The 55,669-nt window shown below is 58.7% G+C and carries 58 protein-coding genes and 1 tRNA gene; 32 read left to right on the top strand and 27 right to left on the bottom strand.

Annotated features, from left to right (window positions below):
- Positions 1-353 precede the first annotated feature (353 nt).
- The 3 genes from Q672_RS22165 (at position 354) to Q672_RS22155 (ending at position 1,861) form a co-directional block, all read left to right on the top strand.
- Complete coding sequence (locus tag Q672_RS22165) at positions 354-809, top strand: MOSC domain-containing protein (RefSeq protein WP_022984626.1); 456 nt, start codon at positions 354-356, stop codon at positions 807-809.
- 147 nt (positions 810-956) lie between these two features.
- Entirely contained in the window at positions 957-1,523 is a 567-nt protein-coding gene (locus Q672_RS22160) for a DUF1415 domain-containing protein (protein ID WP_022984625.1), read from the top strand.
- Positions 1,520-1,861, top strand: coding sequence for a DUF3301 domain-containing protein (locus Q672_RS22155; RefSeq protein ID WP_022984624.1), 342 nt, complete (start codon positions 1,520-1,522; stop codon positions 1,859-1,861). Before Q672_RS22160 ends, Q672_RS22155 begins: the two co-directional genes overlap by 4 nt.
- A gap of 16 nt (positions 1,862-1,877) precedes the next feature.
- Here Q672_RS22155 and Q672_RS22150 read toward each other — a convergent pair whose 3' ends face one another.
- The 10 genes from Q672_RS22150 to cyoA form a co-directional block, all read right to left on the bottom strand.
- Positions 1,878-2,507, bottom strand: a complete 630-nt coding sequence (locus Q672_RS22150) for a sterol desaturase family protein (RefSeq protein ID WP_022984623.1) — start codon at positions 2,505-2,507, stop codon at positions 1,878-1,880.
- Positions 2,508-2,600: 93 nt separating this feature from the next.
- Positions 2,601-3,611 (bottom strand): AraC family transcriptional regulator, encoded by a 1,011-nt coding sequence (locus tag Q672_RS22145; protein WP_022984622.1) that lies wholly within the window; start codon positions 3,609-3,611, stop codon positions 2,601-2,603.
- Between the two features lie 55 nt (positions 3,612-3,666).
- Positions 3,667-4,089 carry a VOC family protein gene (locus Q672_RS22140; protein ID WP_022984621.1) on the bottom strand — a complete coding sequence of 141 codons (423 nt, stop codon included), beginning with the start codon at positions 4,087-4,089 and terminating at the stop codon, positions 3,667-3,669.
- A 179-nt stretch (positions 4,090-4,268) separates the two neighbouring features.
- Entirely contained in the window at positions 4,269-4,814 is a 546-nt protein-coding gene (locus Q672_RS22135) for a response regulator transcription factor (RefSeq protein ID WP_022984620.1), read from the bottom strand.
- A 3-nt stretch (positions 4,815-4,817) separates the two neighbouring features.
- Positions 4,818-6,152 carry an ATP-binding protein gene (locus Q672_RS22130; protein ID WP_233552463.1) on the bottom strand — a complete coding sequence of 445 codons (1,335 nt, stop codon included), beginning with the start codon at positions 6,150-6,152 and terminating at the stop codon, positions 4,818-4,820.
- Positions 6,153-6,170: 18 nt separating this feature from the next.
- Complete coding sequence (locus Q672_RS22125) at positions 6,171-6,884, bottom strand: SURF1 family protein (RefSeq protein WP_022984618.1); 714 nt, start codon at positions 6,882-6,884, stop codon at positions 6,171-6,173.
- A 139-nt stretch (positions 6,885-7,023) separates the two neighbouring features.
- A complete protein-coding gene (gene cyoD / locus Q672_RS22120; protein WP_022984617.1) occupies positions 7,024-7,380 on the bottom strand; it encodes a cytochrome o ubiquinol oxidase subunit IV in 357 nt (118 codons plus the stop codon).
- On the bottom strand, positions 7,377-8,018 hold the full coding sequence (gene cyoC / locus Q672_RS22115) for a cytochrome o ubiquinol oxidase subunit III (protein ID WP_022984616.1): 642 nt from the start codon (positions 8,016-8,018) through the stop codon (positions 7,377-7,379). Before cyoC ends, cyoD begins: the two co-directional genes overlap by 4 nt.
- Positions 8,011-10,011: a cytochrome o ubiquinol oxidase subunit I gene (cyoB, locus tag Q672_RS22110; protein ID WP_022984615.1), complete on the bottom strand. Its 2,001-nt coding sequence runs from the start codon at positions 10,009-10,011 to the stop codon at positions 8,011-8,013. The genes cyoC and cyoB overlap by 8 nt, the downstream gene beginning before the upstream one ends.
- Positions 10,012-10,049: 38 nt before the next feature.
- Complete coding sequence (cyoA, locus tag Q672_RS22105; RefSeq protein WP_035481882.1) at positions 10,050-11,063, bottom strand: ubiquinol oxidase subunit II; 1,014 nt, start codon at positions 11,061-11,063, stop codon at positions 10,050-10,052.
- A gap of 152 nt (positions 11,064-11,215) precedes the next feature.
- Between cyoA and Q672_RS22100 the strand changes: the two genes are divergently transcribed.
- Positions 11,216-12,523, top strand: coding sequence for an MFS transporter (locus Q672_RS22100; protein WP_022984613.1), 1,308 nt, complete (start codon positions 11,216-11,218; stop codon positions 12,521-12,523).
- A 337-nt stretch (positions 12,524-12,860) separates the two neighbouring features.
- Here the strand turns inward: Q672_RS22100 and Q672_RS22095 are convergent, their stop codons facing one another.
- The gene (locus tag Q672_RS22095) at positions 12,861-13,970 is read right to left on the bottom strand and encodes an NADH:flavin oxidoreductase (protein WP_022984612.1); all 1,110 of its coding nucleotides are present in this window, start codon (positions 13,968-13,970) and stop codon (positions 12,861-12,863) included.
- Between the two features lie 143 nt (positions 13,971-14,113).
- Between Q672_RS22095 and Q672_RS22090 the strand changes: the two genes are divergently transcribed.
- Together Q672_RS22090 and Q672_RS22085 are read left to right on the top strand one after the other, a co-directional pair.
- A complete protein-coding gene (locus Q672_RS22090; RefSeq protein ID WP_022984611.1) occupies positions 14,114-14,575 on the top strand; it encodes a winged helix-turn-helix transcriptional regulator in 462 nt (153 codons plus the stop codon).
- A gap of 335 nt (positions 14,576-14,910) precedes the next feature.
- A complete protein-coding gene (locus Q672_RS22085; RefSeq protein WP_022984610.1) occupies positions 14,911-15,537 on the top strand; it encodes an HD domain-containing protein in 627 nt (208 codons plus the stop codon).
- A gap of 104 nt (positions 15,538-15,641) precedes the next feature.
- Here the strand turns inward: Q672_RS22085 and Q672_RS22080 are convergent, their stop codons facing one another.
- The 7 genes from Q672_RS22080 to Q672_RS22050 all read right to left on the bottom strand — a co-directional run bounded on the left by Q672_RS22080 (position 15,642) and on the right by Q672_RS22050 (position 19,844).
- Positions 15,642-15,881: a hypothetical protein gene (locus tag Q672_RS22080; RefSeq protein ID WP_152521815.1), complete on the bottom strand. Its 240-nt coding sequence runs from the start codon at positions 15,879-15,881 to the stop codon at positions 15,642-15,644.
- A 138-nt stretch (positions 15,882-16,019) separates the two neighbouring features.
- Complete coding sequence (locus tag Q672_RS22075; protein WP_022984608.1) at positions 16,020-16,337, bottom strand: HigA family addiction module antitoxin; 318 nt, start codon at positions 16,335-16,337, stop codon at positions 16,020-16,022.
- 30 nt (positions 16,338-16,367) lie between these two features.
- Entirely contained in the window at positions 16,368-16,622 is a 255-nt protein-coding gene (locus tag Q672_RS22070) for a type II toxin-antitoxin system RelE/ParE family toxin (protein ID WP_233552478.1), read from the bottom strand.
- 141 nt (positions 16,623-16,763) lie between these two features.
- A complete protein-coding gene (locus Q672_RS22065) occupies positions 16,764-17,282 on the bottom strand; it encodes an NlpC/P60 family protein (RefSeq protein WP_022984606.1) in 519 nt (172 codons plus the stop codon).
- 115 nt (positions 17,283-17,397) lie between these two features.
- On the bottom strand, positions 17,398-18,072 hold the full coding sequence (rpe, locus tag Q672_RS22060) for a ribulose-phosphate 3-epimerase (protein WP_022984605.1): 675 nt from the start codon (positions 18,070-18,072) through the stop codon (positions 17,398-17,400).
- A 105-nt stretch (positions 18,073-18,177) separates the two neighbouring features.
- Positions 18,178-18,843, bottom strand: coding sequence for an N-acetylmuramate alpha-1-phosphate uridylyltransferase MurU (murU, locus tag Q672_RS22055; RefSeq protein ID WP_022984604.1), 666 nt, complete (start codon positions 18,841-18,843; stop codon positions 18,178-18,180).
- Entirely contained in the window at positions 18,840-19,844 is a 1,005-nt protein-coding gene (locus tag Q672_RS22050; RefSeq protein WP_022984603.1) for an aminoglycoside phosphotransferase family protein, read from the bottom strand. The genes murU and Q672_RS22050 overlap by 4 nt, the downstream gene beginning before the upstream one ends.
- A gap of 88 nt (positions 19,845-19,932) precedes the next feature.
- On the opposite strand from Q672_RS22050, the gene Q672_RS22045 reads away from it, so the two are divergent.
- The 9 genes from Q672_RS22045 (at position 19,933) to Q672_RS22005 (ending at position 31,742) form a co-directional block, all read left to right on the top strand.
- Entirely contained in the window at positions 19,933-22,212 is a 2,280-nt protein-coding gene (locus Q672_RS22045; RefSeq protein ID WP_022984602.1) for an LPS-assembly protein LptD, read from the top strand.
- Complete coding sequence (locus Q672_RS22040) at positions 22,205-23,530, top strand: peptidylprolyl isomerase (protein ID WP_022984601.1); 1,326 nt, start codon at positions 22,205-22,207, stop codon at positions 23,528-23,530. The genes Q672_RS22045 and Q672_RS22040 overlap by 8 nt, the downstream gene beginning before the upstream one ends.
- Positions 23,527-24,555: a 4-hydroxythreonine-4-phosphate dehydrogenase PdxA gene (gene pdxA / locus Q672_RS22035; protein ID WP_022984600.1), complete on the top strand. Its 1,029-nt coding sequence runs from the start codon at positions 23,527-23,529 to the stop codon at positions 24,553-24,555. The genes Q672_RS22040 and pdxA overlap by 4 nt, the downstream gene beginning before the upstream one ends.
- A 1-nt stretch (position 24,556) precedes the next feature.
- The gene (rsmA, locus tag Q672_RS22030; RefSeq protein WP_022984599.1) at positions 24,557-25,342 is read left to right on the top strand and encodes a 16S rRNA (adenine(1518)-N(6)/adenine(1519)-N(6))-dimethyltransferase RsmA; all 786 of its coding nucleotides are present in this window, start codon (positions 24,557-24,559) and stop codon (positions 25,340-25,342) included.
- Between the two features lie 43 nt (positions 25,343-25,385).
- The gene (gene apaG / locus Q672_RS22025) at positions 25,386-25,787 is read left to right on the top strand and encodes a Co2+/Mg2+ efflux protein ApaG (RefSeq protein ID WP_022984598.1); all 402 of its coding nucleotides are present in this window, start codon (positions 25,386-25,388) and stop codon (positions 25,785-25,787) included.
- Between the two features lie 54 nt (positions 25,788-25,841).
- Positions 25,842-26,648, top strand: coding sequence for a symmetrical bis(5'-nucleosyl)-tetraphosphatase (locus Q672_RS22020; RefSeq protein WP_022984597.1), 807 nt, complete (start codon positions 25,842-25,844; stop codon positions 26,646-26,648).
- 275 nt (positions 26,649-26,923) lie between these two features.
- A complete protein-coding gene (locus Q672_RS22015) occupies positions 26,924-28,846 on the top strand; it encodes a PrkA family serine protein kinase (RefSeq protein WP_022984596.1) in 1,923 nt (640 codons plus the stop codon).
- Between the two features lie 98 nt (positions 28,847-28,944).
- A complete protein-coding gene (locus tag Q672_RS22010; protein ID WP_022984595.1) occupies positions 28,945-30,228 on the top strand; it encodes a YeaH/YhbH family protein in 1,284 nt (427 codons plus the stop codon).
- Complete coding sequence (locus Q672_RS22005; protein WP_022984594.1) at positions 30,225-31,742, top strand: SpoVR family protein; 1,518 nt, start codon at positions 30,225-30,227, stop codon at positions 31,740-31,742. The genes Q672_RS22010 and Q672_RS22005 overlap by 4 nt, the downstream gene beginning before the upstream one ends.
- Positions 31,743-31,774: 32 nt before the next feature.
- Here the strand turns inward: Q672_RS22005 and Q672_RS22000 are convergent, their stop codons facing one another.
- Entirely contained in the window at positions 31,775-32,701 is a 927-nt protein-coding gene (locus Q672_RS22000) for a DMT family transporter (protein ID WP_022984593.1), read from the bottom strand.
- Positions 32,702-33,015: 314 nt separating this feature from the next.
- Between Q672_RS22000 and Q672_RS21995 the strand changes: the two genes are divergently transcribed.
- The 4 genes from Q672_RS21995 to Q672_RS21980 all read left to right on the top strand — a co-directional run bounded on the left by Q672_RS21995 (position 33,016) and on the right by Q672_RS21980 (position 36,395).
- A complete protein-coding gene (locus Q672_RS21995; protein ID WP_022984592.1) occupies positions 33,016-34,251 on the top strand; it encodes a multifunctional CCA addition/repair protein in 1,236 nt (411 codons plus the stop codon).
- Entirely contained in the window at positions 34,230-34,967 is a 738-nt protein-coding gene (locus Q672_RS21990; protein WP_199175813.1) for a pteridine reductase, read from the top strand. The genes Q672_RS21995 and Q672_RS21990 overlap by 22 nt, the downstream gene beginning before the upstream one ends.
- A 70-nt stretch (positions 34,968-35,037) precedes the next feature.
- Positions 35,038-35,475 carry a DUF4124 domain-containing protein gene (locus Q672_RS21985; protein ID WP_035481879.1) on the top strand — a complete coding sequence of 146 codons (438 nt, stop codon included), beginning with the start codon at positions 35,038-35,040 and terminating at the stop codon, positions 35,473-35,475.
- Positions 35,466-36,395 (top strand): DUF4124 domain-containing protein, encoded by a 930-nt coding sequence (locus Q672_RS21980; RefSeq protein ID WP_031226111.1) that lies wholly within the window; start codon positions 35,466-35,468, stop codon positions 36,393-36,395. The genes Q672_RS21985 and Q672_RS21980 overlap by 10 nt, the downstream gene beginning before the upstream one ends.
- A gap of 251 nt (positions 36,396-36,646) precedes the next feature.
- Here the strand turns inward: Q672_RS21980 and folK are convergent, their stop codons facing one another.
- The gene (gene folK / locus Q672_RS21975) at positions 36,647-37,153 is read right to left on the bottom strand and encodes a 2-amino-4-hydroxy-6-hydroxymethyldihydropteridine diphosphokinase (RefSeq protein WP_022984587.1); all 507 of its coding nucleotides are present in this window, start codon (positions 37,151-37,153) and stop codon (positions 36,647-36,649) included.
- Positions 37,146-37,508, bottom strand: a complete 363-nt coding sequence (gene folB / locus Q672_RS21970) for a dihydroneopterin aldolase (protein WP_022984586.1) — start codon at positions 37,506-37,508, stop codon at positions 37,146-37,148. The genes folK and folB overlap by 8 nt, the downstream gene beginning before the upstream one ends.
- Positions 37,509-37,682: 174 nt before the next feature.
- Here folB and plsY point away from each other — a divergent pair, with 174 nt between their 5' ends.
- On the top strand, positions 37,683-38,273 hold the full coding sequence (gene plsY / locus Q672_RS21965) for a glycerol-3-phosphate 1-O-acyltransferase PlsY (RefSeq protein ID WP_233192138.1): 591 nt from the start codon (positions 37,683-37,685) through the stop codon (positions 38,271-38,273).
- A 58-nt stretch (positions 38,274-38,331) separates the two neighbouring features.
- On the opposite strand, the gene tsaD is transcribed toward plsY, so the two are convergent.
- Positions 38,332-39,357, bottom strand: coding sequence for a tRNA (adenosine(37)-N6)-threonylcarbamoyltransferase complex transferase subunit TsaD (gene tsaD / locus Q672_RS21960; protein ID WP_022984584.1), 1,026 nt, complete (start codon positions 39,355-39,357; stop codon positions 38,332-38,334).
- A 155-nt stretch (positions 39,358-39,512) separates the two neighbouring features.
- On the opposite strand from tsaD, the gene rpsU reads away from it, so the two are divergent.
- Entirely contained in the window at positions 39,513-39,728 is a 216-nt protein-coding gene (gene rpsU / locus Q672_RS21955; RefSeq protein WP_007148705.1) for a 30S ribosomal protein S21, read from the top strand.
- A gap of 23 nt (positions 39,729-39,751) precedes the next feature.
- Positions 39,752-40,201 carry a GatB/YqeY domain-containing protein gene (locus Q672_RS21950; protein ID WP_022984583.1) on the top strand — a complete coding sequence of 150 codons (450 nt, stop codon included), beginning with the start codon at positions 39,752-39,754 and terminating at the stop codon, positions 40,199-40,201.
- Between the two features lie 409 nt (positions 40,202-40,610).
- Here the strand turns inward: Q672_RS21950 and Q672_RS21945 are convergent, their stop codons facing one another.
- A complete protein-coding gene (locus Q672_RS21945) occupies positions 40,611-41,411 on the bottom strand; it encodes a hypothetical protein (RefSeq protein WP_022984582.1) in 801 nt (266 codons plus the stop codon).
- 165 nt (positions 41,412-41,576) lie between these two features.
- Here Q672_RS21945 and dnaG point away from each other — a divergent pair, with 165 nt between their 5' ends.
- The 3 genes from dnaG (at position 41,577) to Q672_RS21930 (ending at position 45,831) form a co-directional block, all read left to right on the top strand.
- On the top strand, positions 41,577-43,493 hold the full coding sequence (dnaG, locus tag Q672_RS21940) for a DNA primase (RefSeq protein ID WP_022984581.1): 1,917 nt from the start codon (positions 41,577-41,579) through the stop codon (positions 43,491-43,493).
- Between the two features lie 297 nt (positions 43,494-43,790).
- Positions 43,791-45,686, top strand: a complete 1,896-nt coding sequence (gene rpoD / locus Q672_RS21935) for an RNA polymerase sigma factor RpoD (RefSeq protein WP_022984580.1) — start codon at positions 43,791-43,793, stop codon at positions 45,684-45,686.
- A 68-nt stretch (positions 45,687-45,754) separates the two neighbouring features.
- Positions 45,755-45,831: transfer RNA gene (locus Q672_RS21930), tRNA-Ile, on the top strand.
- A gap of 222 nt (positions 45,832-46,053) precedes the next feature.
- On the opposite strand, the gene Q672_RS21925 is transcribed toward Q672_RS21930, so the two are convergent.
- Both Q672_RS21925 and Q672_RS0117075 read right to left on the bottom strand, forming a co-directional pair.
- Positions 46,054-46,872 (bottom strand): SDR family oxidoreductase, encoded by an 819-nt coding sequence (locus tag Q672_RS21925; RefSeq protein ID WP_022984579.1) that lies wholly within the window; start codon positions 46,870-46,872, stop codon positions 46,054-46,056.
- Between the two features lie 3 nt (positions 46,873-46,875).
- Positions 46,876-47,532 carry a hypothetical protein gene (locus tag Q672_RS0117075; protein ID WP_022984578.1) on the bottom strand — a complete coding sequence of 219 codons (657 nt, stop codon included), beginning with the start codon at positions 47,530-47,532 and terminating at the stop codon, positions 46,876-46,878.
- Between the two features lie 152 nt (positions 47,533-47,684).
- Here Q672_RS0117075 and Q672_RS21920 point away from each other — a divergent pair, with 152 nt between their 5' ends.
- Positions 47,685-48,362, top strand: a complete 678-nt coding sequence (locus tag Q672_RS21920; protein ID WP_022984577.1) for a TetR/AcrR family transcriptional regulator — start codon at positions 47,685-47,687, stop codon at positions 48,360-48,362.
- Between the two features lie 94 nt (positions 48,363-48,456).
- On the opposite strand, the gene Q672_RS21915 is transcribed toward Q672_RS21920, so the two are convergent.
- Positions 48,457-49,071 carry a TetR/AcrR family transcriptional regulator gene (locus Q672_RS21915; protein ID WP_022984576.1) on the bottom strand — a complete coding sequence of 205 codons (615 nt, stop codon included), beginning with the start codon at positions 49,069-49,071 and terminating at the stop codon, positions 48,457-48,459.
- Between the two features lie 83 nt (positions 49,072-49,154).
- On the opposite strand from Q672_RS21915, the gene Q672_RS21910 reads away from it, so the two are divergent.
- Both Q672_RS21910 and Q672_RS21905 read left to right on the top strand, forming a co-directional pair.
- Complete coding sequence (locus Q672_RS21910; RefSeq protein ID WP_022984575.1) at positions 49,155-50,441, top strand: oxygenase MpaB family protein; 1,287 nt, start codon at positions 49,155-49,157, stop codon at positions 50,439-50,441.
- A 231-nt stretch (positions 50,442-50,672) separates the two neighbouring features.
- Entirely contained in the window at positions 50,673-50,855 is a 183-nt protein-coding gene (locus tag Q672_RS21905) for a hypothetical protein (RefSeq protein WP_022984574.1), read from the top strand.
- A gap of 249 nt (positions 50,856-51,104) precedes the next feature.
- Here the strand turns inward: Q672_RS21905 and Q672_RS21900 are convergent, their stop codons facing one another.
- Positions 51,105-52,115: an AraC family transcriptional regulator gene (locus tag Q672_RS21900; protein ID WP_022984573.1), complete on the bottom strand. Its 1,011-nt coding sequence runs from the start codon at positions 52,113-52,115 to the stop codon at positions 51,105-51,107.
- Between the two features lie 107 nt (positions 52,116-52,222).
- Between Q672_RS21900 and Q672_RS21895 the strand changes: the two genes are divergently transcribed.
- From Q672_RS21895 to Q672_RS21890, 4 genes are read left to right on the top strand one after another with little or no spacing between them, the layout of a single operon-like run.
- On the top strand, positions 52,223-52,675 hold the full coding sequence (locus Q672_RS21895) for a hypothetical protein (RefSeq protein ID WP_022984572.1): 453 nt from the start codon (positions 52,223-52,225) through the stop codon (positions 52,673-52,675).
- 7 nt (positions 52,676-52,682) lie between these two features.
- Positions 52,683-53,069 carry a hypothetical protein gene (locus tag Q672_RS0117070; RefSeq protein WP_022984571.1) on the top strand — a complete coding sequence of 129 codons (387 nt, stop codon included), beginning with the start codon at positions 52,683-52,685 and terminating at the stop codon, positions 53,067-53,069.
- A 16-nt stretch (positions 53,070-53,085) separates the two neighbouring features.
- Positions 53,086-54,072: an enoyl-CoA hydratase/isomerase family protein gene (locus Q672_RS33785; RefSeq protein WP_022984570.1), complete on the top strand. Its 987-nt coding sequence runs from the start codon at positions 53,086-53,088 to the stop codon at positions 54,070-54,072.
- Positions 54,073-54,094: 22 nt separating this feature from the next.
- Complete coding sequence (locus Q672_RS21890) at positions 54,095-55,561, top strand: coniferyl aldehyde dehydrogenase (RefSeq protein ID WP_022984569.1); 1,467 nt, start codon at positions 54,095-54,097, stop codon at positions 55,559-55,561.
- The last annotated feature ends 108 nt before the right edge of the window (positions 55,562-55,669 follow it).

Here is a 55,669-nt window from a genome sequence, read left to right as displayed (position 1 = left end):
AGCAAAAAGGGCGTGTCAGCGCATTACGGCAGACACAGGGGGGAGCGTCACCATCGCCAGCTGGCGGGTGCGGACAGGAAAGCAAAGCTGTTGATCAGGGCACGCTCCAAGGGGGACGTCCTTTCTCAAACGGGGTCGATGGCCGAAATTGTAGTCAATGTTAACGTCAGACGCCAGACATTCGCCCACCGGCAGAGAGCCGGCCTTGCAGCTGTGGAAGCTTGCCTGCAAGCGATATTTCGCCAGCAGGCAGGCTCCCACACAAGCTGCGCTCATGTAGACTAGACCGCATAACCTCAACCGGATGCTTTTTGCGTTTGGCGCCAGGCATACGGCGTCCAGCGTTCCCAACCATGAACATTGTCGCCCTTTACACTGCCGATGAATCCCGCGGGCCCATGACAGGCCACGAGGCGGTACAACTGCGTGCCGGCTGTGGCATCGTCGGCGACCGCCACTGCAAGCGGAACACCAAGCCTGAGGAACAGCTCACCCTGATCGGACACGAAGCCGTGGACGCCTTTAATCATGAGTTCGGTCAGGAGGTACACCCTCACCAGCTGCGCCGCAACATTGTCACCACGGGCGTGGACCTGAACGCCCTGGAGGGACGCGAGTTCATGGTCGGCACGGTACGGGTGCGCGGCATCGAACTGTGCGAGCCCTGCTCCGTGGTGGGCAAGCTGCTGGCCGGCGAGCTCACCCCAACCCAGATCATCAAGGCGTTGATGGGGCGAGGCGGACTGCGTTGTGAAATTCTCTCCACCGGGGTAGTGAGAGTGGGCGACACCATTGAAATACCGGATTGAGGTTTCCTGTAGGCGCGGTCTTTCACCGCGATAGCCAATGCGTCAATGACCATCGCTCCCACAACGAGCGGGCATACAACCTGACCGTAGGGCGGAAAGTCCCTTCGGGAATGTCCACCCTACGACATCTTTAGAGTGCTTCACTGCATGAACGACGTAGAAAAAACCCGCTACATCAACCAGACCCGCCAGTGGCTGGAACAGGTCGTGATCGGCCTCAACCTGTGCCCCTTCGCCCGCAAGCCTTTCCAGAAAGGGCAAGTGCGCTTCGCGGTCAGCGACAGCCGTAATGTGGAAACACTGATGCAGGATCTCTTTGACGAGCTGCGAATGCTCGCCACAACGCCAGCATCTACCGTCGATACCACCCTGCTGATCATTCCCGACCAGCTGGACGACTTCTACGACTACAACGACATGCTGGACCTGGCCGATGCGCTGCTGGAACAGGAAGACTGGGTAGGCACCTTCCAGATTGCGACCTTTCATCCGGCCTACCAGTTTGCCGATACCGAGGCCGACGATCCGGGCAACTACACCAACCGGGCCCCCTACCCGATACTGCACCTGCTACGCGAAGAGAGCCTGGAGGCCGGGCTGGCCAGCTACCCGGACCCAGAGGCCATTCCCGAACGCAACATGGACACGCTGGATAACCTGAGTGAAGCCCAGTGGCATAGCCTGTTCGGCGGCCTGCCGGGAGCGCGCCGATGAATCTGGATCTGGCGGACATCCTGCTGGTGACCACCGTGGTGATCATTGCGGCGCTGTTCTGGCGCGCCCACGGTATTCGTGAACGCGCTCTGATCTACACCCGAAAATACTGCGAGCGGGAACAGGTGGAATTCCTGGATGACACGGTAGGGCTGGAAAAGCTCACTCTACAACGCGATGGCAATGACAAACTGCGTATCACCCGCATTTACCGGTTTGAGTTCACCGTCACCGGCGGCGAGCGCTATTCTGGCCACACCATCGTCATGGGCGGCGTCGTGCAGCGAGTCGAATTACCGCCCCACCGCTACACACCGCCGCCAGAACAGCTGCACTGATGTTGCGCCCCTTCGTCTAGGCGGCGATCTCCTCCACCTCGCCACGCTGACGACGCCCGTGTTCACTATGGCGATTGGCGTCCAGTCGCTGGAACGCCTTCGGCAGCAAACGACGCGCCACCCGATTCACCGGCCGTTCCAGCCAGCCGGGCAATGCCATACCCAACGGATTGGTTTCCGCCACACTGTCGTCACCAATCACCCGGGTGCCCATGAGGTAATCAAACCAGGGCCGGGTAACGCACCAGTTGGCATCCTGGTGGGTGTTCATGTGATGGTCGTAGTGCCACGGCAGTTGGGTACGGGCCCACTCAGGCTGCAGGTGCGCCTTGCTGTGTTTGTGCCAGTACTGCCAGGCGGAATAATAGATCCCCGCGGTAAAAAACGGCGCCACTGCCACCGTCGGGGTAAACACCGCACACAACCCGATCAAGGCCACCTTTTCGTTGAAAATTTCCTGATCCTGGAACATGGGCATCGTGTAATGCTCGTCCTCGAACCCGTTCAGCCGCACACGTTTGTGATGGCGAATATGACTGAAGAAAGGGCTGTTGCGATGCTTGCGGGGATACTCATGCAGCCACACCTTGTGGGCATACCACTCAAAGGCATTGGCCGTGAGCAACGCGACAGGAAAACCAAGCATGGGAAACCCTCATAACAATGACAGAGGCTCCATCATGCCGTACACAGGCCGTGTCTCTTTTGATCGCCAGCGGAGAACGCCCTGTCAGCAGGATCAAAAATCGCGGTGTTCCGCGTGCATGCGTTTTCGAAACGCGGTGGGGGTTTCGCCGGTCCAGCGCTTGAACGCCCGAGTAAAGGCCGCCGGTTCGGAAAAACCGGTCAGGTAGATAATCTGGTCAATCGGCTCCTGGGTGCGAGCCAACAGGCGCCGGGCCAAACGCTCGCGGTAACCGGCCAGCACCTCCTTGAAGCTGGTTCCTAACGCCGATAACTCACTGCGCAGGCTGCGCGGTGTCCGCCCCAGCCGTTCCGCCAGCGCATCCAGTGACGCCCCCCCCTGCTCCAGCAAGCCACCCAGCGCCTGCTCCACCGTATGCAGAAAATCCTGGCGCGCAAGATCCTCCAGCTTTCGGGCGGCCAGGGTTTCATGCACGCGTAACAGCTCCGGCTCCGCCGCCAGGGACGACCGCGCCAACAGGGCAGCATCGAAATGTATTGCCCCCTCTTCCGCCCCCAACACCACCGGGCAACCGTAGACACGCTGATACGCCTCGGCACTGGCACCCCGGTTATGGGAGAACGTTACCCGATCGGGACGAAACTCCCCATCGCTGACCTGCTGTAAAAAACGCAGCACCAGGGTGGTGGCGCACTCGAGATAATGGCGCTCGGAGTGTTCCAGCCCGGCAAGAATGGCCACCCCGGACTCTATCCGCAGTTGCAATTGCAGGGCATCTGTCAGCAGCCGGTTATAGCGCAATGCCCGCTGCAGCCCATCACCAAAGGTGGAGCTGGACAGAAACAGGTACTCCAGCACCTGGCCACGAAACGGTGGCATCAGCTCACCAATATGCAGCCCGATATCCGGGTCGCCACTCACCCGTTGCGCCGCGGCCCAGAAACGCTGTTGAGGAGAATTGATCCGTCGCTCGGACTGGTCCGGCGGCTCATCCGGCATGCCGACACTGGCAAAAATGGCCGCGCAGTCCAGCCCGGCGCGGGTCATGGCCTGGTAGGTCATCCATAAAAAAATGCCGTTATCGGAAGCAGGTGTCTGGCTCATGGTCAGCAGTATACGAACTCATGCCGGCACAGACACCTGTCTTGTCCAGCACCTGTCAGGGCATGGGTTTGTCGCAGTTGACCATCCATGGCACCCCGAAGCGGTCGATGCACATGCCAAAACGTTCCGCCCAAAAGGTCTCTTCCATAGGCATGCGGGTCTCGCCCCCATCGCTTAATGCGGTAAAGATCTCTTCTGCCCGTGCGGCGGTTTGCGTCTGCACATTGATAATGGTGCCCTGGGGTTTGTCATACTGATCCGGCGGGCAATCCGACCCCATCAAAACAAGACCTTCGGCCTCAAGACTGATGTGACAAATATGATCGTGGTTCTCCGGCGGCACCTGATCGGCCATGGGCGACTCCCCCATCGTGATCAGAAAACTGATCTCAGCCTCCAGTACCTGCGCATACAGCGCAAACGCCTCACGACAATTACCGGGAAAATTCAGATAGGGGTTAACGCGAACATCCGTCATGGTCTCCCTCCTTGAGACAATGGGCTTTCCATAGCCAATCGAATGGCGTGATCGCTTTTCGACCCCCCCTCTTTTTGTAGGAGCGTCGCTGGCGGGGTGCCTACGGGGGACTCATGTGACGCAAAAGATTTTGACTTTGAATTTCGCTATTCACTGTTAACTGTTAACTATTCATTGCCCTATTTGACCCGCTGCTTTTCCAGCTTGCGAGCCAGCGTGCGACGGTGCATCCCCAGGCGGCGAGCCGTTTCTGAAATATTAAACCCGGTTTCTGCCAGGGTTTCGTGAATACGTTCCCATTCCAGGGTTTTCAGATCAGTGGCACGTGCGGTCAGGGACACTTCGGTATTGCCTTCGGCCCGATTGAAAGCATCTTCGATATCGTCGGTATTGGATGGCTTGGCAAGGTAGTGGCAGGCCCCCAGCTTCACCGCTTCCACCGCCGTGGCAATGCTGGCATAGCCGGTGAGTACCACGATCAACATCTGCTCATCGTGCTGATGCAGGGCCTGCACGCAGGCCAGCCCGGAAGAGTCGCCCTTCAGTTTCAGGTCCACCACGGCATAGCCGGGGTCGTGATCCGCCAGCAGACCCTGTGCGCTTTCCAGGCTGTCCGCATGGAGCACCCGGTAACCGCGCCGCTCAAACGACCGGCTCAGGGTTCGGGCAAACGCCTCGTCGTCTTCGACAATCAACAGCAAACGTTCTTCCACTGCGTCAGACACGTCTCACTCCTCTTCCAGTGTCACGACCGATAGCGGCAGTGACAAGGTCACCAGCGCCCCACCCTGGACCAGATTGCGGGCCCGCAGGTTGCCCCCGAGGGTGCGCAAGACATTCATCACCAGGAACAACCCCAGTCCACTGCCCGGCCGCCCTTTGCTGGACTGATAGGGGCGCCCCAGGTTATCCAGCATCTCCGCGGGAAAACCCGGCCCACGATCGGTCACCGATACCAGCAGGGTTTCCTCTTCGCGATGAACATCCAGCCGGACCCAGTTCGGCGACGCTTCCAGAGCATTGTCCAGAACGTTGTGAATACTCTGTTTCAGTGCCGAATCGGAAACGATACTCAAATCCGTACCGAAATCGTTGAGGTAAATAAAATCCTTCACCGGGCGGGTATCGCGCCATTCCTCCACCAGCTCATCCAGAAACTCCCGAACGGTGGTTTCTTCCGACGACTCTCCGCGGGCCTCACCCGCGGACAACAGGATGCCGCTGACGATCGACTTGCAGCGCAGTACCTGGGTCTGCATTTCAGCAATTTCCTGGGCCATATCACCATCGGATTTGAAAGGCTCCATATGCTTCCAGTCCCCCAGAATCACCGACAGGGTCGCCAATGGGGTGCCCAGTTCATGGGCCGCACCGGAGGCCAGCAAGCCCATACGCACAATATGCTCTTCTTCTGCGGCTCGCTGGCGCAACTCGGCCAGGTGTTCATCACGCTGGCGGCGATTACGGGTAATACGGTTGATGAAAATCACCAACAGCACACCGTTGAGCACAAAGCAGATCAGCATCCCTTCGATGTAGAGGCTGAACAGCCCTTTGGAATGATCCAGCGGCATGGGCAGCGGATGCCCGTACCAGGCCAGCCATCCAAAACACAGCGTCGTGGTGACCAGGATTACCCAGGTGGACCACACCTCCAGCAACACCGCCCCCAGAATCACCTGCAGCAAATAGAGGAATACAAAGGGGTTGGTGGCACCGCCGCTAAGCGCAAGCAACATGGTAAGGGTCGCCACATCGATCAACAGTGACAGAAACAGCTCGGTATTACCGATGCTCTTTGGCAACTTGAGGCGCAGCAGACTGACCGCATTGAGCAGCAACAGGCCAAACAGTACCACCAGCATTTGCGCCACCGGCAAACGAATGCCAAAGCCGTAATTGACCACCAGGATGGTGGCAAGCTGGCCAAACATGGCGATCCAGCGCAGCTGGATCAGCAATTGCAGGTTCTTGCGTCCGGTGATGTCATCGCTGTTGCGGCGAATGGCCGAAAACAGCGGACCCGGCGCAGACGCCGACGAGGTTGAATGAGCAGATGACATGGTTTCCATGACCCCAGTTTACCGCTTTCGGCGTGAATCCCGCAGCACCAACCAGGCCGCCAGCAGCATCCCCAGCGCCAGCGCAAACCAGGTCAGAGCATAAACCCGATGATTATTGCGAAATTGAATCACCGTAAGCCCGCCTACGGGCAAGTCCACACCTGAAGGTCCGGCATCCACAAAATATGGTGCCACCGGGGACAGCCCCTGCTGCTGCGCCATGGCCTCCACATCGCGGGAATACCAGCGGTTTTCGGCCGGCACATTGTCGCGTAGCACGCCGCCACCGGGGTGACTCAGGCGCAACAACCCCTTTACGGTGACCGGCCCCGTCGGGGTATAGGAGCCCTGGCTGGCCGCCTTGCGCTCTGACTGGGGCACAAAACCCTGATTTACATACACCCAGCTGCCGTCAGTACGCTGCAGTGGCGCCATCACCCAATAGCCTTGCCCTTCTTGCGTAGCGGCAGCCACCAGTGCCACGGCCTGCACGCGATACTGCCCACTCATCTGCACATGCAGGTATTCATGCTGATCTTCGGATACCTCTGCCCAGGTCTTCCGGGCAGGGGCCTCAACGGCCTCGGCATGCACGCGGGCATCCACCCTGGTGATCAGGCCTTCCTTCCAGGCCAGCCGTTTTACCTGCCAGATTCCCAACGACATAAAGCCGACAAAGGCCAACGCTGTCAGCAACAGAAACAGGAAAGCAAGAAGACGTCGACGAGCCATGGTCATGCCTCTTCAAACGTGGGGAAAGGGGAAGCAGGAAGGGTTAAGAACCTGTGGGAGCTTGCCTGCAAGCGATTACCTAACTTGCGAGGCATGCATCGCTTGCAGTCAAGCTCCCACAGCGGGAATGACCGTAACCCTAGTCCATCATCCCCGGCATCATGTTCACGTTCAGGTTATGCATCACCCACAGGGAACCGGCAAGGGTAATGAAGACCAGGATGAGCGTGAAGATCAGGGCCAGCATGTTCCAACCGCCTTCCGAATGGAAGTTCATGTGCAGGAAGAACACCATGTGCACAACAATCTGCACCAGGGCAAACCCCAGAATCACCATGACAGTGGTGGCAGAATTCTCGAACACATCGCCCATTACTAACCAGAATGGAATCACGGTGAGAATCACCGCCAGCACGAAGCCCGTCAGGTATTCCTTCAGGGAAACGTGGGGAATGTCCGCATCGTGATGATCATGATCGTGTGTATGCTCGCTCATGGCAGCACTCCCATCAGATAAACGTAAGTGAAGACACCGATCCAGACCACGTCCAGGAAATGCCAGAACATGGACAGGCAGAATACCCGACGCTTGTTTTCCGGGATCAGGCCGCGCTTCTTCAGCTGGAGCAGCAGGGTCACCAGCCACACGATGCCGAAGAATACGTGCAGGCCGTGAGTCCCCACCAGCGCGAAGAATGCCGTCCAGAAGCCACTGGTCTGCGGACCGGCACCTACGTGAATCAGGTGATGAAACTCATACAGTTCCAGCCCCAGGAAGCCGGCGCCCAGCAAGCCGGTCACGGCCAGCCAGAACATCGTCCCCTTCAACCGATTGGCCTGCATCTGCAGCATGGCAAAGCCGTAGGTAATGGACGAGATCAACAACAACGAGGTGCTGATGGCGATCAGGTTCAGATCGAACAGTTCCATCCCGGTAGGCCCACCCGCATAACTGCGGCCGAGCACACCGTAGGTGGCGAACAGACAAGCGAAGATCAGACAGTCGCTCATCAGGTAGATCCAGAAACCCAGCAGGGTGCCGTTCTGGGGGTGATGATCCCCCTTCACAAGAAACTCCAGCTGGCCGTTCTGGCTGCTGTCGGTTGCAGCAGCAGTCATCGTGGTATCAGACATTGGCTAGTTTCCGTGTACGTTCTGCTTCAATCCGCTCTACTTCTTCCGCCGGAATGTAGTAGTCACGGTCGTAATCGAAGGTGTGGTAGATCGCAGTGCCTATCAGGGCCACAAAAGACACCCCTGCCAGCAACCACATGTGCCAGATCAGGGCAAACCCGACCACCACACTGATACCGGAGAGCACGATACCCGCCCAGGTACCCTTGGGCATGTGAATCGGGATAAAGCCGGATTCAGGGCGCTGGAAGCCGTGTTGCTTCATCTGCCACCAGGCATCCAGATCGTGCACCTGCGGGGTGAACGCAAAGTTGTACGGCGGCGGCGGCGAGGAGGTAGACCACTCCAGCGTACGGCCATCCCAGGGATCACCGGTTTCATCCTGCAGGCTCTCGCGGCGCAGGAAGCTCACCACCAACTGGATGATAAAGGCGGCAATACCAATGGCGATCAGGAACGCCCCCAGGGCAGCGATCTGGAACCAGATCTGCAGAGACTGGTCCTCGAAGTGGCTGACACGACGGGTCACGCCCATCAGACCAAGCACGTACAACGGCATGAAGGCGAAGTAGAAACCGATCAGCCAGAACCAGAAGGACATCTTGCCCCAGAACTCGTCCAGCTTGTAGCCGGTGGCTTTCGGGAACCAGTAGGTAATACCGGCGAACAGACCGAACAGTACGCCACCAATGATCACGTTGTGGAAGTGCGCGATCAGGAACAGGCTGTTATGCAGCACGAAGTCCACCGGCGGCACCGCCAGCAACACCCCGGTCATACCCCCAATCACGAAGGTGACCATGAAGCCCACAGTCCACAGCATGGGCACATCAAACTTGATGCGGCCACGGAACATGGTGAACAGCCAGTTGAAGATCTTCGCCCCCGTGGGGATCGAGATAATCATCGTGGTGATCCCGAAGAACGAGTTCACGCTGGCCCCCGAGCCCATGGTGAAGAAGTGGTGCAGCCACACCAGGTAGGACAGCACGGTGATCACCACGGTGGCGTACACCATGGAGGTGTAACCGAACAGCGGCTTGCGGCTGTAGGTGGCCACGATCTCGGAGAAAATACCGAACACCGGCAGGATCAGGATGTACACCTCCGGGTGTCCCCAGATCCAGATCAGGTTCACGTACATCATGGCGTTGCCGCCCAGATCGTTGGTAAAGAAGGCGGTATCCAGGTAACGGTCCATGGACAGCATGGCCAGTACCGCCGTCAACACCGGGAAGGCGGCCACGATCAGCACGTTGGTGCACAGGGACGTCCAGGTGAACACCGGCATTTTCATCAGGCTCATGCCCGGCGCCCGCATCTTGACGATGGTCACCAGCAGGTTCACCCCGGACAGCAGCGTACCCACCCCGGCGATCTGCAACGCCCAGATGTAGTAATCCACCCCGACTCCGGGACTCTGCAATATCCCCGATAATGGCGGGTAGGCCAGCCAGCCGGTCTTGGCGAATTCACCAATGAACAACGACACCATCATCAGTACCGCACCGCCGGTGGTCATCCAGAAGCTGAAGTTGTTCAGGAACGGGAAGGCCACATCGCGGGTGCCAATTTGCAGCGGAATCAGGTAGTTCATGATCCCGGTTACCAGCGGCATGGCCACGAAGAAGATCATGATCACGCCGTGGGCAGTGAAGATCTGGTCGTAGTGGTGCGGCGGCAGGTAGCCGGTGGAATCCCCAAAGGCCATGGCCTGATGCAGACGCATCATGATGGCATCGGCAAAGCCGCGCAGCAGCATCACCAGGCCAAGAATGATGTACATGATGCCGATTTTCTTGTGGTCGATGGTGGTGAACCACTCGTTCCACAGGTAGCCCCACAGCTTGTAGCGGGTCAGCGCGGCAAGCAGCGCGATACCGCCCACCGCCACCACAGCGAAGGTGCCGAGGATGATCGGATCATGAAAGGGAATCGCGTCCCAGGTAAGGCGACCAAAGATCAGCTTGGTCAGGTCCAGGTTCTCAAACATGGGCGGCACCTACTGCGTTAGCGATCAGGAATGCTGTATTAGTCATGATGGCCTCCATGCTGGTCGTGCCCAGCGTGACCTTCATGCTTCCCGTGGCCCTCATGGCCGGTGTCTGCCTCACCGTGGTGGCCGCCGTGCTGGCCCATGCCACTGTGGTACATCAGGTCTTCCATGCAGGTCTGGCCCGGTGCCACGCAACGGTTGAAAATCGCGTGATACAGGGTCGGGTCCACCTGACCATAGAATGTCACCGGGTCGTCGATACTCGGGGCTTCCAGTTCCAGGTAGGTTTCCCGGTCCAGCGCGTTGTCACTGGCCTTGGCCTTGGCCACCCAGGCATCAAAATCTGCCTCGCTGAGACCGTGGAAATCGAACTTCATCTGGGAATAGCCGGCGCCGCTGTAGTTGGCGGAAAAGCCCTTGTAGACGCCCGGCTCGTTAATCACCCCATGGAGCTTGGTCTCCATGCCCGCCATGGCATAGATCTGGCCAGCCATGGCCGGGATAAAGAACGAATTCATCATGGTGGAGGCAGTGATCTTGAAGCGGATCGGGTGATCCACCGGCGCCGCCAGCTCATTGACGGTGGCGATACCCTGCTCCGGGTAGATAAACAGCCACTTCCAGTCCAGTGCCACCACTTCCACGGTGAGTGGCTCCAGGCCCACCGGCACGGGGGTCTGCGCATCAATGCGATCCAGCGGACGGTAGGGATCCAGTTTGTGGGTACTTACCCACGTCATGGCCCCCAGCGCGATGATAATCATCAGCGGCACAGACCAGATCACCAGTTCCAGCACCGTGGAATGGGTCCATTCCGGCTTGTAGGTCGCTTCGGTATTGGTCTCGCGGTAGCGCCAGGCAAACCACAGGGTCAGCACGATCACAGGCACAATGACCAGCAACATCAACACGGTGGCCCAGACCAGCAGATCCCGCTGTTGCAGGGCCACATCACCGGAAGGCGACATCACAACGGTGTCACAACCGGAAAGCAGAAGGGTCGCTAGCAACGTCAACGACGCTCCACGCAAATATCTAACTAATTGCATTGGCGTTTTTCAGGTTGGTTTATGATGAGGGAACTCTATCCAGCAGGTTGCAAAGCGGGTATTGGACATTTTGTCCCATGCGCTTAAAGTCCTAGGTGAGCATTGACGTAAATCAATGCACCGATAACAACAGTAGAGCAAGAGCGCACAACATGTCCCATACCTATCCGGCCCCTGTTCAAGGCCAGAGTCATGCCCCCGTGGCTCCCAACGAAATCGCTGTGGGCGTGGTCATCGGCCGCACCTCCGAGTACTTCGACTTCTTCGTGTACGGCATCGCCTCGGTGTTGATCTTCCCTCAGCTCTTTTTCCCCTTCACCGGTCAGCTGCAAGGCATGCTCTACGCCTTCATGCTGTTCGCCCTGGCGTTTGTGGCGCGTCCCTTCGGCACCGCGCTGTTTATGTGGATCCAGCGCCAGTGGGGACGAAGCATCAAGCTCACCGCCGCTCTGTTCCTGCTGGGCACCGCCACCGCCGGCATTGCGTTCCTGCCCGGCTACGAAAAGCTCGGCGGCTACGCCATTGCCCTTCTCGCGCTGTTTCGGGTGATGCAGGGCATCGCGTTTGGCGGCTCCTGGGATGGTCTCCCCTCTCTGCTGGCACTGAATGCTCCCAAAGAAAGTCGTAGCTGGTATGCCATGATCGGCCAACTGGGCGCGCCTATCGGTTTTGTGATCGCCAGCGCCCTGTTCCTGTACCTGTACAACAGCCTGAGCGCCGCAGATTTTCTGGGCTGGGGCTGGCGCTATCCGTTCTTCGTGGCCTTTGCCATCAACGTGGTGGCCCTGTTTGCCCGTCTGCGTCTGGTGCTGGGCGAGGAGTACACTGAAGCCATGGAAGAAAGTGAGCTGGAGCCGATCCGCACCACCGAGATGGTGCGCAAAGAGGGCTACAACATCTTTATTGGCTCATTCGCCGCCCTCGCCAGCTACGCGCTGTTTCATGTGGTGACTATCTTCCCGCTGTCGTGGATTGCCTTTCAGGGCAGCCAGACCACTGCGGAAGTGCTGACCGTGCAAATTCTGGGAGGTTTTGTGGGAATCATGGCGACCATTGGCTCCGGCTGGATCGCCGCCCGCATTGGTAAACGCACCACCGTGGGGGCCCTGGCCGCCATGATCGGCATTTTCAGCCTGCTCACCCCATTGTTGATGGGCGGCAGTCCCGCCATGCAGGACACGTTTATTCTGTTGGGCTTTGCCCTTCTCGGGGTGTCCTATGGACAAGCCTCCGGCACCGTGACTGCCAACTTCGCTCCGCGCTTCCGCTACACCGGCGCCGCCCTGACCTCTGATTTCGCCTGGCTGTTCGGCGCGGCATTTGCACCGCTGGTGGCTCTGGGCCTGTCCGCCAAATTCGGGCTGCTGTCGGTAACCGTGTACCTGCTCTCCGGCGTCATCTGCACCCTGCTGGCCCTGGCCATCAACCAGTCGCTGGAAGATCAGGGCGAAGAGAGCTGAAAGTGTAAAGTTCAAAGTTGAAACGCGGACTGACGCCGTCGTTCAGCTGAAACCAGAGAGGCCGCGCCCGGATTCCAGGCGCGGCCTCTTCATTTGGGGTTGCTTCGCGACCGCATCAGGCTACACGCAACATGCAACACGCGAACCCGGGAAAGCCGCACTGTGGGAGCGGTCGTTCGACCGCGATAGCCGTGGCCCGGCGTTTTTCGCGGTGGAACCGCCGCTCCCACAAACCCATTTACACCAACGAAAAAGGCCGCACCCAACCTATGGACGCGGCCTCCTTCCTTTCAGACCCGAGCCTGCGCTGTAGCTTGCAGCTTGAAACTTATAGCTATCAGCTCAAACTCCCCAACGCTTTCTTGGTAAACGGCTCAATCTCGTCTTCCTTGCCGTCACGCATCTTCACTAGCCAGTTGGGGTCCTGCAGCAGGGCACGGCCCACCGCAATCAGGTCAAACTCGTCGTTGTCCATGCGTCGGGTCAGCTCATCCAACGCCGCCGGGTTGGCGGTGCCACCCATGCCTTCCGGGCTGTTGAGGAAGTCGCCGTCCAGGCCCACGCTACCAACCGAAATCACCGGCTTGCCGGTAATGTTCTTGGTCCAGCCCGCCAGATTCAGATCAGAGCCCTCAAACTCCGGCAGCCAGAAACGTCGGGTCGACGCATGGAAGATATCCACGCCCGCCTCCACGAACGGCATCAGGAAGCGCTCCAGCTCTTCCGGGGTCTGGGCCAGCTTGGCCTCGTAATCCTGCTGTTTCCACTGCGAGAAGCGCAGCACGATGACAAAATCCTCGCCAACTGCTTCACGGACCGCCTTGACGATCTCCACGCCGATGCGCGCCCGGTTCTCGATGGAGCCACCGTACTCGTCGTCACGCTGGTTGGTGCCTTCCCAGAAAAACTGGTCCAGCAGGTAACCGTGGGCTCCGTGAATCTCCACGCCATCAAACCCCACGGCTTTGGCGGCCTTGGCGGAGTCCGCAAAGGCTTGGATCACGTCCTGGATGTCTTCCTTGGTCATGGCATGACCATTTTCCTTTCCTGGCTTGAACAGCCCGGACGGGGAATAACCGGGCACTTCCTTGTCGGGGCCGATGCCGGCCTTGCGCACCGCGCCCACATGCCACAGCTGCGGAATGATCTGGCCACCGGCTTCATGCACGGCATCCACCACCTTCTTCCAGCCCGCCATGGCCTCATCGCCATAAATCGCCGGCACCCGCTCGTAGCCATTGGCGGCCTTGTGGCCCACAAAGGTACCCTCGGTAATGATCAACCCCACCTCACCTTCGGCGCGGCGGCGGTAGTAACCCACCACTTCCTCATTGGGCACATAGCCCGGGGAAAAGGTGCGGGTCATCGGGGCCATGGCCACCCGGTTTCGCAGCTTCAGTGATTTATGCTCAAAAGGACGCAACAGGCTATCCAGTGAACCGCTCATAGGTACTCTCCCGAATTTCGTCTTCAAAAAATCAACAGAATCAGCGCTTCTGTTCGCCGGGAAGCGCCCGGCCACATAATTTGGTTTCACGATGAAACCTTATTTGGTTTCGTTTTGCAACCATTGTGGCGTACACTAGCGCCATGACACGTAAACGCTTTGACGAAATGGGATGCTGTGTTGCCTCTGCCCTTAACGAGGTCGGCGACTGGTGGTCCCTGCTGATCGTGAAACAGGCCATGCTGGGCACCCGCCGCTATGTGGACTTCCAGAACAGCCTGGGAATCGCCAAGAACATCCTCTGCAACCGCCTCTCCCGCCTGGTCGAGAACGGCGTGATGGTGCGCGTGGATGTGGGCGAACACGGCAAGCGCTACGAATACCGGCTCACCGACAAGGGCCGTGACCTGTTCACCGTGGTCACCGCCTTGCGCCAGTGGAGCGAACGCTGGAATGGGGCACAGGACAGCATGAAGCTGGTGGATCGTCAGACTGGCGAGCCACTGGCCCCGGTCACCGTCCAGAATCAGCAGGGGCAGCCGCTGACGGTGCGGGATGTGCGGTTTGTGGATGAAAACGGCAAGCCGTTTGAGGAGGCGGGCTAACTCCCCAACGCCCCCGAAGGAGCGTCGCTGGCGGCGCGATCACCACCGAACACAGTAGTTAACGGTTTTTGTGGGAACGGAGCGAAGCGGAGTAACGCACGCAGTGCGGCCCCGAAGGGGTGAGCGAAGCGAATAAATCATGCTTGCATGGCGAATGTGAGGTGATGGTGGCACTCACCTGAATGCTCCACGACTACCTGCCCCGTCATCGCAGCGATAACCGTGCCTGTCCCCTAAGGGGTGCTGCGCGATACCGATCTGGGCTGGCTAAATAACCCGCCAACCTCACTCTCCTGATACAGTAGATCGCCTCGCCAGACGATTTGAGAAACTGGATGACCACCGTATCCGCACTGCAACAACGATGGCACACCACTGTCGCCCCACTGCTGCCCGAACCCGATGCCACCTGGCAAAAACTGGCCACCCTCTACAGCGAACCCCATCGCCACTACCACACCCTGGATCACGTAGCCGCCTGCCTGAAGTGGCTGGACCACTACCGCCACCTGGCCGACGATCCGCTGACCGTGGAATTGGCCCTCTGGGCTCACGACGTAGTCTACGATCCCCGCGCCAGCGACAACGAAGCCCGCAGCGCCGACTGGTTCGCTGAGCATTTCGCGAGTAGCACCCTCACAAAGGATCAGAAAAATCGCGTCCACACCCTCATCCTCGCTACCATTCACCCGCACCCACCCACCGATATGGACATGGCGCTACTGCAAGATATTGATCTAGGTATTCTGGGCTCGGATGCAGAACTGTATGACTGCTATGAAGTCTGGATTCGGCAAGAGTATGCCTTTGTGTCGGAGGAGGCGTTTGGGGAAGGGCGTCGTGCGGTGTTGCAGGGTTTTCTGGATTCGCAGGTGATTTATCACACCCTGGCGCTGAGGGAGAAACTGGAGTTGCCGGCAAGAAACAACCTCAGCCGTACGCTTGTGAAGCTGCGGCGCTAACGCTGTCCCTGAATACACGCTTACGGCGCGATTTCAGAAAACCGGCATCCCGTGTTGGTTTTCCATTTCCACACACGATGCAAGACTTTCTCCCCAACCCGCACCTATGACTTTGACCTTTTCCTGATCTCAAGCAATACCGAAGCAATAAAGCAAAATAAAACCACCCCCCCATAAATGAAAAAAAAGTCTTCAGCGGTGATCTGCTTGCCCGTTCTTGCATTGACGACAGGAGAATTCATCTCCCAATCCACAATACGGACAATACCCATCATGGCCGACAAAGACAGCATCAAGGCCGCATTCGTTGATTTCATGAAACCACGTCTTAGCAGCAGTTCCATAAGACCCCAAGCGAAAACGATACCCAGAAAATACAACACTAGCTGATGCATAAAGCGTTAACTCTAAAACGGAACCTATCCTTCGAACACAGAGGTCAGGTCTTTCATGTTGCAGCTGGATGAAAGATCAGCCACCAATCAAGCTGCAACCAACGACTTGGCCGCAGCCACCTTCTTGGCCAGGGACTCCTTGTGCATGGCCAACCACATGTCATTCATGTATTGAAGATTGAGCCAGAACTCCGGGGTTGTGCCCAGTACCTTGGCCAACAGAAACGCGGTTTCCGCCGTGACGCCGCGGTGGTTTCCGCACAGCTCATTGACAGTCTTGCGACTAACGCCCATCGCCTTGGCCAGCTCCCCCTGAGTAATCTTCAGGGGCTCAAGGAATTCTTCCTTGAGCATGGCTCCCACGCTGGTGGGCTGATGCGCTGGCAGCCTCAATGCTTCAACCATGATGTCACCTTTCACCTGTACTGATGGGGATCAAGATACATCGAACGCTTTACCCTTATCCCACGTGAACACCAAGCGGTATTGCTTGTTGACCCGAATTGAGCACCAATGCTTCAACTTTCCATTCAGGTGCTCAGATCTGTTTCCTGGAGGCACCCTTGAATCCTGCTCGCCGTTGGCGATATGAAGGATTTCAAGTCTGCGTTTGAGCGCCCCCTCGATACTCTTGGGCGCCGGACAAGCACCGCCATTAAAGAAGTAACCCTCCAGCACCCGACACGACATCATGAGCGCGGTACCTGTGCCCATCGGTGAACTTCAGTCTAATCCCCAATTCGGGAGATAACCTTAGCTCAACCCCTTACCTGTTTATGTAAGCCATCCTCTACAAAACACACTGCCAGCGTAAGAAAACCGGAGCGCGGGCTACCGCTCCACCAACCGTCTCGCCATCCAATAGCGCTCGCGCCAATACGGGTTTTTCAGCGAGGACTGCATCACGCCGTTGCTTACCGATGCATGCATAAATTCATCCCCACCCATATAAATCCCCACATGGCGGTTGCCCGGGCCGGTGCGGAAAAACACCAGGTCGCCGATTTCCAGTTCGTTGCGGGCGACAGGTTCGCCTTCCTCCATGAGTGCCGAGGTGGTGCGAGGGACTTTCATGTTCAGTTGCGAGAGGAAGGTGAGGTAGACGAAGCCGGAGCAGTCAACGCCTTTGGAGCTAAGGCCACCGTAGCGGTAAGGAACGCCTTGCCAGTCTTCTTTTTGGGCGAGCAGGCTATCGAGGATGAGGGTCTGCCGGGACGGGAGATCCTGTGGGGCATCAACGATCTCAGGGGGCGGGGCTTGGCGTTCCGGAGGGACAAGGGAACAGGACGCCAGGCTGGCGAACAGCAGGACGGCGGGAAACGAAAAGGAGAAACTGAAATGGCGGTGCATGGCGCGAAAGCGATGGCTGACTTAGGGGGTGAGGCAGCCAAAGAGCAGGAAGGTTCCAAGAGACTAACCATTGAGGCAGGAGCGCCTCATGCGGCGCTCCGACAGGGCTTTGTTGTTAGGCCTGGGCGAGCTCTTCTCGCATTTGCTGGATGACGGTGGCGTAGTCGTCTTTGCCAAAGATGGCGGAGCCGGCCACGAAGGTGTCGGCGCCGGCGGCGGCCACTTCGCGGATGTTCTTTTCGGAGACGCCGCCGTCCACTTCCAGGCGAATGTCATGGCCGCTGGCATCAATGAGTTCGCGCACCTTGCGGACTTTATCCAGGGTGTTGGGGATGAATTTCTGGCCGCCGAAGCCGGGGTTGACGCTCATCAGCAGGATCATGTCCAGCTTGTCCATCACGTATTCCAGGCAGTCCGGACGGGTGGCCGGGTTGAGTACCAGACCGGCTTTGCAGCCGTGGCTCTTGATCAGCTGCAGGGAGCGGTCCACGTGCTGACTGGCTTCCGGGTGGAAGGTGATGTAGCTGGCGCCGGCTTCGGCGAACATGCCGATCAGGTCATCCACAGGGCTGACCATCAGGTGCACGTCGATGGGGGCGGTAATTCCATGATCGCGCAGGGCCTTGCACACCATGGGGCCAATGGTGAGGTTGGGCACGTAGTGGTTGTCCATCACGTCGAAGTGGATCACGTCTGCCCCGGCGGCCAGTACGTTATCGCATTCTTCGCCCAGGCGAGCGAAGTTGGCAGCCAGAATGGAGGGGGCAATCAGGTAATCCTGCTTGGGCATGATAAATCCTCAATAGTGCAGTTGGCGCAGTATCGTCACTGTGGGAGCGGTGGTTCCACCGCGCACGAAATCGCGGTCGAACGACCACTCCCACAAAAGTTGTTCTCAGCGTTGGGTCAGCAATCGATCCAGTTCGTCGAGACGTTCCGGGGTGCCGATGTCCCACCATTGGCCGCGATGATGCTCGCCGCTGGCCGCGTCACGGGCCATGGCCTGACGTAGCACGGGGGCCAGTTTGGCTTCGCCCTCCGGCAGCGCTGCGAACAGGGCCGGGTCAAACCGGCCGATCCCGGCATAGGTCAGTCTCGGGTCGGTATTATCGCGCAACCGGGCGGTGTCTGTCAGATGAAAATCCCCTTGCGGGTGGTGCGGGGGGTTGTCCACCAGCACCAGATGCACAGGATCATCGCACTCGATGAGCAACCGGGACACGTCGTAATCGGTCCAGATATCGCCATTGATCAGGGCAAACGGGGCGTCGCCCAGCAGCGGCAAGGCACGCTTGATGCCTCCGGCGGTTTCCAGCGGGGTGCCTTCGTGAGACCAGACGATGGGAATGCCATAGCGGCTACCGTCCCCCAGCGCCTCGGCCAGGGTGTCGCCCAGCCAGCCACTGTTGATCACCAACGACGCGAAGCCGGCATCCCGCAGGGCCTCGATGTGGTATTCGATCAGGGCCTTGCCCCCCGCCTGAAGCAAAGGCTTGGGGGTGTGATCGGTGAGTGGGCGCATGCGCTTGCCATAGCCCGCTGCCAGTATCATGGCCTTCACGGGTTGTCCTCAAGCTGGTCCAGCACCCACTGCAGGTCGGCCAATTCCGGGCGACGGGCGATGACCGTGCGCAGATAGGCAAAGAAGCGCGGCACATCGCCCAGATATTTGGGCTTGCCGTCACGGTGACAGATCCGCGCGAAGATGCCGATCACCTTGATATGGCGCTGGGCGCCCATCAAATCGCAATCGCGCAGGAAAGTGTCAAAATCCTTCGGCACCGGCAGGCCAGCCGCCGTGGCCTTGTCGAAATACTCGCGCAGCCAGTTCAACACCCGCGCTTCTGGCCAGCTCAGGAAAGCATCCTTGAACAGGCTGATCACGTCGTAGGTAATCGGCCCGGCCACCGCATCCTGGAAATCGATCACACCCGGATTGGGCTCGGAGACCATCAGGTTACGGGGCATGTAGTCGCGGTGCACAAACACCCGGGGCTGAGCCAGGGCGGAATCGATGAGCCGGTCAAATACCCGGTCCAGCCGTTGACGCAGCTCGCCGGTGACCACCATCTCGCGGTGGCGGAACAGATACCACTGGGGGAACAGCTCAAGCTCGCGCTGCAACAGGGCCTCGTCGTAGACCGGCAGCCCGGCCACGTCGGCATATTGCTGTTGAGTAATCAGGGTATCGATGGCCGCGCTGTACCAGCGGTCCGCATTGGCCTCGTTGAGGGCATGTAGCCAGGTCTCGGTGCCCATGTCGGTGAGCAGCAAAAAGCCCTGGGCCAGATCCTGATGGACGATTTTCGGCACATGCACCCCGGCGTCGTCCAGCCGCCCGGCCACATCAATAAAGGGCCGACAGTCCTCGTGACTGGGCGGCGCATCCATGGCCACCAGGCTTCGGCCATCGTGCTGATAACGGAAATAGCGGCGAAAACTGGCATCGGCAGAGGCGGTCTCGCCCACCACCTGCGCACCAAGGTAAGCGCTTACCCACTGGTCCAGATCCGCCTTGCGCGGGTCAGGGGTTACGTCAGATTTACTTTTATCAGGCTGCATTGCCTTCCTTGTTCCATTACACTGCCGCTTTTACAGACGCACAGCCGCGTCTGTGCAAAACGGCCTTTTTACCTGTTCTGAGCAGCCGATGCCACTGCCCACACAACGAATTCTGATACCCGCCCTGCTATTCATCGCCGGGGCCAGCAACGCGGATAACGACCTTAACTGGGTGGACCGCGAACAAATGGCCACGTTCCCTGCGGTGCAGCAGCGCGTGATCCCTGACTGGTGCGGCGGCATCTACTATAACCCGGCCGTGGGGATCCCGGTGGAAGGGAGCGACACGGTAGTCACCGCCGACCATTCCACCCTGACCCAGGACGGCCTGATCTCACTGGACGGCGACGTTCTGATTGAACAGCCCGGCCGCCGTATCACCACAGATGTCGCCCAGCTGGATCAGTCTACCGGTAAATACGAACTGGAGAGCGGCCTGCGCCTTGAAAGCAATAAAGCGACCTTTATTGCCGACAGCATGAGCGGCCAAACCAGCCGCCGGGAAGGCAGCTTGCAGGGGGTGCGTTACTCCCTGTTTGACCTGTCCTCCCGAGGCAGTGCGGATTACATCTTCCTGACCGACACTACCACCACCATTACCAACGGCAGCTATACCACCTGCCAACCCGGTTCCAATGGTTGGTCACTGCACGGCAAACGCATTTTCCTTGACCGGGACAAGGGCTGGGGCGAAGCCAATGACGTCGTACTGAAAGTAAAGAGCACCCCGGTATTCTGGCTACCCTGGATCACTTTCCCGATTGATGACCGGCGCAAGACCGGCCTGCTGTTCCCCACCATCGCACTGGGTGATGACAACGGACTGGATATCTCGCAGCCGATCTACATCAATCTTCACCCTCAGATGGACGCCACTATTGCTCCGCGTTATATCGACGGTCGTGGCAGTGGCGCGGACACGGAGTTCCGTTACCTGACCCCCTACGGTGAGGGGGAAGTGAGCTACGGCATTCTTTTCAACGACCGCAAGTTCGATGATGAAAACCGGCAGGTGGCACGCTGGTCGCATCTGGGGAATGTAGGGCGCTGGAACCTGAAGACCGATTTCAACTACGTATCCGATGACTTCTACTTCAAGGATCTGGATACCGGCCTCGAAATCAGCTCCCAGACTCACCTGCCGCGGCTGGCTGAAGCCCGCTACTACGGTCGCACCTGGCAGGTACTGGGGCGCATGCAGTCCTGGCAAACCATCGACCCGACGCTGGCCGATGAAGACCTGCCCTACCGCCGCTTGCCACAGCTGCAAATCACCGGCGACCCGACGCTGGTGGGCCCGGTAAAGGGGCTATGGCTATCGGACATGACCGCCTTCGAACGCAGCAGCTCCGACGACAGCGGCAAAGCTTCTGGCCTGCGTGGCCATGTGGCTCCCGCCCTGAGCATGCGCCTGCAGGACAGCTGGTGGTTCGTCGAACCCCGCGCGCGGCTGTATCACACCCAGTACAAGCTCGACAGCGTGGATGCCACCGAGGAAGACAACCCGGACATGACCACCTGGGGTGCCAGCCTGGACTCCGGGCTGGTGTTCGAACGTCCGACCAACTGGTTCGGCAGCGCCTTCACACAAACCCTGGAACCTCGCCTGTTCGTCAACAAGGTCGCCTTCGAAGAACAGGACAGCCTGCCCAACTTCGACACCCGTGAAGTGACCTTTTCCTACAATTCCCTGTTCCGGGAAAATCGCTTTATCGGCTACGACCGCATCGGCGATGAAGAAAAGCTGGCCGTGGGCCTGACCAGTCGTTTCCTCCACGATGCCAGCGGCAGGGAACAACTGCGTCTGCGGGCCGCCCAGGGGTTCTACTTCGATGATCGCAAGGTCTTCACCGAGGATTCCCTGGAAGACCCCACCGACGACCAGACCCCTCTGGTCGGTGATCTGCGGTGGAACTTTGCCAACGATTGGTACCTCTACACTGAGGCACAATGGGATCTGGAGGCTAATGAGCGGGAACGCTCCAACTTCCAGATCGGTTACAACGACCGCGAACGGCGTATTTTCAACATGGGCTTCCACGACCGCCCCGCCGACGATATCCAGCAATCGGAAATAAGTGCCATCCTGCCCGTACATCGCCATTGGCGCATTGTCGGACGCTGGATGTACGACCTGGACAATGAACGCACCCTGGAGACCATGGCCGGGGCAGAATATCGTAATTGCTGCTGGAAACTGCGCTTGCTCAGTCAGCGTGAGCTCACTGATGACGATGGCGACGGCGATCTGGAAGCCGACAGCACCGTCTGGTTCCAGATTCAGATGATCGGCCTGGGCGGCTTTGGTGGCCAGGTGGATTCCTTGCTGGAACGCAGTATTCCGGGATACAGGAGAGAGTATGAATAACCAGACGCTGCACGCTGCACGCAGCATTCACCCCACCAGCGCCCTGCGCTGGTTGATGCTGGCCATGGCCTTGTCCCTTCCGGTACTGGGCCAGGCTAAAGTTCAGATGCTGGATCGCATTGTGGCTGTCGTGAATGATGGCGCCATCATGGCCAGCGAACTGGATGAGCGCATCAACGTGATCGCCCTGCAGTTCCAGGACAAGGGCCAGCAACTGCCCCCTCCCGCCATCATGCGCGAACAGGTGCTGGACCGCATGATCACCGAGCGGGTGCAACTTCAACTGGCAGAGCGCGCAGGCATCAAGGTGGACGATGCCAGCCTCAACCAGGCCATGTCGGGCATCGCTCGCCAGAACGGCATGACCCTGGAAGACTTCGCCGCCGCCATGCGTGAAGACGGTTACGACTGGAACCAGTTCCGCGAGCAGATCCGCGAAGACATGATCATCTCCCGCCTGCAGCAACGCAGTGTCGCCTCCCGTATCCGCATCACAGACCGTGAAGTGGACCGTTTTCTGGGCTCCGAGATGGGTAAGCAGATGTTCGAGGAAGATTTTCGCCTCGGCCATATCCTGATTCGCGTACCCGGTGGCGCATCGCCGGAAGACGTCCAGGCTGCCCAGTCCAAGGCCCAGGACGTTGAGAACCGCCTTGCCGGCGGTGAAGATTTCCAGCAAGTGGCGGTATCCGTCTCAGATGGCCCCAAGGCCCTGGAAGGCGGTGATCTGGGCTGGCGACCGGCGGCCCAGTGGCCAAGCCTGTTCTCCGAAGCCGCCCTTTCACTGCAAAAGGGCGAGATTTCAGCTCCCATTCGCTCTGGCGCCGGCTTTCACATTCTCAAGATGATCGACCGCCGTGGCGGCGCCGAGAAGGTAGTGACCCAGTATCAGGTGCGCCATGTACTGATCAAGACCGACGCCCTGACCAACAGTGAACAGGCCCACGCGCAAGCCCAGCGCCTGCACGACCAGATCGCCAGCGGGCAAAGTGAATTTGCCCCGGTGGCAGCCGAGCATTCTGATGACCCGGGCAGCGCCCGTAATGGCGGCGAACTGGGTTGGGTCAACAGGGGTGAAATGGTGCCGGAATTCGAAGACATGATGCTCAATACCCCGACGGGTGAGCTGTCGCCCGTTTTTGAGACCCAGTACGGCTGGCATTTCCTGCGCGTCGACGACATTCGCGATACGGACATGAGCGACGAATTCCGCCGTATGCAGGCAACCCAGGCGCTTCAGAAGCGCCGTTTCGAAGAAGAACTGGAAACCTGGATTCAGGAAAAACGCGGCGAGTCCTACGTGGATATTCGCCTGTGAGCCAGCCGTCGGACGCCGGACGTCTGACACCAGCACGTCCCATTGCCATTACCTGCGGCGATCCGGCCGGTATCGGTCCGGATCTGGCTCTGGCCTTGCCCGCCCTGTTTCCAGAGCAGCCCTTGGTGCTGATTGGTGACAAAGCCGTATTGAGCCAACGGGCCGCCCTGCTTGGCAAGACACCCTCCCTGGGTGACTGGCAGCCCGGCGACCCCGCCATTCGTGACCCGCTGACCCCGGATTTTGTCTGCGTGTGGCACACTCCCGCCGGCGCCCCGGTGACCGCAGGCCAACCCAACCCGGCCACCGGCCAGGGCACCCTGGATATGCTCACCCGCGCCGCCCGTGGCTGCCTGGACGGCACCTTTTCGGCCATGGTGACAGCTCCGGTCGCCAAGAACGTGATCTGCGAGGGTGCCGACCCTGCCTTTACCGGGCATACCGAGTTTCTGGCTGCGCAAGCCGCCGTAGACAGGGTGGTGATGATGCTGACAGCCCGCGACCTGCGTGTGGCGCTGGCCAGCACCCATCTTCCGCTCAGTGAAGTCCCCGCCGCTATCACCCCCGATAGCCTGACCCGCACTCTCACCATTTTGCGCGATGATCTGGTCAACAAGTACCGCATTGCGCAGCCACGCATTCTGGTGCTGGGCCTCAACCCCCATGCCGGGGAAGGCGGCCATCTGGGGCGCGAAGAACTGGACGTGATCATCCCTACACTTGAGCACTTGCGCCAGCAGGGCTTTACCCTCACTGGCCCGGTGCCCGCTGATACCGCCTTTCAGCCTGCATTGCTGAACCAGCACGATGCCGTACTCGCCATGTACCATGATCAGGGCCTGCCCGTACTCAAGTACGCCGGTTTTGGCGAAGCTATCAACATCACCCTGGGGCTGCCGTTTATCCGCACCTCCGTGGACCACGGCACCGCCTTCGAGCTGGCAGGTACCGGCCAGGCCAAGGTTGGCAGCCTGGTCGCTGCCACCCGCCTGGCGCTGAATCTGGCGACTCCACAGGATCCATGACATGACAGAACACCGCACCCGCAAGCGTTTCGGCCAGCACTTCCTGCACGACCGCAATCTGGTCGACCGCATGGTCCGCACCCTGGACCTGAAGCAGGACGATACCGTGGTGGAGATCGGCCCCGGGCGTGGCGCCCTCACTTACCCCTTGCTGGAAGATTTGCCACACCTGCACGTGGTGGAACTGGACCGCGACCTGATTACTCTGCTGCGCCAGGAAAACACCCCTGACCGCCTGAGCATTCATGAGAGCGATGCCCTGAAGTTCGATTTCCGTACCCTCAAGCCGGCGGACAAGCCCCTGCGAGTCGTGGGCAATCTGCCCTACAACATCTCCACCCCCTTGATCTTCCACCTGCTCAGCCAGTCCGATGCCATCAGCGACATGACCTTCATGCTGCAGAAGGAGGTGGTGGACCGGCTCACAGCCAGCCCGGGCACCCGGGACTGGGGGCGCCTGTCGATCATGGTGCAGTACTACTGCCAGGCCGATTACCTGTTCTTTGTCCCACCGGGCGCCTTCAGCCCACCCCCCAAGGTGGATTCCGCCGTGGTACGGCTGCTGCCCTACCCGACACTGCCGCACCCTGCCGACGATGAAGACCATTTGCGCCGCCTGGTGGCTCAGGCCTTCACACAACGACGCAAGGCGATCCGCAATAGTTTAAAATCCCTGGTTAGCCTGGAGCAGTTCGAGGCCGCAGGCATTGATGCTGGCCTGCGCCCGGATCAACTGTCCGTGGCCGACTATGTGGCACTGGCCAATCTCAGCCCGCCACAGAGCTGATTTCTTCGCACCATCACCGCCAGCATCGGGAGACAGAGCACCCATGACCGCCAGCCACCGGCCCCCCAGTGACCCACGCCACCAGATCAGGGTTACCGTGGAAACCGAATACCTTGCCGACCAGAGCGACGCGGCCAGCCAGCGCTGGGTGTTTGCCTACCACATCACCATCCTCAATGAAGGCACCGTCAGTGCCCGACTGCTGACCCGTCATTGGGTGATTACCGATGGGGAAGAGCGTGTTCAGGAAGTCCACGGCGAAGGCGTGATCGGCGAACAACCGCACTTGGCACCCGGCCAGAGCTTCCGCTACACCAGCGGCGCAGTACTGGAAACCGAAGTCGGCAGTATGCGTGGCAGTTACCAGATGATTGGCGAAGATGGCATTCATTTTGATGCAGACATCCCGGCCTTCACCCTTGCTGTACCGCATGCACTGCATTGATAACGCCAGCACGCAACACGCAACACGCAACAGGCCTGCAGTCGGGGAGGTCGGGTGAGCGATTACGCTATTGGGGATCTGCAGGGGTGTCTGGAAGCCTTTGATTGTCTTCTGAAAAAAATCGCTTTCAACCCGGATCGTGACCGGCTGTTTCTGGCCGGGGATCTGATCAACCGCGGCCCGGATTCGCTAGGCACCCTGCGGCGGGTATATCAGCTGCGTGACAATGTGCACAGCGTGCTGGGCAACCACGACCTGCATCTGCTGGCGGTAGCCCACGGCGCAACCGAGAGCAAGCGCAAGGACACCCTTGCAGAGATCCTCAATGCCCCGGATCGTGTCGAATTACTGGGCTGGCTGCAACAGCACCCGCTGCTGATCGATCTCCCCGAGCACAACGCCACCCTCACCCATGCCGGCATTCCACCGCTGTGGACCCTGGCTGAAGCCCGCAGCCGCGCCGCAGAAGTGGAGGCGGTACTGAAAGACGATCGCTGCGGTGAGTTCTTCGCCCATATGTACGGAAACCAGCCCGCAGGCTGGGACGACAGCCTTGCCGGCCCCGACCGCTGGCGGGTGATCACCAACCACTTCACCCGAATGCGTTTCGTGAACACCGCCGGAGAACTGGATCTGACCACCAAGGGCGAAGCGGACGCTCCCCCCAGCGGCTTTTTGCCCTGGTTCCTGCACCCACAGCGCAAAGCCACCGGCACCCGCCTGCTGTTTGGCCACTGGGCCGCCCTCGAGGGCCATACTGGGGTCGCCAAGGTAGACGCGCTGGATACCGGCTGTGTCTGGGGCGGCAGCCTGACGGCATTACGACTGGACGATCTCACACGAATCCAGTGCCACTGCTGATTTTCAAAAAATCTTTTCAAAAACCCGCGCAGCCTGCAGGCCACGTGACGCCCAGCCCGACATCCCTACACTTCATCCTTTTTTTGACGAAAATGTTTTCGCTTCCCTTTGACTTGCTGCGCGGTTTGGTTACATCCTAAAGCTGTCTGATGACGCTGGCAGCGATGCTCAGCGACATCGTTTTCCCATTCATTTACACGTTATTTTCACCAACAAGGAATCACCCTGAATGTAGTTTCGTTGTGACAATTTAGGTTCCGCAGGAGGAAGCCGGCATGAGCATTATCCGCCACTACCAGGACCGTTTCGAAGCGACCCAGCAAGAAGAAATGTCGCTGGAGGAGTACCTGGACCTGTGCAAACGCGAACCCAGCGCCTACGCCACCGCCCCGGAGCGTATGCTGATGGCCATTGGCGAACCGGAAATGGTCGACACCTCCCAGGACCCCCGACTGTCACGCATCTTTTCCAACAAGGTGATCCGCCGCTACCCTGCCTTCGATGAGTTCTACGGCCTCGAAGAAGTCATTGAAAACATCGTCAGCTATTTCCGCCACGCAGCCCAGGGGCTGGAAGAGAAGAAACAGATTCTTTACCTGCTCGGCCCGGTCGGCGGGGGCAAGTCTTCACTGGCCGAAAAGCTCAAGGCATTGATGCAGCGCGTGCCCTTCTACGCCATCAAGGGATCGCCGGTAAACGACTCCCCCCTGTCGCTGTTCGACCCGGAAGAGGACGGGCCGATTCTGGAAGAAGAATACGGCATCCCGCGCCGTTACATTCGCACCATCATGTCACCCTGGGCAGTAAAACGCCTGAATGAATTTGGCGGCGACCTCAGCCAGTTTCGGGTAGTGAAACGCTACCCCTCCATTCTGGATCAGGTGGCCGTAGCCAAGACCGAACCCGGCGATGAGAACAACCAGGACATCTCGGCACTGGTCGGCAAAGTGGACATCCGCAAACTGGAAGACTTCGCTCAGGACGACCCGGATGCCTATGCCTACTCCGGTGGCCTGTGCCGGGCCAACCAGGGCATCCTGGAATTTGTGGAAATGTTCAAGGCGCCAATCAAGGTATTGCACCCCTTGCTCACTGCCACCCAGGAAGGCAACTACAATGGTACCGAGCACCTCGGCGCCATCCCCTATGACGGCATTGTTCTTGCGCACTCCAACGAGGCGGAATGGCACACCTTCCGTAACAACAAGAACAATGAAGCCTTTATCGACCGCGTCTATATCGTCAAGGTGCCCTACTGCCTGCGCGTCACCGAAGAAGTGCAGATCTACGACAAGCTGCTGAGAAACTCCAGCCTGCGCGATGCCCAGTGCGCCCCTGACACCCTGCACATGCTGGCGCAGTTCTCCATCCTCACCCGCCTGAAAGAACCGGAAAATTCCAGTATCTATTCGAAGATGCGGGTGTACGACGGCGAGAACCTGAAAGATGTGGACCCGCATGCCAAATCCATGCAGGAATATCGCGACATGGCCGGCGTAGACGAGGGCATGAACGGACTTTCCACCCGCTTTGCCTTCAAGATTCTTTCCAAGGTGTTCAACTATGATCACGCCGAAGTGGCGGCCAACCCGGTACATCTGATCCATGTACTGGAGCAACGCATCGAACAGGAGCAATACCCTCAGGAACAATCCGAGCAGTATCGGCGCTTTATCAAGGAATACCTGGTGCCGCGCTATGTGGAATTCATCGGCAAGGAAATTCAGACCGCCTACCTGGAGTCTTACTCCGAGTACGGGCAAAACATCTTCGACCGTTACGTCACCTATGCGGATTTCTGGATTCAGGATCAGGAATTCCGTGACCCGGATACTGGCGAAATTTTCGATCGTCAGGCGCTCAACGAAGACCTGGAAAAAATCGAAAAACCCGCCGGCATTTCCAACCCCAAGGACTTCCGCAACGAAGTGGTGAATTTTGTACTGCGAGCCCGCGCTAACAACCACGGCAAGAACCCAAGCTGGTTGAGCTACCAGAAACTGAGAGACGTGATTGAGAAAAAGATGTTCTCCAACACGGAAGACCTGTTGCCCGTCATCTCATTCAACGCCAAGGGCAGTGAGGACGACCAGCGCAAGCACAACAACTTTGTGCAACGAATGGTCTCCCGCGGTTATACCGAGAAGCAGGTTCGCCTGCTATCCGAATGGTATCTGCGTGTGAGAAAGGCGCAGTAACGCCGCTGCAGCGCGCCGCTTGAGGCGCGAACCGACGGCGACGACGTGCGCCTCAAGCGGGGCACCTTCGTCGCCGTCGGCGAAGTCGGGAGAAACGAATGAGCTACATCATTGACCGCCGCCTCAATGACAAGCGAAAAAGTACAGTGAACCGGCAACGGTTTTTGCGCCGCTATCGCTCGCACATTCGTGAGGCCGTCAACGATGCGGTCAACCGCCGTTCCATTCAGGACATGGAGCAAGGTGAGCGCATCAGCATTCCGCAAAAGGACCTCTCGGAGCCCATCTTTCACCATGGCCCCGGCGGACAGCGCAGCATCGTTCACCCGGGCAACAAGGAGTTCAATCAGGGCGATCGCTTCAAACGCCCGGAAGGCGGAGGCGGCCAGGGAAGCGGTGAAGGTGACGCCAGTGATCAGGGTGAAGGTCAGGATGAATTTGCCTTTGAAATCGACAAGCAGGAATTTCTCAATTTCCTGTTTGAAGATCTGGAACTGCCCAACCTGGTGAAACGCCACCTTGAAGGCGCCCAGGTCTTCAAGACCCGCCACGGCGGCATTGTCAGCCAGGGCATGCCCGCCAAGATCAACATCGTCCGGTCCATGCGCCAGGCTTCCATGCGCCGCCGGGCATTGACCGCCGCCACTCGACGCCGCATCCGTGACATGAAGGAAGAGCGCGAAACACTGCTACAGCAGGATCAGTCTCCGCAGCGCCAGGCACGACTTCAGGAGCTGGACGAGCTGATTGCCCGGCTGGAGCGACGCGTGGAACGCATCCCCTACCTGGACACCGTCGACCTGCGTTTCAACCACCATATCAAGGAGCCGGTACCGGTTAGCCGTGCGGTGATGTTCTGCATCATGGATGTCTCCGGCTCCATGAATCAGGACATGAAGGACCTGGCCAAGCGTTTCTTCCTGCTGTTGTACCTGTTTCTCGAACGCAACTACGACCAGATCGAGGTGGTGTTCATCCGCCATCACACCAGTGCCAAGGAAGTTACCGAAGAGGAGTTTTTCTACTCCCGGGAAACCGGCGGCACCATCGTCTCCAGCGCCCTGAAACTGACGCGGGACATCATCAACGAGCGCTACCCGGTCGATCAGTGGAACATCTATGCCGCCCAGGCCTCAGACGGTGACAACTGGAATGACGACTCTCCCGCCTGCGCCAAAATGATTGAAGAAGAACTGCTCCCCAAAATGCAGTATTTCTCCTATGTGGAAGTCATGCCGCGGGCCCATCAGGCGCTTTGGGATCATTACGAAACCATTATGGCTCGACATCCCGGCGCCTTTTCCATCGCACAGATAGATGAGCCCGGTGAGATTTATCCGGTGTTTCGGCAACTCTTCAAGAAAAGGATGGAAGAAGCATGACGTATCTGTCTGAAGGGTCTGACTGGAATTTTGAACTGCTGGCAGACTACGACAAAGCCATCGCCGACATTGCCCACAACAAGTACGGGCTGGATACCTACCCGAATCAGATTGAAGTCATTTCTTCTGAACAAATGATGGATGCCTACTCATCGGTGGGCATGCCCGTCGGCTACAACCACTGGTCTTTCGGGAAACAGTTCGTTGAAGTCGAGGGCCGCTATCGTCGCGGTCAGATGGGCCTGGCATACGAGATCGTCATCAATTCCGATCCCTGTATCGCCTACCTGATGGAAGAAAACAGTATCACCATGCAGGCTCTGGTCATTGCCCACGCCTGCTACGGACATAATTCGTTCTTCAAGGGCAACTATCTGTTCAAAACCTGGACGGATGCGTCATCCATCATCGACTACCTGGTGTTCGCGCGTAACTACATCGCCGATTGCGAGCAACGTCACGGGGTCACTGCGGTGGAAGAAACCCTCGACTCCTGCCATGCCCTGATGAACTATGGCGTCGACCGCTACAAGCGTCCCTCGCCGATTTCCGCCGTTGAAGAACGCAAGCGCCAACGCGAGCGTGAGGATATTCTGCAAAAACAGGTATCAGAACTGTGGCGCACCTTCCCCCAGCTGCAACCGGCAGCCCGCACCCGTGAAGCCGCGACCCGGTTCCCGGCTGAGCCCCAGGAAAACCTGCTTTATTTTCTGGAGAAGAACGCCCCGCTTCTACAACCCTGGCAAAGAGAAATCATTCGTATTGTGCGCAAGATGGCGCAGTACTTTTACCCGCAACGTCAGACCAAGGTAATGAACGAGGGCTGGGCCTGCCTGTGGCACTACACGCTCCTCAATGACCTGTACGACGCAGGCAAGGTAACTGATGGCTTCATGCTGGAATTCCTGCAGAACCATAGCCAGGTGGTCTACCAGCCGCCTTTCTCGGCCTCCTTTTACAGCGGCATGAACCCTTATGCCTTGGGCTTCAACATGTTCCAGGATATTCGCCGCATCTGCGAAAATCCGGACGATGAGGATCGGGAATGGTTCCCGGAGATGGCCGGCAGCGACTGGCTTCAAACCGTCAAATTCGCCATGGAAAGCTTCAAGGATGAAAGCTTTATCCAGCAGTTCCTGTCACCGCGCCTGATTCGCCACTTCAAGTTCTTCCAGATCATGGACGATGATCGCAATGACTACGTGGAAGTTTCTGCCATTCATAACGAAACCGGCTACAAGAAAGTCCGCGATGCACTGGCAGAGCAATACAATCTGAGCATTCAGGAACCCAACATCCAGATTGTCAGCGCCAACCTTCATGGTGACCGGGCCCTGACCCTTCGTCATCAGCGCAGTGATGGCCGCCCCCTGGATGAACACAGCGCCACGGAAGTGTTACGCCACCTGCATCGCCTGTGGAAATTCGATGTGCACCTGGAAAGTGTGGAAAACGGCACCGTGACGGAAAGCTACTCCATGCCCCCCGTCACCGAACCCATTACCGTAATGTGAGGCGGAGCCCCCAACCAGGGGCCCCACCACTGCTATGCCGCCACTCTGCTGGCTTCAAGGCGTTTCACTGCCCGACGCACCTTGTGGTCGCCCAGCAGAAACAGCGACAGGGCCAGCACAATCATCAGTGCGCCCGCCAGCACCATCACGCCCAGACTTTCACCGTTGAACAGGTTGCCCAGCAATAGCGCTAACACCGGGGTAATCAGGGTCACCAACGCCACCGTCGCCGCCGGCAGCCGTGACAGGATCTGGAAGTAGCTGTAAAAACCCAGCAATGAGCCAAACAACGCCAAGTATAGAATGGCAGAGAGTCCGCGGACATCCCCACTCCACACGGGCGCCTGACCGGTAACCGCCATGGCAAGGGCATAGCATGGCAACGATATCAGCAACCCGCCCACCGTTTGCTGCATCGGCTGCAATCCGGCCCCAACCCGCTGCACAGCGATACCGCTACCGGCAAACAGGGTCACCGCGGTCAGCATCCACAACAGCCCAATGCCGCGGTCTCCCATGTCTCCCCCTGCCAACAGCTGTGCCAGGCTTTCATCAAACACCAGCATCAACCCCAGCAGCCCGAGCACGCAGGCCCCCCAGTGCCAGGCATTCAACCGCACGCTGCCCGGCAGACACTGCATCATCAGCCCTGACAACAACGGCGCCAGACCAAAGATCACCGAGACCAGCCCCGAGGGCAGATAGGTTGCCCCCATATAACTGCAGCCCATGGCCCCAAAGATTCCCGGTAACGCAGCAAGATAGCTCGCCCTGGCACGGGGAGTCAGAGGCAACGGCTGACGCTTCCACCACAACCACACCAGCCCCAGCAGCGCAGCAATCCCCATACGCACACCGGCCGCCGCCAGTGGCGCCATGGCGTCACCACTCCATTTAATCCCCAACGGCGTGGTTGCCCACACCGCTACCACGATCAAATACGCTGCCAGGGTTGGCATTTCGTTCTCCTGGGTTTGAGAGACGCGAGTTTCGAGGAGCGAGTGACGAAAATCTGAAACCTCGAGGGTTTAAAGGTTTTCGCAACTCGAAACTCGTTACCCGCGACTAAAACCGACCTGCAAACCCCCAAAACGAAAGAAGGCCGCAGGTCGGGGACGCTGCGGCCTTCTTGAAGAACTGAAACGAATCAGTCAGACAGCCGCCGTCCCTGCGCACGCCATTTGCGTGCACAGCGGTCGACGACCAGCATGTTGAGTTTCAGTACGATAGAAAGCATGCGAACATTCTGCTCAAGAATGCAAAGGCGCACAAGATGAAAATGTATCTGGTTGGCGGTGCGGTCCGGGATCAATTGCTCGGCCTGCCCGTCACCGAAAAGGACTGGGTGGTGGTCGGCGCTACCCCCGACGAGATGCAGGCACAGGGCTATCAGCCCGTGGGTCAGGATTTCCCTGTCTTTCTGCATCCGAAAACCAAAGAGGAATACGCCCTCGCCCGCACCGAGCGGAAGTCCGGCCATGGCTATGGCGGCTTTACCTTTTATGCCGCCAGCGATGTAACCCTGGAAGAGGATCTGGTACGACGGGATCTCACCATCAATGCCATGGCACGCGCCTCGGGAGGTGAGGTCATCGACCCGTTCAATGGCAAGGCAGACCTGAAAGCCCGCCTGCTTCGCCATGTCTCCCCGGCCTTCGCAGAAGACCCGTTACGGGTACTGCGCGTGGCCCGCTTTGCCGCCCGTTACCACTGGCTGGGTTTCCGTGTGGCGGAGGACACCCTGACGCTGATGAAACAGCTGGTCGCCTCCGGCGAGCTGGATTATCTGGTGGCAGAACGGGTCTGGAAAGAAACCAGCCGCGCGCTGATGGAACGCGATCCGCAGGTGTTCTTTCAGGTACTCCATGCCTGCGGCGCGCTTGCCGTACTGTTCCCGGAACTGGCAGCACTGGATGGCGTACCGCAACCGGAACAACACCATCCTGAAATCGACACACTGGTACACCAGTATTTGTGCCTTCAACAGGGCGCCCGGCTGGGACTCAGCCTTCACGCCCGCTATGCACTGCTGTGTCATGATCTCGGCAAGGGGAAAACCCCCGAGGAAGAATGGCCACGGCACATTGCTCATGAAATTCGCAGTGCCCGGTTGAGTAACAAGGTCTCCAAGCGCTTGAAAGTGCCGCGGGAAACCGCTCAATTGGCCGCGCTGGTGGCGGAGTTCCACACCCACAGCCATCGGGCACTGGAACTCAAACCCACCACCGTATGGAAACTGTTCAAGGCACTGGACGTCTTGCGACGTCCAGAACGCCTGGACGACTTTCTGCGGGCTTGTGAGGCAGACGCCCGGGGCCGAACGGGGTTTGAAGACAGAGATTACCCCCAAGCGGATTATCTGCGTGGCGCAGCGAACGCCGCCCGCGATATCCACATTGACTCACTGCGCCAGCAGGGACTGCAAGGCCCGGCCCTTGGGGAGGCCATCACCCAGGCGCGCATCCACGCCATCATGGAGTACAAGCAATCATGGACCCCGTCGCCCTGATTACCGGCAGCGCACGACGTATCGGCGCTGAAATCACCCGAACCCTTCACCAGCAAGGAATGCGGGTGATCATTCATTACCGTAACAGTGATACCCAGGCCAACACGCTGGCCAACCAGCTCAATAGTATTCGCCCTGACAGCGCCCGAGTTCTGCAGGCGGACCTGGATAAACCTGACGAGGTTCGTCGGTTAGGTGGTGATGCCCTGGCTGCGTTTGGGCAAGTGAACTTGCTGGTCAACAATGCCTCCAGCTTTTATCCCACCCCCCTTGAGGAGGCCACCGATGCAGACTGGGATGCGTTGATGCACAGCAACCTGCGTGCCCCCTACTTGCTGTGCCAGGCCTTGTCGCCCTCACTGCGTAAACACCGGGGTGCCATCATTAATATTGTCGACGTGTATGCAGAAAAACCGCTCGAAAAGCATACCCTGTATTGCATGGCCAAGGCGGGACTGGCAATGATGACTCGCTCTCTGGCAAGAGAACTGGGCCCGGATATTCGGGTTAACGGGGTGTCACCGGGTCCGATTCTGTGGCCGGAAGCCGGACAAATGAATCAAGAGGCGATCACCGCCTCTACCGCCCTTAAACGCTGCGGAGAACCGGCTGATATCGCAGGCGCCGTGGCATGGCTTGCCCGTGATGCCGGGTTTGTCACTGGCCAAATCCTGGCCGTGGACGGCGGGCGATCACTGGCATTCCAGGGGGGATAACAAAAGCGCCTGCAGATAGCGCATTGCGTACTTCAAGGCCATAAAAACGTTTTATTTTATTGGGGCAACCATGACACGAATTATCCTGCTAATGGGAATCGTACTGCTTTGGCCACCGATGGTCAGTGCAGAGATTTACCGCTGGAAAGACGAGAATGGCAACTGGCAGTTTGGCGACCGGGCTCCGCAGGCCGGAGAAAATCATGAAGAGGTTCAGATTACTCCTCCTGCGCTACTGGGCCAGGGCGACAGCGTTAATGAAATTCATCAACGCACCCTTCGCCTTCGCGACGTAGAACAAACCGAACGCAACGCCCAAAAGGAAGCGGAAGACAAGGAGCGGGCAGCCATGGCGGGAGCGTGCAAGGAAGCCAATGATCGCCTCAAACGTTTGAATAGCCGCTTTGTATATGTAAATGATGACGGCACGGAAAGAAGCGCATCGGCACAGGAAGTCAGCGAAGACATCGACAACACGAAAAAGTGGATTAAAGAACATTGCGGATAATACCGGTCCTGCTCGCTCTGGCATCGTTATTGCCGATCCTGCCCGCACAGGCAGAAATTTATCAGTGGCGCGACGCAGACGGGAAACTTCACTTCGGAGACAGGCCACCCGAGCAACAACCGGTCGACGTGATCACCCCGCGCGTCACCCGCGCCAGGACACCACTGCAAATTCACATTCACCACCAGGATTTCACCCTCCCGGAGGGCCTTCACGACCAGACTTTGCGTGCCATTGAGACGATTTATCAACGCTACCGTCAAGACTTCGGTCTGGATCTGAACGGGACTGCCGAGGTAAACCTGTATTTATTCACTGCGCAGGCAGACTTCCGGAAATGGATGGAGGCCCGCATCGGCCAGAGTAACCCGCACTATGCTGGCGTCTTTCTGCCCCGCACCAATGAAGTTGCGGTGTGGCGCTGGGATGCCGATGACGACAAGGTTGCCCAGACCATCCTCCATGAATCCAGCCACGTGCTGCTGTATCAATTGTCTCCGGCATCCCCGGTGTGGATGCATGAAGGTCTGGCACAGTATTTTCAGATGCTGAAAGTGCAAGACAACGGGCAAGCCGTCGTCACCGCCCTGCCCTCTGCCCAGGCACGGATTCGACAATGGCTGGACGACGGCAACCTGATCACCATGCGCCAGTATCTGTCCATGGATGACCAGCAATGGCGACGTCTAGCTCACCAGCTCAATGCCATTCCCTACACTGTCGCGTGGGGAACCACCGCTTTCCTGATGTCGAAACCGGTAGGGCGCAGCACCCTGCGGCGCCTGCTTCAGGATCTGGAGAAGAGTGATCAGCGCCCCGACCTGCAGCGTATTGCCCACCTGTATCCCGGGGGCTTGTCACGACTGGAATATGATTTTTATCGTTGGGCCCAGCAAGGCATGAAACCCGAGGTATTTTGATCGAACGCGGCATCTATCAGGTCTGATATTCAGGCTGGGGTTGCAGGGGCCGCGGATTCTGCCAGGTGCCATGCAAGCCGCGTCCTGTATAGGCCCTGGAGCCTATACCTCGCATGGGTTCGGTTCGCCATCCAGGCATGGCCCGTACTCGATCTGAGATCGCCAAGCTTGGCGAGGCTGAAGGCTTTTCCGTTTTTCTGAAAACCCGGGAACTGGCTGGATTTTTCTATCCAATCGAGCGTAGCCCGTAGCTAATATCGCTCGAATGGCACCACCCACAGCTTCTGAGCAGCAAAGTGGCTCCCCTCAAGAATATCCCGGTAGGCCTGCCCGGTTTCCGGGTGCCGTCCGTCAGGCACCAGATCGACCAACGGCTTCAATACGAAGGCATGCTTGAGAATTTCATCGCGGGGCAGCTGTACGCCATCTACCGAACCGATCACATCACCGTAAGTGAGGATATCGATGTCCAGAGTCCGGCTGGAAAATTTTTTCTCGCCGCGCACCCGGCCATGGTCCTTTTCGATAGCCTTCAACCGCGTTTCCAACGCCCCCACCGGCAAGGCCGTGGTCATTCCCACCACCAGGTTGTAGAACGCATCACCATCAAACCCGACCGCTTCACTTTCATAGACAGGGCTGATGGTCAGCTCACCAAAGGCGGCTTCCAGCGTATCCAGACCGGAGCGGATATGATGCTCACGATCAATATTGGACCCCAGGCTCAGGTACACCCGGGTGTCAGCGGAATTACCCATGGGGACGTTCACCCCGCTCAATGATGACACCGACATCCCGCGATCCCCGCAAAGCGCCGGGCTTGCTAAGCCGCAATTTCAGCCAAGGCACCTGAAATTCACTCAGCACCAGTTGCGCCACCTTTTCCGCCAGTGTTTCCACCAACTGGAATTCACTGCCCTCGATAAAGGCAATCACCCGCTTGCCGATTGCCTTGTAATCCAGGGCATCGTCAATGTGATCGCTGGCGGCACCTTTGCGGATGTCCGCTGCCATTTCCAGATCCAGGCTAACTGTCTGACGGATGCGGCGCTCCCAATCGAAAATGCCGATAACCGTATCCACTTTCAAATCATTGATATAAACGATGTCCATACTCGCCCTCTCGGCGCTGACAACAGCATGACGTCCGAATTGGCATCATCCCATTGCTGGTAATCAGATGTTACGCTTGCAACGCAGGCGACCGGGTTGCCATGTGTACAATATGGCCGCATGCCGCGATACGAATGGAGATTATAGCCGGTGGAAGCAGGGACATTACAGGACGTGTGGTTTTGGCTGCTGGCATTATGTGTGGCTGGCTACCTGATGGGCTCCATTTCCAGCGCCATTCTGGTCTGCCGCCTGTTCGGCTATCCGGACCCACGGACTGAGGGCTCCAACAACCCCGGCGCCACCAATGTGCTGCGTATCGGTGGCAAGCCGGCCGCGGCCCTGACACTGCTGGGCGATGTATTCAAAGGGGTCATTCCCGTACTGATCGCCCGCTGGCTGGAACTTGGTCCTCTGGTCGCCGCACTGGCCGGCACCAGCGCCTTTATCGGCCATCTCTACCCGATCTTCTTCCGTTTTGAAGGCGGCAAGGGCGTCGCCACTGCCTTCGGCCTGCTGTTTGCCCTGCACTGGCCCAGCGGTCTGGTGGCCGGCGCCACCTGGCTCGCTGTGTTCGCCCTGAACCGGATTTCCTCCATCGCCTCTCTCAGCGCTTTCGTGGTCGCCCCTGCCTGCATCTTCGCCTGGCTATACCCGGCGTTCTGGCCGATTCTGCTGATGTCCGTTGTGATGATCGTTCGCCACCGCAGTAACCTGGAAAAAATCCTGCGCGGGGAAGAGTTGGGATTCAAGAAGAAGGATTAGCCCTCAATAGCAGGAGCGTCGCTGGCGGCGCTCCGGCGGCAGGGCCAAGGGTGGTCGGTCAGAGCGCCGCCAGCTCCGTCAGCGGCCACCGGGCGCGCACCTTGATGGGAAGCTCCGCAGACTCTCCTGCCTGCAATCGAAGCGCCCCGGCAAAGGCGATCATGGCGCCGTTATCCGTGCAGTATTGCGGGGCCGGGTAGAACAGCTCTACCCCCCGCTTTTTCATCTGCTCACCCAGCTTTGCCCGCAGGGAACGGTTGGCACTGACACCTCCCGCCATAACCAACTGGGTGTAACCGGTTTGCTCCATGGCCCGGCGGCACTTGATGATCAGGGTATCGACAGAGGCCTCTTCAAACGCCAGCGCAACGTCCGCACGATCCTGCTCGCTCAGGGCATCCTTCCCGCCCAGGTCGTGAATGGTATTAAGGGTAAAGGTCTTCAGCCCGGAAAAACTCATGTCCAGCCCCGGGCGATCGGTCATCGGGCGAGGGAAACGGAAGCGCCCCGGAGTGCCCTTTTCCGCCAACGCGGCAATGCGCGGCCCACCGGGATAGCCCAGCCCCATCATTTTCGCCGCCTTGTCGAATGCCTCCCCGGCAGCATCATCCACCGATTCGCCAAGAATCGCGTAATCGCCCAGTCCTTTGGCATCCAGCAACAGGGTGTGACCACCGCTGACCAGCAAGGCGACAAAAGGGAACTGTGGCGCCCGCGCTTCCAGCAGGGGCGCCAGGAGATGGCCTTCCATATGGTGCACTTCCACCGCGGGAATCCCCCAGCCAAACGCCAGGGAACGGGCCACACCGGCGCCCACCAACAGCGCCCCGGCCAAGCCGGGGCCAGCGGTATAGGCCACGCCATCAAGCTGATCGGCACGGGTATCGGCCTCGGCCAGCACCTGCTTGACCAGCGGCAGCACCCGCTGCACGTGGTCACGACTGGCCAGTTCGGGCACCACGCCGCCGTAGCGCGCATGCATGTCCACCTGGCTGAACAGCGCCTGGCCCAGCAACCCCTCACGGGTGTCGTAAACCGCCACCCCGGTCTCGTCACAGCTTGATTCGATACCCAATACGCGCATGATGCCTGTCCGTTGAAATCCGCCGCCATGATAGCGCCACCACACCAGATTTGCATTTCCCGCCCACTCAGGTAAAATCGCGCCCTCGCTGCATATGGGACCACCTGAGCCCGCAGCAAATCCATAAACTCTAATTTCTAGGAAGGTGATTCTTCATGCCTCAGGTGAAGGTGAAAGAAGGCGAACCGTTTGACGTGGCCCTGCGCCGTTTCAAGCGTGGCTGTGAAAAAGCGGGCATCCTGTCTGAAGTGCGTCGTCGCGAGCAGTACGAGAAGCCCACTCAAGAGCGTAAGCGTAAGCGTGCCGCAGCCGTCAAGCGTCACCTGAAAAAACTGCAGCGTGAGCAACTCGCTCGCAAGCGCCTTTACTAAGCACCGCTGAGTAGAGACGTCTGATGAGTGCGCTCAAAGAGCAGCTCACTGCAGCCATGAAAGACGCCATGCGTGCCAAAGATAAGGCACGTCTTGGCGTTTTTCGTATGGCGCTGGCAGCCATCAAGCAGATCGAAGTGGACGAGCGCATCGAGCCCGATGACGAGCGTGTGCTGGCCCTGCTCGATAAGCTGATCAAACAGCGCAAGGACTCTGCCACCCAATACCGTGACGCCAACCGTGCCGACCTGGCCGAAGTGGAAGAAGCGGAAATGGCCGTGCTCCAGGAATTCCTCCCCGAACCGCTGACCGATGCGGAAATCGAGACCCTGATCGATGAAACCATTGCCAGCACCGGTGCCGCCGGCATGCAGGACATGGGCAAGGTCATGGGCATTCTCAAGCCGCAACTGCAAGGCCGTGCCGACATGGGCGCCGCCAGCGGTAAAGTTCGCGCCAAGCTGAACAGCTAAACCGCCGCCCCTGCAGCCAACCACATTCCGCATAGATACCTGGATTCCACCTTGCGGTATGCCATACGCGTTCCTGCCCCTTCTTGCACCGATATTTCCCTGTTCGACAACACGACTCGAGCAGCGAGACGCGAGCTGGAGAGCCAAAAACCAACCCCCCTGCATGGTTTTACGCTGTTAACTATTCACTATTAACTGTTAACTATTAACTTCCCTCCGGCAATCTGCCGTGCGCGGACTCACCCCATTCGCTTGCACAACAACCCGCTCCCGCCGTTCCGGTAGCCCCCTGTGGGAGCCAGCCTGCTGGCGATGATCACCTGATCTCTGAACCCCACGAAAAAGGGGTGCAGCCCATCACCACACCCCTTACCCTGCGCCTTCAAGAAGTACGCATCGCGATTACCGGTTAACGATAGCCACCAACGTATACTGGCTCCGCTACGCCCAGCGTCACCGCATTGGCCTGCATCATCTGGGGGGACGGCAGCACCAGCAAACCGCTGTCGTACTCACGGATCTCCACCGGACGGTTCTGTTCCGTGGTGGCATCGGCTGGGCGCACAATGGCGGTCACGTCTGCCTTTTCTTCAGTGTCAGCCTTGACGGCCTGTGCATCCTCGTCGTCTTCCGGCGGGTAGGCAATAAAGGCGTCCAGCAACCGATCTTGCGCGACGCGCTGATGGTGGCGATCAAGCAAGTACAGGCGCACCTGCTGGCTGCCCGCGATCTGGCCAGAATAGGCCTGGCGCAGTACGGTTTCCTCGTCCAGATAGGTTTTCTCCGGATCACGCTCTTCTTCCTTGTCGTCTTCCGAGTCCAAGGCCACATCCGGTAACCACACGCCAACCACCAGCGCGAAGGGGCGTCCGCCCTGCTTCTCACTGACATACCCCATGCCAAGATCATCCAGGGACTCCAACGTGAGAATTCCGTCAGAATGACCGTTGATGAACATTCCTGCAGGCTGCTCTACGAGCACCGAGGTCATGTTTTTCAGGTCATCCTTGTAGATCTCGTGCAGACCTTGATGGACAGCAATGCGAAGCCCTTGTTGCTGACCGGACGCGGACGACTCCGCAGCGACCAGCGGCGAGGAGCACAGGGCACCGGCCAACAACAGCGAGAGCGTACCGTCGTCCAGCAGTTTCCAGACCACACCATTCAGCTGCAAATATGCCTGTACAGCCTGAGAACTTCCCTCTGCCATGGCGTCCTGCCTTGAATCACTGATTTTAAGGTATTATTCACGTCTGAATCCGGTTTCTCTACCCCCTTTGGGGAAAAGCAGGGAGACGGTCTCGCCTCCCTGTCAGACTACCCCCTTGTAACACTTTCTGGTTGAATACACAGTCTTTTGGCGCAAACTCGTCCCATGGCCCGCATCCCGGAAAATTTCGTTCAGGATCTTCTCGCTCGCACCGATCTGGTAGAACTGATCGATGCCCGTGTGCCATTGAAAAAAACCGGACGCAATTACAGCGCCTGCTGCCCGTTCCATCAGGAAAAAACCCCCTCGTTCACCGTCGCCCCGGACAAACAGTTCTACTACTGTTTTGGCTGCGGAGCGTCCGGCAATGCGGTGGGCTTTCTGATGGAATACGAGCACATGAACTTCCCGGAGGCCGTCAAGCAGCTGGCCAGCCGGGCGGGCATGGAAGTGCCGGAAAGCCGGCCGGAAACCGCAGCAGACAAACAACGCAAGGACCGCCTGCAGTCCCTTTACGACCTGCTGAGCCGCGCCGAGCGTTTTTACAGCCAGCAGCTTCGCCAGGCCCCGGAAAAGCAAAAGGCCGTCAGCTATCTGAAAAATCGTGGCCTGAGTGGCGAGATCGCTAAGAAATTCGCGATAGGCTTCGCCCCGCCCGGTTACGACAACCTGATCAATGGCCTGTCGCTCACCGAGTCCGCACTGGAGCAGGCCCTGACCGCCGGACTACTGGTTCGCCGTGAAGACACCGGCCGGGTGTACGACAAATTTCGCGACCGCATCATCTTCCCTATCCGTGACAGCCGTGGCCGCACCATCGGCTTCGGTGGCCGGGTGCTGGGCGACGGCAAACCCAAATATTTGAATAGCCCGGAAACCCCGGTCTTTCACAAGGGCCAGGAGCTTTACGGCCTGTGGGAATGGCGCCAGAGCCGCGACCGCAGCGATCGCCTCTATGTGGTGGAAGGCTACATGGATGTGATCGCCCTGACCCAGCACGGCGTGCCCAATGTGGTAGCCACCCTGGGCACCGCCACCACCGAAGATCATGCCCGCAAACTGTTCCGACAGGTCAACGAGGTCATCCTCTGCTTCGACGGCGACAAGGCCGGGGTACGCGCCGCCTGGCGGGCGCTGGAATCCTTGCTCCCGGCCCTGGACGACGGCAAGCAGGTCCGCTTCCTGTTCCTTCCCGACGGCGAAGATCCTGACACCCTGGTCAGAGCCCAGGGCCCCGAAGCCTTGCGCGCACTCACCGACCAGGCCGATACCCTTTCCACCTACCTGTTCCGCCACCTCTCCGAAGGGCTGGACCTGAATACCGTGGATGGCCGGGCACGACTGGCGCGGCTCGCCCTGCCCTATCTCGACAAGCCGGCCGGCCCGGTTTATCGCGCCCTGCTGACAGAAGAACTGGCCCGCCTCACCCGGCTGGACAAGGAATCGCTCAGTCAGCTCAAACCGGCCAAGCCGGAACCGACCCCGGCAGCCCCCACGCCACGCCCGCAAGCCACCCAGCAGAGCTGGGGCGAGGAACCCCCTCCCGCCGAGTGGGGCGATGCCATTCCGCCACCAGAGCAAGACGCGTTCTACCCTGCAGATGACCTGCCTCCCATGGAGGATCTGGGGCACTCACCTCGTCACACCAGCAGCCGCCGCAAGGGACCGCTGACCATGGTGGAACGCCTGGTGCTGGTACTGCTGGACTACCCGCAACTCATCGAAGCACAGCCGCTGCCCGACGGGGTTGAGCAACTCCCCATCCCGCACATTGATTTGCTGATCCAGGTCGCGGGTCTGTGCCGCCAGAACCATCGCCCTGCGGCCTTGCTGGGCGCACTCATGGCCCTGGAACAGGGCGAAACCATGGCAAGGTTGCTCAAGGCCAGCCTCAAACCGCCCATGGAAGAAGCCATGGCGACCCGATTGTGGCAGGACGCCCTCTCTCAGCTGGAAGTGGCCCGACTCGAAGCGGCGCTGGCAGAGGTCGAACAAGCCGGCATCCCCGACGCCTCACACTGGCAGGAACTGCACAAAGCCCTGGCCGAAGCCCGCCAGCACGCCCGCAAGCCCTTCCACTAGCGGCCCTGAAAAGGGTGAATCACAAATTTGGAGGAAAGGAGCATGGCCGGCCCTCAGGATCACCGCCTTCCAACCTCTCCCCGGCACCGCGGAGCCCCCTCCCGCAGTACAAGCCTTTGATTTTCAATCAACTGTTAACTATTCACTGTTAACGGTTCACTGTCTCCAGCCCTTGCAATTACTGGCCGTAACCCCCATCTCCCGGTATAATACGCCGTTTTCCCACGCCACCATCACGCTGGAGGCACCCCGCAGGGAGCGGCGGGCCATTCAGCACGACGAGACGGGCTTAATTGCATGACAAGTCAGAAGCAGCAGCAACAATCCCAGCTGAAGCAGTTGATTGCCCTCGGCAAGGAACAGGGTTACCTGACCTACGCCGAAGTGAATGACCATCTGCCGGAGTCCATTACCGACACCGACCAGGTGGAAGACATCATTCAGATGATCAACGACATGGGCATCACCGTGGTCGAAAAGGCCTCCGACGCCGACCAGTTGATGATCGATGAAAGTGCCGACAGCACCGATGAGGTTGCCGCTGAAGAAGCTGCCGCGGTACTCGCTTCCGTAGAAAGCGAACCCGGCCGCACCACCGACCCCGTGCGCATGTACATGCGTGAAATGGGCACCGTGGAGCTGCTGACCCGCGAAGGCGAAATTGAAATCGCCAAGCGCATCGAAGAAGGCACCCGTGAAGTAATGCACGCCCTGGCCTTCTGGCCCGGTGCCGTCGACATGCTGATCGACGAATACGCCCGCGTGGAAAACGAAGAACGCAAACTGACCGACATCATTGCCGGTTACCTGGATCCCAATGACGATGGGGCAGCTGCCACCAACGCCAACAAGGAACCTACCTTCGCGGAAAAAGCCAAGAAGGAACAGGAAAAGAACAAGGAAGAAGAAGACGACGATGCTGACGACAACGACAGCAACGACGACGATGATTCCGATGAAGATGAAGGCGGCCTCGATCCGCTACTGGCTGCCGAGCGTTTCGAGCTGCTGAAAAAACTGCACGAAAAAGCCGAGCGTTCCCTGAAGCGCAACGGCCGCGACCACGCCAGCTCCGCCAAGGCTCTCGAAGCCCTGGCTGAACACTTCACCCTGTTCAAGCTGGTGCCACGCATCTATGACGAAATGCTGGTCGGCGCACGTAACAACCTGGATCTGGTGCGCAAGTTCGAGCGTCAGATCATGAGCAGCGCCATCCGCCGCGGCGGCATGGATCGCAAGGATTTCATCAAGCAGTTCCCGGGCAATGAAACCGACATGGGCTGGGTAGACACCCAGCTCAAGACCAAAAAAGGCAAGGCCATTGCCGACAAGCTGAGCGTCGTCAAAGAAGACATTCAGCGTGCCCAGCGCAAGATCATTACCATTGAAGAAGTGATTGGTCTGCCGGTTGGCGACATCAAGGAAATCAACCGTCGCATCTCCATTGGTGAAGCGAAAGCCCGCCGCGCCAAGAAAGAAATGGTGGAAGCCAACCTGCGTCTGGTAATTTCCATCGCCAAGAAATACACCAACCGCGGCCTGCAGTTCCTCGACCTGATTCAGGAAGGCAACATCGGCTTGATGAAAGCGGTGGACAAGTTCGAATACCGTCGTGGCTACAAGTTCTCTACCTACGCCACCTGGTGGATCCGTCAGGCTATCACCCGCTCCATCGCGGATCAGGCGCGCACCATCCGTATTCCGGTACACATGATCGAGACCATCAACAAGATCAACCGGGTACAGCGTCAGATGCTGCAGGAAATGGGCCGCGAGCCGACCCCGGAAGAACTGGGCGTGCGCCTGGAAATGCCGGAAGACAAAGTCCGCAAGGTACTGAAGATCGCCAAAGAGCCGATCTCCATGGAAACCCCCATCGGTGACGATGAAGATTCCAGCCTCGGCGACTTTATCGAAGACGGCAACATGGAATCCCCGGTGGACTCCGCCACTTCGCTGGGCCTGGAAGAAGCCACCCGCGAAGTGCTGGCCAACCTCACCGCCCGTGAAGCCAAGGTCCTACGCATGCGCTTCGGTATCGACATGAACACCGACCACACCCTTGAGGAAGTGGGCAAGCAGTTCGACGTGACCCGTGAGCGTATCCGTCAGATCGAAGCCAAGGCCCTGCGCAAGCTTCGCCACCCGAGCCGCAGCGAACACCTGCGCAGCTTCCTGGACGGCGACCTGTAAGCCTTGCAAAAAAATGCCGGCCCCCGAATAATCGGCGGCCGGCATTTTATTGCCCCTCTGTTTTCTCCGGGCCTATAGCTCAGTTGGTTAGAGCAGTCGACTCATAATCGATTGGTCCCAGGTTCAAGTCCTGGTGGGCCCACCAATTTCTTTCCCTCACGTGTATAGCATCACATGCGGCACGCGAGACGCCAAAACATCAAGGCCTGGCTGTGGGAGCGTGCTTGCACGCGAATAAACCTCGGCCTCCGCGCCGTCTCCATCGCTTGCAAGCAAGCTCCCACAAGAGAAAGCGCCTCCGCTTCCCCATGACTTTCATGACACTGTGGGACAGCAGTGGCACTACCCGGCCCTTTTCACTAATGGATCAATTCTTCGAAACCCGATCCTGATACGCGCGGGAGGCAGCAGAATCATGGAGCAAGCGGTTCTGCGCGCCGGCCAGTTTTTTGAAAAAACGACCAACGCTTTCTGGCAACACTTCTTCGATGGCAGAGACCGGAGACAACCAGCGGGGCACGGTAATTTCCGATTTCCCATGGGCGCAAGAGGCCACAATTTCTTCCGCCACCGCCTCAGGTTTGGCCGCGGGCACACCGCGAATATTCAACCCTGCCGTTAATTCCGTCTGTACCGCCGAAGGCATCACCGTTGTGATGCTGACATGGGAATCCGCAATCTCGGTACGGACAGAGCGGGACAGGCTGGCCACACCAAACTTGCTGGCGGTGTAGACCGCCACACCTGGCAGCGTCATTTTGGCAGACATGGACGCCACATTGACGATGTGACCGTAATCCGACGCCAGCATGTCCGGCAGCACCAGCCGCATGCCGTTAATCACGCCACCCAGATTGATGGCGATTTCCCTGTGCTGGCTCTCCAGGGTCTGATCAATAAAGCGTCCTGTGCGTTGGATGCCGGCGTTATTCACCAATAAGGCAATGGGCCCCAAGTCTTTCGCCGCAGCCAGAAAGGTGGAAAAAGACGCGGGGTCTGCCACATCCAGTTTTACCCCAAGCGCACCGCCACCGATCGCCTTGGCCGCTTTTTTTACTTCCACCTCATCAATGTCGCCCAGCACCACCCGGGCGCCACGCTTGGCGAGTGCGCTGGCCGTTGCTTTGCCGATCCCCCGCGCCGCACCGGTGACACACACCACCGCACCGTCCAGTTTAATCGCCATGACTCAACCTCCCACGGGGTAGCGCAGACCAAAGTAGCCGGACAGATTCCAGCCAAAGTCATCGCGGATCAGCACGCGCCCCAAAAACACATCCGGAACAATCTCGACGATTTCATCACGGGTTTTGGGCAGGATCAGCGGGTTGTTGTGCTCGGGCGATGCGTAGTTGAGAGATCGCACCGGAATGTTGGGCGCCACAGGAGAATTATCAATGCAGTGGTAAAAATCGAACCCGATAAGTTCACCATTGATCTTGCGCAACTTGTAGTGCGGCATCACCGCCATGGCGGCTATTTTTGTGCTGCCCGTTAGGCGGTTATAACCCGTGCCGTCGGTATTGAAGGTTTTTCCCGCCCAACCCATACCGCCCAGCATCCGGCCGAGTCGAATCAAATAATCCAGCCCTCTGAGCACCGGGTTGCCGTACAGGTTCATGTTGATTCCTTCACAATCCCCGTCCGGAGACTCCGGCGCCGAGCCTTCTGCAAACACGCCGGCCAGACGGTATTGCTGGGCCGGTTTCTGCAATTCCTGAAACAGTTCCCAGGCCAGCGCCTTTGCCTTGGACGGTTGTGTTACATGCATCTTCCTCAGGCTGTCCACATATGCCTGATCCGATATCGGCACTTTCGATGCCCGGGTTGTGACTGCCACGCTCATACTTTTCTCCATCACGATGACGATGTTGCGCAAAATTTTTTTTGGTACAGACCTGTACCAATATTAGATTCAGGCGCTTCAGCGAGTCAACACCGCCTTGAGGGCCAGACGTTCGCTTTATAAGATGAGCACATCGGAGCCAGGCCACCCCCATGTCACATCCCAAACGCCCTTTTCTTGGCGAATCCGCCGCCACCCGAGTTCAGAATCGCCGTCAGACCCTGCTGGATACCGCCTTCGTAAAAGCCTCGGAGAGCGGCTGGAAGGGGCTGTCCATCCACCAGCTCTGCCAGGATGCGGGCCTGAACAAGCGCTATTTCTACGAGAGCTTCAAGGATCTCGATGCGCTCGCCGCGGCCTTGATCAACGACCTGACCGGCCAGCTGGTTCAGGTGGGGCAGAGCGCGGTGTTTTCAGGTTTGCAGGAAGGCAAGGAGACATTGCCACTGGCCACCCAGGCGTTACGCGCCAGTATCGGATGGCTCGTGGACGATCCTCGGCGGGCACGCATTCTGTTCAGTCTGGCCAACGATAATCCCGGTGCGTTGAAGCACCGGCAGGACGTCATCAAGACACTGGCGCAGACCTTGTCGGCCTTCAGTATCGAGTATCACCAGGCCGACGAGCCCCACGTTATTGCCAAGGTGGGTTCCGCCATGCTGATCGGCGGCACCATCGAGATCGTGGTGAGCTGGCTGGACGGAAACCTTGAGGTGTCGCTGGATGAACTGGTGGAAGACGTGGCGCATTTCTGGGTCGCCGTGGGCGATAGCGCCATCAATCTGACTCAGCGACGACTGGATGAAAGATCGCAGGGTGGTAAGGGATGAGGGCGTTTCTGCGTTGGGGAGCAGGGGCGGGGCTGGACTGGTCTGACGTCCGACCAGTGACTTCTGACTTCCGACCATTCTCGCCACACCTGCCTCAGCCCTCCCCCTCTGGCGTTAGCGTCTTCACAATCATGTCCGTCATCACCGCCACGATCTGGGCATCCTTGACCATCACCATGGACGGCGGTGTGGCCAGGTAGCGCGCCAGCGTGGCCATGGACGAATTGATCAGCACGAACAGCCGCACGTGGAGATCCTCCAACGGGTAGTCGCGATAATTGGCCCGGAACCAGGTCATGGCGATGTCCAGCAACTGCTGCTCCAGCAGAGACATGGCGTACTGGGGGGACAACTGGTTCCAGTGCTTGGCCAGTTCCCGTACCACCGGATCGGCGCGCAGGGTCTGCAGGGTGAACATCAACGCCGTCTGCACCAGCACCGGTAACGGCAACCGCGCCAGATCCAGCTCGACTTGCTGCCGGGTGAATCCCTCCATCAGTTTACGCGCCTGCCACTCCAGAACCGCTGCAACGATCTCTTCCTTGTTGGTGAAGTAGTGGTACAGCGAGGCAATGTTGACCCCCGCCTGATCGGCGATGTGATTGGTGGTGGTGTATTCCAGGCCCCGCTCTACCAGGGTGGCAGCCGCCGCCTCGAGAATACGGTCCACCATCTCCCGGGAACGGCGCTGTTTCGGCTGTCGGCGCATGCCATCCTCAAACGCAAGTTGAATTCAAGTAATTGCTTGAATTAGCTTACTCCCATACCGAAATTCAGGCGAGGACTTCCTGCATGGCCAAGGCCCCAACCGTGATGAACACATCCAACAACCACACCGGCGCCAGACCTGCACCAACCCGGGTGCGCCCCTTTGAGATCACCCAGAAACTGCCACGCTTGCAGAAGATGGTGTTTGGCAAACAACTGGCGCCCACCCGGGAACGTTACGACCAGCTGGTGGATGCCCTGTGGCAAGGCGACGAGCCCATGGATACCCTGCTGGACTGGATCATGGAAGGCAATGCCCGCGAGCGCCGCGGCATGTATGACAAGGCCGTCAAGGAAGGCATCGACGCCGTGGACAATGCCCCACAGCCCCTCAAGGATTTCTTTGCTCTGGTGGACCGCGATCCTGACTGGCTGGACCGCGAGTTACTGGAAGAAGGTGTTGGCGTCGTGCAGAGTCTGGGCGAGTTTGGTCTCTACATCATGCGCGACCAGGCGCTGATGGTGGGCTACCTGCTCAGCGGTTTCAATCATGCCCTGGTGGCTACCGGTGCACTCAACAAGGGGGCGTCCCAGCGTACCGGTGAAACCCTCAAGTGGTGGATGGACTGCACCGAACATGGCGGCATGGAACGCTTCGGCGAAGGCTTTATCAATACCCTGCATGTGCGCTGGGTGCATTCCATGGTGCGCCGCCATCTGCAAACCCGAAAGGAATGGGACAACAATGAGTGGGGCATCCCGGCCAACCAGACTGACATGGTTGCCACCTATCTGGCGTTCGGTTCCGTGCTGCTACTCGGCGTGCGGCTGGGTGGTGTCATCATCACGCCACACGAGTCCCGTGCCGTGATGCACCTGTGGAAATACGCCGGCTGGCTGATGGGTGTGGAAGAAAAGTGGCTGGTGGATTCCGAGATGGAAGGCTTCCGCCTGCTGCGTCACACCCAGGCCACCCAGTCCCGCCCCGACTGGACCAGCAAGGAACTGGGCGAGGCGTTGTCCAAAGAACCCTTTGACCGCATCTACCCCTGGAAAAATACATTCCCGCGCTTACACAAGCTGTACCTGAAATACGAATACCACTCGCACCTGAGCCTGACACGTCTGTTCCTGTCCCGCGAACAGATGAGCGCATTGGGCCTGCCCGCATGGGTGTTGCCCTGGTATCCGGCCATGACCACACCGCTACGGATTGCCCGCGGCGTGTATCAACGGGCAAGCCGGGCAGACAAACGCACGCTGGAGAAGAAGGGCCGGGAGCAGCAGATCTATCGCATGAAGGCGGTCTTCGGCGAACGCGAACACGGCATTATCCAGCCGGATAAAAACCATCCCGCACACATCGGATAATTCGTGCTCGATTCATCCCGCACGGTAACCATGCTACCGCTTACGTTGAGGCCGCACGCATTGACAGGCAAAGCAGATACCGACACCGGGAATCAGGGTGCACAGGCATCAGGGAAAGTTTAACCTTTGATCACGATGTGCCCTGGTGCCCTCTCCCAGGCATTTTGTTCCGGTCGGCACGTCACTGCTGCGTAAATAAAACAATACACCACAAGCGGAAACACGCTCACCATGGACGCAAGAAAAACCCTCGCCCCAGCTTGGCAAGATCTGCTTGCGAATCTGCGCAGGGAGGGCAAACAGGACGCCGCCAATTCCATTGAAGACGCCCTGAAAAAAGGGAAGAAAGTGCAGGCCGTACAACTGGCCCGCTCGCTTGGCGTGTTACCGGAGGACGAGGGAGCCTCTGAATAACTCCTTGCATGCTCAGTCTTTCAGGCTGGCTCGCAATCTAGGCGCACTTTTGATGGCATGCTGGTTGCCTGTCGAGAAAGTGCAACAACGAGTGCGAGCCAGCCTGGAAGACCCGGAGGGCGCGGCCTGGAGCGCCCATCTGCTGCGTCTTGCCTCTCGGAAAGGGAGCCACCCTGACCATCGAGACAAGACACAACAGCTGGGCGCTCCAGGCCACGCTGAGTACGCAAGGAGTTATTCAGAGGCTCCCTAGCGCCGGCGAAACTTGCCTGGCGACATACCCGTCCAGCGGGTAAAGGCATGAATAAAGCTGGCGGTTTCTGCATAGCCCAGACGCTCTGCCACCGACTCCACACTCAACCCCGCGGTCTCCAGCAACTCAATGGCCACCCCTTCACGAATCTCTTCCATTAACGCCCGGTAACCACTGCCTTGTTCTTCCAGGCGCCGGCGAAAGGTACGCGGGCTCATATTGAAAAGTGACGCGGCTTCGTTTAACGAGGGCATGTCCGCGACTCGCCCAATCAGCATGCTGCGCACTTCACTGGGAAACCCTGTCTGACGCCGCTGTCGGTCCAGCAAGGCCTCACACTGACGAACACAAAACTCTGCCGTGGCGGGGTTGGCCTTGGGAATGGCACGGGACAGCTGGCTCGGGTCCAGCACAATGCGATTGTCCTCGCTGCCCAATACCAATCGACAGTTTGTCAGCGCCGCCGGCATTACCTTGAACGGCAGGTGATCCAGGGTGAGGTGAATCTCTTTTGGTGCCATCAATTCGTCGCCCATCATTTCCCGGCTGAGAAGCAGAAAAATCACCAGGTGGCGCTCCAGCACGAACTGACGCAGCCGGGGAGGAATGTGTGAGACATCCATGAGAATTTCTGCCCGACCGGGCGTTTCACGAAACGCGAACCGCACCAGCACAAACGACAGCTGGGTGAAACGCAGCCCGACCTCGATCGCCGCTCGAACGGTCGGGCTGCTGATAATCGCAAAGGCCCAAATCCCGAAAGTGGTGAGCTGATAACGCATCCCTGCCTCGATCCCCAGCCCCGACGCTTCCGGTAATAACGTCACCAGGTTGTCGATCACCTGCAGTTCCTGAGCCCCGGTCACCCGGCACTCCGGGTCCTCCAACTGATGGGCAGAGATACCGGTGCCTTGCAGGCACTGCGCCACAGAGAGGCCTTTCTCACGGCCCAGGCGAACCATGAGATCAATGCTGGAAATGGAGCGGGTAGTGGCCAGTGTATCCATCCGGCCATTTATGACCATTTGGCCATAAATATCAATAACTGGCCTGCACTCACATCAACAGACCCTCCGTGATCCCCTAAATTAAGGGCTCATCTGGAGGACATCCCATGCGCAAGACGCTCATCCTGATACAGGAAAACCAGTTCAGCGACACCCAGGTGGCGCTGTTGGAAAAGATCATCCGCAACCATTACCGCCACCATGTCAGCCGCGAACGCCTGTTACTGATCTGGAACCGGATTCCCGCCGGTCAGGCCTTTACCAATTACCAGGATTCGCGCTCTTCACTGGTGACCATGGAATGCCCACCCGGCTTTCCCCAAAACCAGCGCATCGCAGTACTGAAAGCCATCGAGAAAGACTGGCTAAAAATCAGTGGTCAACACCCGGACGAGCTGATGCTGGCCCTGGTAGAAGAAGACCTGTTTGCCGACGTCTTTCAGGGCACCCAGAAACGGCTTTCCCTGCGCGGACGGATTGCCTTTGTAGCAAAGGTCATCCGTACAGTGATTCACGCTCAATTCAAGCGCATCCCCATCATTGTTAACCCGAATCTGTGAGGTCCCCATGCCGGTCTATAACATCGCCAGCCGCCAGCCCCTCAGCTATGACGCGCGCCGCCGCACCGCGGACGCCATTGCCGACATCCATTGCGGCCTGACAGGCGCTCCACCGGAATTTGTCAACGTGATCTTCATGCACGGCCATCCGCTCAAGGGAGGGCATGACCTGAATGTCATTTGTAATGTCCGCAGCGGCGGCAACCGAAACGCCGAACTCACCGAAACCCTTCGTCAGAAGATTCGCGAAGGCGTCGCAGTGAGTGCCGGAATAGTTTTGGACAAGGTAGAAGCCACCCTGGTGGGCTTCCCTGCCAGCTGGGCCATGGAAGGCGGGGAAATCCTTCCCGAACCTGGTGAAGAGGACAGCTGGCTGGCCCGCAGCCAGGGCTGATAAGGGAGCGATCGCCATGAATGCCTCGCCGCACATATCACTGCACTTCCATGAGCAGGTTGCCACCATCAGGCTCTGCCTTGATGACGGCGGCTACATGACCGCGCCCGTGGTGAACGCGCTGTACGACACCCTGCGTTCACTACAACGTCAGCCCGGGGTACGCGCTGTCATCCTTACCGGGGAGCATCCCGGCTCCTTTATTACGCACTATTCACTGGCCGAGATTCATCGCGTTGCCGCCCCGACACTGGCCCTGAAGCCCTGGCTGCGGGGAGCCTTTCCACTGGCTATTCGTACCACCATGGCCTTGGCACGACAGTGGATACGCCGGGATCGCCAGCGCCCCCATGAAGGACGCATTGATCGCTGGATGCGTGGCACCCCCGTCGAAGGCGCCTTGCTCTATGCCCGTGCCAACCGTCTGATCCGCACCCTGCGTCATTATCCCCTGCCGGTCATTGCGGCCATCCACGGAGATGCCCAAGGCTATGGCATGGAGCTGGCACTGGCCTGCGATTTCCGATTGATGGCCAGAGGACGTTACCGGTTAGGGCAGATCGAAACCCTGGTCGGGCTGATCCCGGGCTCTGGCGGCATTCACCACCTGGTCAAACTCACAGGTAGCGCCAAGGCGGCAGAATTATGTTTGCTCGGAATGCGGCTGGATGCAGACCAGGCCTGTCAGGCAGGTCTGGTATACCGGGCCACCGACCCCGACGCTCTTGAGCAAACCGCTCACCAGCTGGCGCAACAACTGGTGCAAAAAAGCCCAACGACGCTGTCGGCCATCAAAGCCTGCCTGCGCGACAGTGAATCCTCGTCGCTGGCGCTTTCACTGGCCCGCAGTGAGCCACGTTTTATGGAGGCCGCCTGCACGCCGCAATCTCTGGCCTGTTATACGCAGCAACAGCAACAGCTGGCTGAAGGGAAAACCTCAGCACAGTACCTGGAACACCAATCGACACTGAATTTGAACGACGCGGCCGGACCAGCCCGCTGATATTGCACACAGGAGTCACACCATGACCGCTTCCTGCCTTGACACACTGGCCAGCGCGAGCACCAATGCCAGCGAATTACCGCTCCTTCTTGCCCGACAAAAACAGGCCTTTATGGATTCCCCCGCCCCCACACGCGAGAAGCGGATCCAGAACCTGAATCGGTTACATAATGCCTTGCTGGAACATCGTCAGGCTCTGTCCAGTGCCGTCAGCCAGGATTTCAGCGGCCGCTCCACAGCCGAAACGGAACTGGCGGAAATCCTGCCGTTACTGGAAGGCATCGCTTACTACCGCAAGCGACTCAAACGGCTAATGAAGCCACAACGCCGCCACGCCCCGCTCACCGTGATGCCGGCAAAGGTAGAGGTCCATGTTCAGCCGCTGGGCGTGGTCGGCATCGTGGTACCCTGGAATTTCCCCATCTTCCTTGCCCTGTCACCGCTGATTGGCGCACTGGCGGCAGGCAACCGGGTGATGCTCAAGTCCTCAGAGTTCGCCCCCGCAACAGGGCAGCTGCTGCAAGCGATTCTCGCCGAAAACTTCGACGCGGATGAGGTGTGCATGGTGGGTGGCGATGTGGATATCGCCACGGCATTTACTAGGTTGCCCTTTGATCATCTGGTTTTCACCGGCTCCACTCAGGTGGGAAGACACGTCATGCGCGCTGCAGCAGACAACCTGACGCCCGTGACATTGGAACTGGGAGGAAAATCCCCGGCCATCATCCACCCGGACTTTCCGGTTGACGAAGCCGCCCGCCGACTGGCTTTCGGCAAGAGCATGAACGCCGGGCAAATTTGTGTATCACCGGACTATGTGTTCTGTCATGAGGATAAAATCAGCGAGTTTGTCCGTACCTTTACCGGCGCCGTCGAACAAGCCTACCCGACGCTGGTCGACAATCCGGACTACACGGCCATCATCTCGGAACGACAAAAGCAGCGGCTGGAAAGTTATCTGGAGGATGCCCGCACCAAGGGAGCGACCCTCATTCCCATCAACCCCTCGGGGGAGGATATGAGTGGCACGCGAAAAATGCCGCTGACCCTGGTGCTGAATGCCACGACCGACATGAAAGTGCTACAGGAGGAAATTTTCGGACCGATTCTGCCGGTGGTGGGTTACCGTGATTTAGACGCCGCCTTGCAGGAAGTGCGCGCACGGCCACGGCCTCTGGCACTGTATTACTTTGACTGGGACAAGCAGCGGGGCAACCAGATTCTGCAAACCACCCACTCCGGGGGCGTTTGCATCAACGACACCCTCAGCCATGTCACCGCAGACGACATTCCCTTTGGGGGGATTGGTGACTCGGGGATGGGGCATTATCACGGCAAGGAAGGCTTCCTCACCTTTTCCAAGACCAAGGGGGTGGTGCGAAAGGGCCGCATCAACCTGGCAGCCATGGTCGCTCCGCCCTGGGGCAACACCCTGTTCAAACTGATGATGTCACTCCAGGCCCTGCGCTTTCGCCGCATCAAACCTTAAGGAGCCTCTGAATAACTCCTTGCATGCTCAGTCTTTCAGGCTGGTTCGCAATCTAGGCGCGCTTTTGAAGGTGTATGTCCATCCATAGAAAAAGCGCAACAACGAGTG

This window comes from Alcanivorax sp. P2S70 (genome assembly GCF_000475295.1).
In the GTDB taxonomy this organism is placed as follows: domain Bacteria; phylum Pseudomonadota; class Gammaproteobacteria; order Pseudomonadales; family Alcanivoracaceae; genus Alcanivorax; species Alcanivorax profundi.
This window is presented reverse-complemented; position numbering and strand designations above follow the sequence as displayed.

What these genes read in the sequence shown, in the direction of transcription:
- Q672_RS22085 (WP_022984610.1), top strand. Translation starts at nt 14,911, where the DNA reads ATGACCACCGTATCCGCACTGCAACAACGATGGCACACCACTGTCGCC.
- Q672_RS22010 (WP_022984595.1), top strand. Translation starts at nt 28,945, where the DNA reads ATGAGCTACATCATTGACCGCCGCCTCAATGACAAGCGAAAAAGTACA.
- Q672_RS22140 (WP_022984621.1), bottom strand. Translation starts at nt 4,089, where the DNA reads ATGACGGATGTTCGCGTTAACCCCTATCTGAATTTTCCCGGTAATTGT.
- Q672_RS21995 (WP_022984592.1), top strand. Translation starts at nt 33,016, where the DNA reads ATGAAAATGTATCTGGTTGGCGGTGCGGTCCGGGATCAATTGCTCGGC.
- folB (WP_022984586.1), bottom strand. Translation starts at nt 37,508, where the DNA reads ATGGACATCGTTTATATCAATGATTTGAAAGTGGATACGGTTATCGGC.
- Q672_RS22005 (WP_022984594.1), top strand. Translation starts at nt 30,225, where the DNA reads ATGACGTATCTGTCTGAAGGGTCTGACTGGAATTTTGAACTGCTGGCA.
- Q672_RS22155 (WP_022984624.1), top strand. Translation starts at nt 1,520, where the DNA reads ATGAATCTGGATCTGGCGGACATCCTGCTGGTGACCACCGTGGTGATC.
- cyoC (WP_022984616.1), bottom strand. Translation starts at nt 8,018, where the DNA reads ATGTCTGATACCACGATGACTGCTGCTGCAACCGACAGCAGCCAGAAC.
- Q672_RS22125 (WP_022984618.1), bottom strand. Translation starts at nt 6,884, where the DNA reads ATGGCTCGTCGACGTCTTCTTGCTTTCCTGTTTCTGTTGCTGACAGCG.
- Q672_RS22015 (WP_022984596.1), top strand. Translation starts at nt 26,924, where the DNA reads ATGAGCATTATCCGCCACTACCAGGACCGTTTCGAAGCGACCCAGCAA.
- Q672_RS22050 (WP_022984603.1), bottom strand. Translation starts at nt 19,844, where the DNA reads ATGCAGCCTGATAAAAGTAAATCTGACGTAACCCCTGACCCGCGCAAG.
- cyoB (WP_022984615.1), bottom strand. Translation starts at nt 10,011, where the DNA reads ATGTTTGAGAACCTGGACCTGACCAAGCTGATCTTTGGTCGCCTTACC.
- rpsU (WP_007148705.1), top strand. Translation starts at nt 39,513, where the DNA reads ATGCCTCAGGTGAAGGTGAAAGAAGGCGAACCGTTTGACGTGGCCCTG.
- Q672_RS33785 (WP_022984570.1), top strand. Translation starts at nt 53,086, where the DNA reads ATGAATGCCTCGCCGCACATATCACTGCACTTCCATGAGCAGGTTGCC.
- dnaG (WP_022984581.1), top strand. Translation starts at nt 41,577, where the DNA reads ATGGCCCGCATCCCGGAAAATTTCGTTCAGGATCTTCTCGCTCGCACC.
- rpe (WP_022984605.1), bottom strand. Translation starts at nt 18,072, where the DNA reads ATGCCCAAGCAGGATTACCTGATTGCCCCCTCCATTCTGGCTGCCAAC.
- Q672_RS22070 (WP_233552478.1), bottom strand. Translation starts at nt 16,622, where the DNA reads ATGTCGTGTCGGGTGCTGGAGGGTTACTTCTTTAATGGCGGTGCTTGT.
- rpoD (WP_022984580.1), top strand. Translation starts at nt 43,791, where the DNA reads ATGACAAGTCAGAAGCAGCAGCAACAATCCCAGCTGAAGCAGTTGATT.
- Q672_RS21925 (WP_022984579.1), bottom strand. Translation starts at nt 46,872, where the DNA reads ATGGCGATTAAACTGGACGGTGCGGTGGTGTGTGTCACCGGTGCGGCG.
- Q672_RS22040 (WP_022984601.1), top strand. Translation starts at nt 22,205, where the DNA reads ATGAATAACCAGACGCTGCACGCTGCACGCAGCATTCACCCCACCAGC.
- Q672_RS22130 (WP_233552463.1), bottom strand. Translation starts at nt 6,152, where the DNA reads ATGTCATCTGCTCATTCAACCTCGTCGGCGTCTGCGCCGGGTCCGCTG.
- rsmA (WP_022984599.1), top strand. Translation starts at nt 24,557, where the DNA reads ATGACAGAACACCGCACCCGCAAGCGTTTCGGCCAGCACTTCCTGCAC.
- Q672_RS22080 (WP_152521815.1), bottom strand. Translation starts at nt 15,881, where the DNA reads ATGGAACTGCTGCTAAGACGTGGTTTCATGAAATCAACGAATGCGGCC.
- folK (WP_022984587.1), bottom strand. Translation starts at nt 37,153, where the DNA reads ATGGGTAATTCCGCTGACACCCGGGTGTACCTGAGCCTGGGGTCCAAT.
- Q672_RS0117070 (WP_022984571.1), top strand. Translation starts at nt 52,683, where the DNA reads ATGCCGGTCTATAACATCGCCAGCCGCCAGCCCCTCAGCTATGACGCG.
- Q672_RS22045 (WP_022984602.1), top strand. Translation starts at nt 19,933, where the DNA reads ATGCCACTGCCCACACAACGAATTCTGATACCCGCCCTGCTATTCATC.
- Q672_RS21920 (WP_022984577.1), top strand. Translation starts at nt 47,685, where the DNA reads ATGTCACATCCCAAACGCCCTTTTCTTGGCGAATCCGCCGCCACCCGA.
- Q672_RS22000 (WP_022984593.1), bottom strand. Translation starts at nt 32,701, where the DNA reads ATGCCAACCCTGGCAGCGTATTTGATCGTGGTAGCGGTGTGGGCAACC.
- cyoA (WP_035481882.1), bottom strand. Translation starts at nt 11,063, where the DNA reads ATGCAATTAGTTAGATATTTGCGTGGAGCGTCGTTGACGTTGCTAGCG.
- Q672_RS21895 (WP_022984572.1), top strand. Translation starts at nt 52,223, where the DNA reads ATGCGCAAGACGCTCATCCTGATACAGGAAAACCAGTTCAGCGACACC.
- Q672_RS21945 (WP_022984582.1), bottom strand. Translation starts at nt 41,411, where the DNA reads ATGGCAGAGGGAAGTTCTCAGGCTGTACAGGCATATTTGCAGCTGAAT.
- Q672_RS21900 (WP_022984573.1), bottom strand. Translation starts at nt 52,115, where the DNA reads ATGGATACACTGGCCACTACCCGCTCCATTTCCAGCATTGATCTCATG.
- Q672_RS0117075 (WP_022984578.1), bottom strand. Translation starts at nt 47,532, where the DNA reads ATGAGCGTGGCAGTCACAACCCGGGCATCGAAAGTGCCGATATCGGAT.
- Q672_RS22075 (WP_022984608.1), bottom strand. Translation starts at nt 16,337, where the DNA reads ATGGTTGAAGCATTGAGGCTGCCAGCGCATCAGCCCACCAGCGTGGGA.
- Q672_RS22095 (WP_022984612.1), bottom strand. Translation starts at nt 13,970, where the DNA reads ATGAGCGGTTCACTGGATAGCCTGTTGCGTCCTTTTGAGCATAAATCA.
- apaG (WP_022984598.1), top strand. Translation starts at nt 25,386, where the DNA reads ATGACCGCCAGCCACCGGCCCCCCAGTGACCCACGCCACCAGATCAGG.
- tsaD (WP_022984584.1), bottom strand. Translation starts at nt 39,357, where the DNA reads ATGCGCGTATTGGGTATCGAATCAAGCTGTGACGAGACCGGGGTGGCG.
- Q672_RS22165 (WP_022984626.1), top strand. Translation starts at nt 354, where the DNA reads ATGAACATTGTCGCCCTTTACACTGCCGATGAATCCCGCGGGCCCATG.
- Q672_RS22090 (WP_022984611.1), top strand. Translation starts at nt 14,114, where the DNA reads ATGACACGTAAACGCTTTGACGAAATGGGATGCTGTGTTGCCTCTGCC.
- cyoD (WP_022984617.1), bottom strand. Translation starts at nt 7,380, where the DNA reads ATGAGCGAGCATACACACGATCATGATCATCACGATGCGGACATTCCC.
- Q672_RS21910 (WP_022984575.1), top strand. Translation starts at nt 49,155, where the DNA reads ATGGCCAAGGCCCCAACCGTGATGAACACATCCAACAACCACACCGGC.
- Q672_RS22100 (WP_022984613.1), top strand. Translation starts at nt 11,216, where the DNA reads ATGTCCCATACCTATCCGGCCCCTGTTCAAGGCCAGAGTCATGCCCCC.
- Q672_RS21950 (WP_022984583.1), top strand. Translation starts at nt 39,752, where the DNA reads ATGAGTGCGCTCAAAGAGCAGCTCACTGCAGCCATGAAAGACGCCATG.
- Q672_RS22145 (WP_022984622.1), bottom strand. Translation starts at nt 3,611, where the DNA reads ATGAGCCAGACACCTGCTTCCGATAACGGCATTTTTTTATGGATGACC.
- Q672_RS21890 (WP_022984569.1), top strand. Translation starts at nt 54,095, where the DNA reads ATGACCGCTTCCTGCCTTGACACACTGGCCAGCGCGAGCACCAATGCC.
- Q672_RS22150 (WP_022984623.1), bottom strand. Translation starts at nt 2,507, where the DNA reads ATGCTTGGTTTTCCTGTCGCGTTGCTCACGGCCAATGCCTTTGAGTGG.
- Q672_RS21905 (WP_022984574.1), top strand. Translation starts at nt 50,673, where the DNA reads ATGGACGCAAGAAAAACCCTCGCCCCAGCTTGGCAAGATCTGCTTGCG.
- Q672_RS22160 (WP_022984625.1), top strand. Translation starts at nt 957, where the DNA reads ATGAACGACGTAGAAAAAACCCGCTACATCAACCAGACCCGCCAGTGG.
- Q672_RS22065 (WP_022984606.1), bottom strand. Translation starts at nt 17,282, where the DNA reads ATGCACCGCCATTTCAGTTTCTCCTTTTCGTTTCCCGCCGTCCTGCTG.
- Q672_RS21985 (WP_035481879.1), top strand. Translation starts at nt 35,038, where the DNA reads ATGACACGAATTATCCTGCTAATGGGAATCGTACTGCTTTGGCCACCG.
- Q672_RS21915 (WP_022984576.1), bottom strand. Translation starts at nt 49,071, where the DNA reads ATGCGCCGACAGCCGAAACAGCGCCGTTCCCGGGAGATGGTGGACCGT.